49 protein-coding genes are annotated in these 54,719 nt (G+C 68.2%); 25 read left to right on the top strand and 24 right to left on the bottom strand.

Translation table 11 applies throughout. The features are described from left to right. Nucleotides 1-293 precede the first annotated feature (293 nt). Both ACJ8AT_RS07635 and ACJ8AT_RS07630 read left to right on the top strand, forming a co-directional pair. The gene (locus ACJ8AT_RS07635; RefSeq protein ID WP_407736964.1) at nt 294-962 is read left to right on the top strand and encodes a hypothetical protein; all 669 of its coding nucleotides are present in this window, start codon (nt 294-296) and stop codon (nt 960-962) included. Nucleotides 963-1,070: 108 nt separating this feature from the next. Then, nucleotides 1,071-5,138, top strand: coding sequence for a response regulator (locus tag ACJ8AT_RS07630; RefSeq protein ID WP_407736963.1), 4,068 nt, complete (start codon nt 1,071-1,073; stop codon nt 5,136-5,138). A gap of 79 nt (nt 5,139-5,217) precedes the next feature. Here ACJ8AT_RS07630 and ACJ8AT_RS07625 read toward each other — a convergent pair whose 3' ends face one another. Then, nucleotides 5,218-5,439 carry a hypothetical protein gene (locus ACJ8AT_RS07625; RefSeq protein WP_407736962.1) on the bottom strand — a complete coding sequence of 74 codons (222 nt, stop codon included), beginning with the start codon at nt 5,437-5,439 and terminating at the stop codon, nt 5,218-5,220. 191 nt (nt 5,440-5,630) lie between these two features. Between ACJ8AT_RS07625 and ACJ8AT_RS07620 the strand changes: the two genes are divergently transcribed. The 7 genes from ACJ8AT_RS07620 (at nt 5,631) to ACJ8AT_RS07590 (ending at nt 13,132) form a co-directional block, all read left to right on the top strand. Beyond that, nucleotides 5,631-6,572: an AAA family ATPase gene (locus ACJ8AT_RS07620; protein ID WP_407736961.1), complete on the top strand. Its 942-nt coding sequence runs from the start codon at nt 5,631-5,633 to the stop codon at nt 6,570-6,572. A gap of 128 nt (nt 6,573-6,700) precedes the next feature. Then, complete coding sequence (locus ACJ8AT_RS07615; protein WP_407736960.1) at nt 6,701-7,648, top strand: branched-chain amino acid transaminase; 948 nt, start codon at nt 6,701-6,703, stop codon at nt 7,646-7,648. 68 nt (nt 7,649-7,716) lie between these two features. Then, nucleotides 7,717-9,051 (top strand): ATP-binding protein, encoded by a 1,335-nt coding sequence (locus ACJ8AT_RS07610; protein ID WP_407736959.1) that lies wholly within the window; start codon nt 7,717-7,719, stop codon nt 9,049-9,051. 123 nt (nt 9,052-9,174) lie between these two features. Further along, a complete protein-coding gene (locus tag ACJ8AT_RS07605) occupies nt 9,175-10,008 on the top strand; it encodes a Fic family protein (RefSeq protein ID WP_407736958.1) in 834 nt (277 codons plus the stop codon). 7 nt (nt 10,009-10,015) lie between these two features. Further along, the gene (locus tag ACJ8AT_RS07600) at nt 10,016-10,849 is read left to right on the top strand and encodes a deoxyribonuclease IV (RefSeq protein ID WP_407736957.1); all 834 of its coding nucleotides are present in this window, start codon (nt 10,016-10,018) and stop codon (nt 10,847-10,849) included. 13 nt (nt 10,850-10,862) lie between these two features. Beyond that, the gene (locus ACJ8AT_RS07595; RefSeq protein WP_407736956.1) at nt 10,863-11,978 is read left to right on the top strand and encodes a DHH family phosphoesterase; all 1,116 of its coding nucleotides are present in this window, start codon (nt 10,863-10,865) and stop codon (nt 11,976-11,978) included. Further along, nucleotides 11,975-13,132, top strand: a complete 1,158-nt coding sequence (locus ACJ8AT_RS07590) for a cysteine desulfurase family protein (RefSeq protein WP_407736955.1) — start codon at nt 11,975-11,977, stop codon at nt 13,130-13,132. Before ACJ8AT_RS07595 ends, ACJ8AT_RS07590 begins: the two co-directional genes overlap by 4 nt. Nucleotides 13,133-13,155: 23 nt before the next feature. On the opposite strand, the gene ACJ8AT_RS07585 is transcribed toward ACJ8AT_RS07590, so the two are convergent. Continuing rightward, complete coding sequence (locus ACJ8AT_RS07585; protein WP_407736954.1) at nt 13,156-14,091, bottom strand: serine/threonine-protein kinase; 936 nt, start codon at nt 14,089-14,091, stop codon at nt 13,156-13,158. Continuing rightward, nucleotides 14,088-14,996 (bottom strand): tetratricopeptide repeat protein, encoded by a 909-nt coding sequence (locus ACJ8AT_RS07580; RefSeq protein ID WP_407736953.1) that lies wholly within the window; start codon nt 14,994-14,996, stop codon nt 14,088-14,090. Before ACJ8AT_RS07580 ends, ACJ8AT_RS07585 begins: the two co-directional genes overlap by 4 nt. Before the next feature lie 408 nt (nt 14,997-15,404). Between ACJ8AT_RS07580 and ACJ8AT_RS07575 the strand changes: the two genes are divergently transcribed. The 4 genes from ACJ8AT_RS07575 (at nt 15,405) to ACJ8AT_RS07560 (ending at nt 19,036) form a co-directional block, all read left to right on the top strand. Continuing rightward, nucleotides 15,405-16,028, top strand: a complete 624-nt coding sequence (locus ACJ8AT_RS07575; protein ID WP_407736952.1) for a 5-formyltetrahydrofolate cyclo-ligase — start codon at nt 15,405-15,407, stop codon at nt 16,026-16,028. Nucleotides 16,029-16,157: 129 nt separating this feature from the next. After that, entirely contained in the window at nt 16,158-17,420 is a 1,263-nt protein-coding gene (tyrS, locus tag ACJ8AT_RS07570; RefSeq protein ID WP_407736968.1) for a tyrosine--tRNA ligase, read from the top strand. A gap of 93 nt (nt 17,421-17,513) precedes the next feature. Then, nucleotides 17,514-18,551 carry a hypothetical protein gene (locus ACJ8AT_RS07565; RefSeq protein WP_407736951.1) on the top strand — a complete coding sequence of 346 codons (1,038 nt, stop codon included), beginning with the start codon at nt 17,514-17,516 and terminating at the stop codon, nt 18,549-18,551. Nucleotides 18,552-18,601: 50 nt separating this feature from the next. Continuing rightward, nucleotides 18,602-19,036 carry a hypothetical protein gene (locus ACJ8AT_RS07560; protein ID WP_407736950.1) on the top strand — a complete coding sequence of 145 codons (435 nt, stop codon included), beginning with the start codon at nt 18,602-18,604 and terminating at the stop codon, nt 19,034-19,036. Nucleotides 19,037-19,668: 632 nt separating this feature from the next. On the opposite strand, the gene ACJ8AT_RS07555 is transcribed toward ACJ8AT_RS07560, so the two are convergent. Next, nucleotides 19,669-25,725, bottom strand: coding sequence for an alpha-2-macroglobulin family protein (locus ACJ8AT_RS07555; RefSeq protein WP_407736949.1), 6,057 nt, complete (start codon nt 25,723-25,725; stop codon nt 19,669-19,671). Nucleotides 25,726-25,821: 96 nt separating this feature from the next. Next, the gene (locus tag ACJ8AT_RS07550) at nt 25,822-26,451 is read right to left on the bottom strand and encodes an SAM-dependent methyltransferase (protein WP_407736948.1); all 630 of its coding nucleotides are present in this window, start codon (nt 26,449-26,451) and stop codon (nt 25,822-25,824) included. Nucleotides 26,452-26,527: 76 nt separating this feature from the next. On the opposite strand from ACJ8AT_RS07550, the gene ACJ8AT_RS07545 reads away from it, so the two are divergent. Both ACJ8AT_RS07545 and ACJ8AT_RS07540 read left to right on the top strand, forming a co-directional pair. Next, nucleotides 26,528-26,950 carry a hypothetical protein gene (locus tag ACJ8AT_RS07545; RefSeq protein WP_407736947.1) on the top strand — a complete coding sequence of 141 codons (423 nt, stop codon included), beginning with the start codon at nt 26,528-26,530 and terminating at the stop codon, nt 26,948-26,950. A gap of 64 nt (nt 26,951-27,014) precedes the next feature. Further along, nucleotides 27,015-27,302: a hypothetical protein gene (locus ACJ8AT_RS07540; protein ID WP_407736946.1), complete on the top strand. Its 288-nt coding sequence runs from the start codon at nt 27,015-27,017 to the stop codon at nt 27,300-27,302. Nucleotides 27,303-27,440: 138 nt separating this feature from the next. Here the strand turns inward: ACJ8AT_RS07540 and ACJ8AT_RS07535 are convergent, their stop codons facing one another. After that, complete coding sequence (locus ACJ8AT_RS07535; RefSeq protein ID WP_407736945.1) at nt 27,441-28,862, bottom strand: CCXG family PEP-CTERM protein; 1,422 nt, start codon at nt 28,860-28,862, stop codon at nt 27,441-27,443. 230 nt (nt 28,863-29,092) lie between these two features. Further along, nucleotides 29,093-30,232, bottom strand: a complete 1,140-nt coding sequence (locus tag ACJ8AT_RS07530) for an acyl-CoA dehydrogenase family protein (RefSeq protein WP_407736944.1) — start codon at nt 30,230-30,232, stop codon at nt 29,093-29,095. 79 nt (nt 30,233-30,311) lie between these two features. Between ACJ8AT_RS07530 and ACJ8AT_RS07525 the strand changes: the two genes are divergently transcribed. Next, nucleotides 30,312-31,391 (top strand): hypothetical protein, encoded by a 1,080-nt coding sequence (locus ACJ8AT_RS07525; protein ID WP_407736943.1) that lies wholly within the window; start codon nt 30,312-30,314, stop codon nt 31,389-31,391. Between the two features lie 24 nt (nt 31,392-31,415). Here ACJ8AT_RS07525 and ACJ8AT_RS07520 read toward each other — a convergent pair whose 3' ends face one another. The 11 genes from ACJ8AT_RS07520 to ACJ8AT_RS07470 all read right to left on the bottom strand — a co-directional run bounded on the left by ACJ8AT_RS07520 (nt 31,416) and on the right by ACJ8AT_RS07470 (nt 39,895). Next, nucleotides 31,416-33,167 (bottom strand): AMP-binding protein, encoded by a 1,752-nt coding sequence (locus ACJ8AT_RS07520; RefSeq protein WP_407736942.1) that lies wholly within the window; start codon nt 33,165-33,167, stop codon nt 31,416-31,418. Then, entirely contained in the window at nt 33,164-34,120 is a 957-nt protein-coding gene (locus ACJ8AT_RS07515) for an alpha/beta fold hydrolase (RefSeq protein WP_407736941.1), read from the bottom strand. The genes ACJ8AT_RS07520 and ACJ8AT_RS07515 overlap by 4 nt, the downstream gene beginning before the upstream one ends. Nucleotides 34,121-34,134: 14 nt before the next feature. Beyond that, nucleotides 34,135-34,563, bottom strand: coding sequence for an acyl-CoA thioesterase (locus ACJ8AT_RS07510; protein WP_407736940.1), 429 nt, complete (start codon nt 34,561-34,563; stop codon nt 34,135-34,137). A gap of 27 nt (nt 34,564-34,590) precedes the next feature. Next, nucleotides 34,591-34,962, bottom strand: a complete 372-nt coding sequence (locus tag ACJ8AT_RS07505) for a holo-ACP synthase (RefSeq protein ID WP_407736939.1) — start codon at nt 34,960-34,962, stop codon at nt 34,591-34,593. After that, the gene (locus tag ACJ8AT_RS07500; RefSeq protein WP_407736938.1) at nt 34,956-35,951 is read right to left on the bottom strand and encodes a ferritin-like domain-containing protein; all 996 of its coding nucleotides are present in this window, start codon (nt 35,949-35,951) and stop codon (nt 34,956-34,958) included. Before ACJ8AT_RS07500 ends, ACJ8AT_RS07505 begins: the two co-directional genes overlap by 7 nt. Beyond that, on the bottom strand, nt 35,948-36,235 hold the full coding sequence (locus ACJ8AT_RS07495; protein ID WP_407736937.1) for a hypothetical protein: 288 nt from the start codon (nt 36,233-36,235) through the stop codon (nt 35,948-35,950). Before ACJ8AT_RS07495 ends, ACJ8AT_RS07500 begins: the two co-directional genes overlap by 4 nt. A 150-nt stretch (nt 36,236-36,385) precedes the next feature. Further along, nucleotides 36,386-37,390 carry a ferritin-like domain-containing protein gene (locus ACJ8AT_RS07490; protein ID WP_407736936.1) on the bottom strand — a complete coding sequence of 335 codons (1,005 nt, stop codon included), beginning with the start codon at nt 37,388-37,390 and terminating at the stop codon, nt 36,386-36,388. Then, entirely contained in the window at nt 37,387-37,677 is a 291-nt protein-coding gene (locus ACJ8AT_RS07485; RefSeq protein ID WP_407736935.1) for a hypothetical protein, read from the bottom strand. Before ACJ8AT_RS07485 ends, ACJ8AT_RS07490 begins: the two co-directional genes overlap by 4 nt. Nucleotides 37,678-37,823: 146 nt before the next feature. Next, nucleotides 37,824-38,996: a CaiB/BaiF CoA transferase family protein gene (locus ACJ8AT_RS07480; protein ID WP_407736934.1), complete on the bottom strand. Its 1,173-nt coding sequence runs from the start codon at nt 38,994-38,996 to the stop codon at nt 37,824-37,826. 98 nt (nt 38,997-39,094) lie between these two features. Next, nucleotides 39,095-39,421, bottom strand: coding sequence for an SCP2 sterol-binding domain-containing protein (locus ACJ8AT_RS07475; RefSeq protein WP_407736933.1), 327 nt, complete (start codon nt 39,419-39,421; stop codon nt 39,095-39,097). A 66-nt stretch (nt 39,422-39,487) separates the two neighbouring features. Beyond that, the gene (locus ACJ8AT_RS07470) at nt 39,488-39,895 is read right to left on the bottom strand and encodes a response regulator (protein WP_407736967.1); all 408 of its coding nucleotides are present in this window, start codon (nt 39,893-39,895) and stop codon (nt 39,488-39,490) included. 197 nt (nt 39,896-40,092) lie between these two features. On the opposite strand from ACJ8AT_RS07470, the gene ACJ8AT_RS07465 reads away from it, so the two are divergent. Both ACJ8AT_RS07465 and tatA read left to right on the top strand, forming a co-directional pair. Continuing rightward, entirely contained in the window at nt 40,093-41,106 is a 1,014-nt protein-coding gene (locus ACJ8AT_RS07465) for a sensor histidine kinase (RefSeq protein WP_407736932.1), read from the top strand. A gap of 72 nt (nt 41,107-41,178) precedes the next feature. Further along, nucleotides 41,179-41,418, top strand: coding sequence for a twin-arginine translocase TatA/TatE family subunit (tatA, locus tag ACJ8AT_RS07460; protein WP_407736931.1), 240 nt, complete (start codon nt 41,179-41,181; stop codon nt 41,416-41,418). 272 nt (nt 41,419-41,690) lie between these two features. Here the strand turns inward: tatA and ACJ8AT_RS07455 are convergent, their stop codons facing one another. From ACJ8AT_RS07455 to ACJ8AT_RS07430, 6 genes are all read right to left on the bottom strand, one after another. Continuing rightward, a complete protein-coding gene (locus tag ACJ8AT_RS07455; protein WP_407736930.1) occupies nt 41,691-43,559 on the bottom strand; it encodes an AMP-dependent synthetase/ligase in 1,869 nt (622 codons plus the stop codon). Then, complete coding sequence (locus tag ACJ8AT_RS07450; protein WP_407736929.1) at nt 43,556-44,296, bottom strand: tetratricopeptide repeat protein; 741 nt, start codon at nt 44,294-44,296, stop codon at nt 43,556-43,558. The genes ACJ8AT_RS07455 and ACJ8AT_RS07450 overlap by 4 nt, the downstream gene beginning before the upstream one ends. Before the next feature lie 180 nt (nt 44,297-44,476). Next, nucleotides 44,477-45,229, bottom strand: coding sequence for an RNA polymerase sigma factor RpoD/SigA (locus tag ACJ8AT_RS07445; RefSeq protein WP_407736928.1), 753 nt, complete (start codon nt 45,227-45,229; stop codon nt 44,477-44,479). A 223-nt stretch (nt 45,230-45,452) separates the two neighbouring features. Continuing rightward, nucleotides 45,453-46,883, bottom strand: a complete 1,431-nt coding sequence (locus ACJ8AT_RS07440) for an FAD-binding oxidoreductase (RefSeq protein WP_407736927.1) — start codon at nt 46,881-46,883, stop codon at nt 45,453-45,455. Beyond that, a complete protein-coding gene (gene folE / locus ACJ8AT_RS07435) occupies nt 46,880-47,437 on the bottom strand; it encodes a GTP cyclohydrolase I (RefSeq protein WP_407736966.1) in 558 nt (185 codons plus the stop codon). The genes ACJ8AT_RS07440 and folE overlap by 4 nt, the downstream gene beginning before the upstream one ends. A gap of 91 nt (nt 47,438-47,528) precedes the next feature. Next, a complete protein-coding gene (locus ACJ8AT_RS07430; RefSeq protein WP_407736926.1) occupies nt 47,529-47,873 on the bottom strand; it encodes a Rieske (2Fe-2S) protein in 345 nt (114 codons plus the stop codon). 103 nt (nt 47,874-47,976) lie between these two features. Here ACJ8AT_RS07430 and ACJ8AT_RS07425 point away from each other — a divergent pair, with 103 nt between their 5' ends. The 7 genes from ACJ8AT_RS07425 (at nt 47,977) to ACJ8AT_RS07395 (ending at nt 54,541) form a co-directional block, all read left to right on the top strand. Next, nucleotides 47,977-48,399, top strand: a complete 423-nt coding sequence (locus tag ACJ8AT_RS07425; protein ID WP_407736925.1) for a hypothetical protein — start codon at nt 47,977-47,979, stop codon at nt 48,397-48,399. A 67-nt stretch (nt 48,400-48,466) separates the two neighbouring features. Continuing rightward, nucleotides 48,467-49,837: a zinc-regulated TonB-dependent outer membrane receptor gene (locus ACJ8AT_RS07420; protein WP_407736924.1), complete on the top strand. Its 1,371-nt coding sequence runs from the start codon at nt 48,467-48,469 to the stop codon at nt 49,835-49,837. A 24-nt stretch (nt 49,838-49,861) separates the two neighbouring features. Next, a complete protein-coding gene (locus ACJ8AT_RS07415; RefSeq protein ID WP_407736923.1) occupies nt 49,862-50,785 on the top strand; it encodes a metal ABC transporter substrate-binding protein in 924 nt (307 codons plus the stop codon). Between the two features lie 2 nt (nt 50,786-50,787). Next, nucleotides 50,788-51,603 carry a metal ABC transporter ATP-binding protein gene (locus tag ACJ8AT_RS07410; RefSeq protein WP_407736922.1) on the top strand — a complete coding sequence of 272 codons (816 nt, stop codon included), beginning with the start codon at nt 50,788-50,790 and terminating at the stop codon, nt 51,601-51,603. Further along, nucleotides 51,584-52,456: a metal ABC transporter permease gene (locus ACJ8AT_RS07405; protein WP_407736921.1), complete on the top strand. Its 873-nt coding sequence runs from the start codon at nt 51,584-51,586 to the stop codon at nt 52,454-52,456. The genes ACJ8AT_RS07410 and ACJ8AT_RS07405 overlap by 20 nt, the downstream gene beginning before the upstream one ends. A 150-nt stretch (nt 52,457-52,606) precedes the next feature. Continuing rightward, nucleotides 52,607-53,956 carry an AHH domain-containing protein gene (locus ACJ8AT_RS07400; RefSeq protein WP_407736920.1) on the top strand — a complete coding sequence of 450 codons (1,350 nt, stop codon included), beginning with the start codon at nt 52,607-52,609 and terminating at the stop codon, nt 53,954-53,956. Between the two features lie 21 nt (nt 53,957-53,977). Then, entirely contained in the window at nt 53,978-54,541 is a 564-nt protein-coding gene (locus ACJ8AT_RS07395; protein ID WP_407736965.1) for an imm11 family protein, read from the top strand. Nucleotides 54,542-54,719 lie beyond the last annotated feature (178 nt).

Genomic DNA, 54,719 nt, shown 5'->3' with positions numbered 1-54,719 from the left:
TGGCGCCCACGCCCCCTCCGATCCTTCGCACGTCACCGCCGGCGGAGCCCTCGCTTCCTCCCATCGTTCGGACGTCACCGCCGGTGGCGCCCGCAGCGCCTTCGAGCCCTCGCTCGTCTCCGCCGGTGGAGCCCTCGCTTCCTCCCATCGTTCGGACGTCTCCGGTGGAGCCCGCGGCGCCTCCGATCCTTCGCGCGTCACCGCCGGTGGAGCCCACACCTCCGCCGCTCCCTCGCCCCACACCTCCGCCGCGGCCCTCTGGGGCGATACCGCCCGTGGCGAGCCCGCCTCCCGTGGCTGCCCGGGAAGAGGAGCCCGAGGAGCTCTCCGAAGAAGAGGCCCAGGAGATCTCGGACGAGGCGCCGCTGGATGCGGCTCCCACCCCTCCCCACCCTCAACCGCGGGTGGAAGAACCGCAGGAGCTCAACCACGACGAGCTCGAAGAGGCCGACGCCGCGGACGCCATCGAGGCCGCGGACGACGAGCTCGAAGAGGCAGACGCGGAGCCTGTCGAGGCCGCGGACGACGAGCTCGAGGAGGCCGACGCGGAGCCTGTCGAGGCCGCGGACGATGAGCTCCCCGAAGCGGATGATCAGGTCCAGGCCGCCGACGACGGGGTCGAAGAGGTCGACGCCGCCGAGGCCATCGAGGCCCCGGATGATCAAGTCCAGCAGGCCGACGCCGCGCTCAAGCCCAGCGGGGCTGCTCCCCAGAAGGCCAGCGCCCCGGTCGAACAGGCCGTGCCTGAGTCAGAAGCAGGCCTTCAACCCGCGCCCCTCGAGTCGGCGCTGGATCCCTGGTTCGCCCAGCTCGCCCACGGCTACTGCCCCCCAGAAGGAGCGCAGTTCGCCAGGCACACACCTCCCACCAACTTCCCAGGCCGGGACGAGGAGCCGACGGATCCCTCCCGGGTGCCGCCTTCGCCTGTGATCCAGGGGGCTTCGCGCGGTAAACGCTCGTAAACCAGCCAACCGAGCACGCCAGGGAAACTTCCCTGCCCCGCGAACGCTGGATAGGATGGCCCGGTTTTCACTGCACTTTTCGCGAGCCATCGCGAATCGAAGGACTTCATGGAGCGTCGGGTCCTCATCGTCGAAAGCCAGAACGAATTCGCCCTCAGCATGGCCACCGTGCTTCGCAGCGCGGGGTATCAGACGGCCATGGCCACCACTGCCAACGAGGCCCAGCGCGAGATGGAGAAGCGCCGGCCCGATCTGGTGGTGCTACGAGCCGAGCTGCCGGACCAGTCCGGCTTCACCCTCTGCGGCCAGATCAAGAAGGGGAAGTGGGGCCAGAACCTCAAGGTGCTGCTGCTCTCGTCGGACACCGGCGAAGAGGCGCTGAAGAAGCACCGCGAGACGCCCGCCGCGGCGGATGGCTACCTCGTCATCCCCTTCGCGCTGGAGGAGCTGGCCTCGCTCAGCTCCAACATCATCCCGCCCGGGAACCCGGAGGATGCCGAGGCCGAGGCCTCGCTGGACGCGTCGCTGTCCGGCAACGCCCCGCCGCGTGACGCGCCCCCGCCCATGCCGCCGCCCCTGCGCGCGCCCCCTCCCGGTGGCCCGCCCAAGCTGCCCAAGCGCGAGCGCCGCAGCGCCATCACCGACGAGGACCGTCAGTTCCTCGACCGCGCCTTCCAGTCCATCGCGGACCGCAAGGCGGAGCTGCTGGCCGAGTCCCGCCAGAGCAAGCGCACCCCGCCCAAGCGGGAGCTGATGGGCACGCCCGAGGGCAAGATCCAGGTCCTGCGCGACGAGCTGAAGGTGCGCGAGGCCCAGGTGGCCCGCATCTCGGAGATCTGGAGCGTGCGCGAGCGCGAGCTGGGCTCCGTCGAGGACCGCCTCCACGAGAAGGACGTGGAGCTACAGGGCCTGAAGATGCAGGTGGACGACCTGCTGCGCCGCTTCAACGACGCGCAGACGGCCATGCTCCAGAAGGAGCGTGAGCACGGCGCCACGGTGGACGATCTCCTCCTCCAGAAGTTCTCGGCCGAGAAGGACCTCATCGAGGTCGTCGCGGCCAAGGAGAAGGACATCAATGTCCTCAAGAAGGAGGTCAACAACCGCGACGACGAGCTGGCCCGCCGCGCCTCGGAGATCGAGCGCGCCCGCGACGAGTACGAGAAGCTCGAGAAGCAGTTCAACACCTCCACGCTCGAGTCCGAGGTCCGCGAGCAGAAGCTCAACGACACCCTCCGCGGCCACGAGCAGGAGATCCACCAGCTGCGCCGCCGCGGCGAGGAGCTGGACGCCACCCTCGCCCAGACGCTCAGCGAGCGCGACCTGCACTACGCGGCGCTGGAAGGTGACATCCAGGGGCTCCAGGAGCGGCTCAAGCAGACCGAGCAGGAGCGGGACGCCACCGTCCGTGCCCTCGAGCAGCGCGCCACCGCCGCCGAGGAGCACGGCGCCCAGTCCGACGCGGAGATCGAGCGGCTCAAGGCCCTGGGAGCGGCGCTCGAGTCCCGCCTCAACCAGCAGATCGCCGATCTGGAGGCGGACCTCGCTCGCACCATCGGCGAGCGCGACCAGCTCAAGCTGGACAAGGATGCGCAGGAGCAGGATCTCACCCAGCGCCTCGAAGAGCGCGACACGAAGATCTCCGCCCTCGATCGCGAGCTGGCCGACACCATCTCCCGCAACGAGCAGCACGAGGCGGAGCTCAACTCCACCATCCAGCAGCACCTGGAGCGCATCGGCGAGCTGGAGGGCGAAGTCGAGGCGGTCAAGACGCACCTGGCCGACCGCGAGGCCGAGCTCAGCGGCGAGCTGGAGGCGCTGACCCAGGCCAAGGACGCGCTGGAGCAGGAGCTCACCGGCAAGCTCGAGGCCCTGCAGGCCGCCAAGGACGCCCAGCAGGCCGAGCTCACCGGACAGCTCAAGGCGCTCACCACCGCCAAGAACACGCTGGAGACCAACCTCAACGGCCACATCCAGTCGCTCCAGGCCCACATCTCCTCGCTGGAGCAGACCATCGCCCAGCGCGATGACTCCATCGAGGGCCTGCGCACGGACGTGTCCGACCGGGACAGCCGGATCTCCAGCCTGACCGGAGAGCTGGAGGCCACCAGCCAGACGCTCACGCAGACCCAGGCCACCCTGGCGCGCACGGAAGAGACGCTCTCGAGCACCCGCGGCGAGCTGGAGGCCACCACCCAGACGCTCACGCAGACCCAGGGCACGCTGGAGAAGACCAAGTCCCAGCTGGCCACCACCGAGGCCATCCGCGACGAGCTGGACAGCGAGCTGACCGAGACCAAGGCCACGCTCGAGCAGACCCGCGCCACCCTCTCCCAGACGCAGGAGACGCTCTCCACGCGCACGGGCGAGCTGGAGGCCTCGCGCGAGGAGATTGATCGGCTCACCGGCGTCCTGCACGAGACCGAGCAGGCCAAGGCCGCCCAGGAGGCGGACCTCACCGGCCAGATCGGCCAGCTGCGCGCCGAGCTGTCCGAGTCCCAGGGCAACTACGAGGCCGAGCACGCCGCGCACCAGAAGCTCGCGGCGGAGACCACCGCGCAGATCAGCTCGCTCATCGAGGAGCGTGACGGGCTGCGCGGCGAGCTGGACGCCACCGTCCAGGAGCTGACCACCACCCAGGGCCAGCTCGCCCAGACGCGCGACACGCTCGCCAAGGAGCAGGCGGCGCACGCGGCCTCGCGCCAGCAAGCGGCGCAGACCCAGGCGGAGCTGGAGGCCCAGCTCACCGACGCCCGCGACCACGGCCAGGAGCTGGCCGACAACCTCGCCCACACCAAGAACGAGCTGGGCGAGCGCGTGGCCGAAGTCACCCAGCTCACCTCGCAGCTGGCGCACACCGAGGATGCCCGGCACCACCTCGAAGAGCGCCTCAACGTGCTCACCGAGGAGTCCCAGCGCCGCGAGGAGCTGCTCCAGAACGATCTGGCCGGCAAGAGCAAGGAGCTGTCCGACACGCTCCGCAAGCTCACCACCGTCACCCAGGAGAAGCAGCGCCAGACCGAGGCCCTCACCCGCGACGTCAACGCGAAGACCGAGCAGCTCAAGCAGCTCGATGCGAAGCTGACGCAGCAGACCGCCGACGCCCGCCGCCAGGCCGAGGCGCTGCAACAGCAGATCTCCAACCTCTCCGGAGAGCTGGACGGGGCCCGCAAGGACATCGCCGGCCGGGACGAGCAGCTGCGCCAGGCGGGCAACGCCCAGGCCAAGCTCACCGCCGAGCGCGACGGGCTGGCCGGTCAGCTCCAGCAGGCCGAGAACCGGCTGCAGCAGCAGACCCAGGCCGCCACCGCCGAGCGCAACGAGGCCAAGCGCACCGCGGACGATCTCACCAAGAGGCTCGCCGCCGCCGAGGCCCGCATCGCCCAGCTCACCCAGGAGGCCCAGCAGCGCACCGCCGACGCCGAGGCCAAGCTCAAGGAGACCCAGGGCCAGCTCACCACCCGCGCCCGGAAGATCCAGGAGCTGGAGCTGGCGCTGGAGAACGCCGTCAGCGCCAAGAACCGCGCGGAGAAGGATCTCAACGCCAAGGTGACCGCCGCCGAGGCCAAGGTCACCGAGGCCGCCACCAAGCTCGCCACCGCCCAGCGCGAGCGCAAGGAGCTGGAGGCCAAGCAGCTCAAGGAGATCGAGGATCTCAACGCCAAGCAGAAGGCGGAGCTGGAGCGCCGCGACAGCATCAAGGCCCAGGAAGTGGCTCGCCTCCAGCAGTCCGTCCAGGAGAAGAGCAAGGCGCTCAAGGTCGCCGAGCTGGAGCTGGCTCGTTACAAGAGCAAGGGCCCCGGTGCTGGGGCCTCGGCCGCCGCCAAGCCTTCGGCCGCCGCAAAACCGGCACCCGCCGCGGATGAAGACGAGCCCGCCGTGAAGACCCAGCTCAACACGGCGGCGGCGGCTCCGGCTCCGGCGGCTCCGGCGGCTCCGGCAGCGCGCCCGGCCGCGGCTCGGACCTCGACGACCACCAGCCGTCCGGCCATCGCAGCGGCCCAGCCCGCCGCGAAGAAGGCACCGGCTCCGGTCCAGCAGGCCGCCCCCGCTCCGGCGCCCGCGCTTCCTCAGGAGTTCGAGGATCCCGCGGACCGCACCGTGATGGTGCCGCTGTCCGCCGTGAAGAAGGAAGAGGACGACTGGACGTCCCTCGTGGACGAGTTGGACAAGTCCTGACCGTCGTCCCCGGGAGCGCGGTCCTTCACGGGGCCGCGCTCACCCCCGGCCCTGCCCGCTGAAGTCTGCTGCCTCGGAGTCAGAGGGCGGCAGCGGCGCGCGCCTCGCGCACCAGATCCCGGAAGTGCAACGTCGCGATCACGTCCCGGAAGAAGGACACCTCGCGGCCGTTGGCCTGCGCCTGCGCCACCCGCCACCGCACCAGGAGTGTCCGCGTGGTCACGAAGGCCAGCAACGCCGGGAAGCCCCCCGGCAGCAGCATGACCACCAGCGCCATCACCATCCTGAACCACACCCACATGACTGCGCACCTCTACGAGAACCGGAATGCCTGGTATGGATGCACGGGGTGTGCCCGGGTTGCACAACTTATTTCCATCTGTGTTTCCAGGGGGTTGGAAGTAAGGCTGGCGAGCACCCTGGCGCAGGAACGGGCAGGACCCTGGCATTTTTGCCACAGTGTGCGGGATCTGCTCGATTAAGTTTCAGGGTGTGAGCCCCCCTGCCCCGCCGCCCGAGTCCCGCCCCTTCACCAGCGTCGAGGACGCGGCCAGCCGCCTGGAGCAGGTCGGCTACCTGCCCTCCTCCGAGATCGCCACCGCCTGCTTCCTGGCGGACCGGATGGACAAACCCATCCTCGTGGAGGGCCCGGCGGGGGTGGGCAAGACGGAGCTGTCCAAGGCCCTGGCCCAGGCGCTCGGCCGCGAGTTCATCCGGCTCCAGTGCTACGAGGGGCTGGACGAGGCCAAGGCCCTCTACGAGTGGGAATACGCCAAGCAGCTGCTCTACACGCAGCTGCTGAAGGACAAGATCGGCGAGATGGTGACAGGCACGGGCACGCTGGCGGAGGCGGCGGACCGGCTGGCCTCGGGCGACGCGGTGTTCTTCTCCGAGCGCTTCCTGCTGCCCCGGCCCATCCTCAAGGCCCAGCTCTCCGAGCGGCCCGCGGTGCTCCTGGTGGACGAGATCGACAAGGCGGACCCGGAGTTCGAGGCCTTCCTGTTGGAGGTGCTCTCGGACAACGCGGTGACCATCCCCGAGCTGGGCACGTTCAAGGCGAAGCACATCCCGCGGGTGATCCTCACCTCGAACAATGCGCGCGAGCTGTCGGACGCGCTCAAGCGGCGCTGTCTGCACCTGCACATCGACTTCCCGGATCGCGAGCGCGAGCTGCGCATCGTCCGCTCGCGGCTGCCTCAGGTGGCCCAGACGCTCGCCGAGCAGGTGGTCGAGGCCGTCGCCGCCATCCGGAAGCTGGATCTCAAGAAGGCCCCGTCCATCAGCGAGACGCTCGATTGGGCCCAGAGCCTGGCGCTGCTCAACGCCGAGGCGTTGACGGCGGACCTGGTCGCCTCCACCTTGAATCTGGTCCTCAAGTACGAGGGAGATATCGACAAGGCGAAGGCCCACCTCCCGCAAATCGCCCAGGCCTGAACGAGAAAAAACCTCAGGTTGGGGCGCCCCGACACCCGCTCCCTGCCCGAGCAATCACGCTTTGACGGGGCGCACGGCATGTGAAAGAAGGCCGCCGAGCTTTCCCCCACTCGAGCAAGGAACGTCCCATGAGCTCCACCTCGTCCTCCGTGCTGCGCGCAGACCAGATCTGGATCGACGGCAAGTTCGTGAAATGGGACGAGGGCCAGCTGCACGTGATGACTCACGCGCTGCATTACGGCCTGGGGGCCTTCGAGGGCATCCGTGCCTACAAGACCCATGATGGCCGGCTGGCCGTGTTCCGCCTGCGCGAGCACATCCAGCGGCTCATGGACTCGGCCCACATCTGCATGATGAAGATGCCGTACACCGCCGAACAGCTCGAGGAGGCGTGCCTGGAGCTGCTGCGCCACCAGCGCCAGCTGTTCGCCAACGGCGCCTACCTGCGGCCCATCGCCTTCATGGGCGACGGCGCCATGGGCCTGGGCGCGGTGAACCCCACCCGCGTCGTCATCACCGCCTGGGACTGGGGCGCCTACCTGGGCGAGAAGGGCCTGAAGGAGGGCATCCGCGCGAAGATCAGCTCCTTCAACCGCCTGCACGTGAACGTGAACATGGTGCGCGGGAAGATCTCCGGCCAGTACGTCAACTCCATCCTCGCCAAGCGCGAGGCCGTCAGCGCCGGCTATGACGAGGCCATCCTCCTGGACGTCACCGGCTGCGTGGCCGAGGCCTCCGGCGAGAACATCTTCATGGTGAACAAGAAGGGCGTGGTGAAGACCCCGCCCCTGTCCTCGCCCATCCTCGACGGGATTACTCGCGACACGGCGCTCAAGCTGCTGCGCGACAGCGGGCGCACCGTGGAGGAAGTCACCTTCACCCGTGACGCGGTCTACATCGGCAACGAGGTCTTCTTCACCGGCACCGCCGCCGAGATCACCCCGGTGCGCGAGGTGGACAACCGCCAGATCGGCGAGGGCAAGCCCGGCCCGGTGACGAAGTTCGTCCAGGAGACCTACTTCCGCGTCGTCCGCGGGCTGGAGCCGCGCTACGCCGAGTGGCTCACCTACGTTTGATCGCTCGCCCGCCCTCTCCCTCCAGAGAGTGCCGCAGTGTGCTATCGGATTGAGGTAAAACCCCCGCGATGCCTCAGCCCGGCTACCAGGACGACAACCCGTTCAATCTCGAGAACCCGTCCATCCTCGACATCGCTCCGCCGGAGCCGAAGTCGCTGGAGGAGACGGGGCTCAAGATGGGCCTGCTCTCGGACATCGCCCTGAAGTTCCTCTACTACTCGGGCACCGGCACGGGCATGGAGATCGCCGACGAGCTGCGCCTGCCCTGGTCCGGCGTGATCGAGCGCGTGGTGGACTTCGTGGCCAACGAGAAGCTGGTGGATCTGCGCGGCGGCAAGGGCTTTGGCCGCGCCTCGGTGGAGTTCATCCTCACCGAGAAGGGCCGCGAGTACGCCCGCGACGCGCTCACCCGCACCACCTACGTGGGCCCGGCGCCCGTGCCCATCGAGCAGTACAACGCGCTCGTCACCCAGCAGATCGAGGAGAACCCCGTCGTCAGCCGGGATGATCTGCTGATGGGCCTGTCGCACCTCACCGTCACCGAGGATCTGCTCGACAAGCTGGGGCCGGCCGTCAACTCGGGCCGCTCGCTGTTCCTCTACGGGCCTCCGGGCAACGGCAAGACGAGCCTCGCCGAGGCCATCTCGCGCATGTTCGGCGGCGAGGCGTACATCCCCTACTGCATCGAGATCGACAACCAGATCATCAAGGTCTTCGACAACCTCAACCACACCCAGGTGCCTCTGGAGATCGGCCACGACGACTCGGGGCGCCGGCAGACCTTCGAGATGGACAACCGCTGGCTGCTCTGCCGCCGGCCCGCGGTGGTGGTGGGCGGCGAGCTCACGCTCGAGACGTTGGATCTCATCTACTCGGAGAGCGCCCGCTTCTACGAGGCCCCGTTCCAGGTGAAGGCCAACGGCGGCATGCTCCTCATCGACGACTTCGGCCGCCAGAAGGTCCACCCCACGGATCTGCTCAACCGGTGGATCGTCCCGCTTGAGAAGCGCATCGACTTCCTCACCCTCCACACCGGCAAGAAGTTCGAGATCCCCTTCGAACAGCTCCTGGTCTTCTCCACGAACCTGGACCCGAAGGAGCTGGTGGACGAGGCATTCCTGCGCCGGATCAAGTACAAGATTGAAGTGAAGAACCCAGACGAGGGCACCTTCCGGGAGATCTTCGAGCGTGTATGCGAGGCGGCAGGCATCCCCTACGTCGATCAGGCGGTCACCTATCTGTTCGAGGCCTACTACAAGCCGCGCAGCATGCAGCTGCGCGCCTGCCACCCGCGCGATCTCGTGGCCCTCATCAAGGATGCCGCGCGCTACCGGCAAATCCCGCCAGCCCTCTCCAAGGATCTGCTCGACCAGGCGTGCGAGGTCTTCCTCGTCGATCTGTAGAGCAGGGTTTTGTTTGTCCCAACCCCACGGAATTTCTAGAATCCGCGCCGAGTTTCAATCGCTGGCCGACTGCCTGATCCAGCCTGGAGTACCGGCAAGCAGGCATGAAGGAGCCGCAGGTCCGTGAAGGAACGCTACCAAGAGATTGACGAGAAGAACGAGGCGCTGCGCGACTACCTCGACATCTTCAAGGAGAAGGCGCGCGACTTCCTCGATCGGTTCGAGATGTCGTGGATCTACCACGACGCCGCGCTCGAGGGCGTCGTGTACACGCAGCAGGAGTTGACCGCGGCGCTCTACCCAGGCCGGGTGCCCGCCGAGGCCTCCATGATGCCGGTGGTGCTGGAGGTGCGTCAGCACAAGGCCGTCTGCGACTACATCCGCGAGGAGGCCAACGCCAGCAAGAAGAACGCGCAGATCACGCTGACGCAGATCAAGCGGATGCATGATCTGTTCATCGGCAACACGCCCGAGGCGATGGCGGCCCGCGCGGCCACCGAGCGGCGCGAGCGCACTGAGAAGGAGCTGGCCAAGGAGCGCGAGCGCGCGGGCTTCCGCAAGGACATGCCGCTGCACCGCACCTACTTCCACGACATCTCCCAGCCCGCGAAGATCCAGCCCGCGCTGGAGAAGCTGGTGGACTACACCGCGAGCGCCGAGTTCCGCGAGTTCCACCCGATCAAGCAGGCGGCCACCGTGCAGCACATGTTCCTGCAGATCTTCCCCTTCACCGAGCACAGCGGGAAGGTGGGGAGGATGTGCACGAACCTCATTCTCCTGCGCAACGGCTACATGCCGGCGGTCATCCACTCGATCGATCGACAGAAGTACTACGAGTCCTTCCGCGGCCCCGTGGCGGGCTTCCGCACGCTGCTGATGGACGCCATCGAGAACTCGCTCGACAACGGCGTGAAGTACTTCAAGGACCTGAACCGGCGCTACAAGGCCATCAACTAGCGCGGCCGTGCTCATCGGGGCTCACGAATCCATCGCGGGAGGGGTGAGCCAGGCGTTCGCTCGCGCCGAGGAGCACGGGGCCCGCAGCCTGCAGCTCTTCACCAAGAGCGCGCGCTGCTGGAAGGCGCCGGCTCTCGCGGATCCCGAGCGCCGCGCCTTCCGCAAAGAGGCCCGGCGCACGGGCCTGCCCTCCATCGCTCATGGCAGCTACCTGGTGAACCTCGGCTCGGAGGATGCGGCGCTGCGCGAGCGCTCGGTGGCGTGCGTGACGGAGGAGCTCACCCGGTGCGAGCGCCTGGGCGTGTCCTGCCTCGTCATCCACCCGGGCGCGCACCCGGACGAGCGGCGCGGGCTGAAGCTCGTGGCGCAGGCGCTGAACGAGGTGCACCGCCGCACGCCGCGCTTCCGCTCGCGCGTGTGCCTGGAGATCACCGCGGGCCAAGGCAATTGCCTGGGCTGGCGCTTCTGGCACCTGGCGGAGATCCTCTCCCAGGTGGAGCGCGAGGATCGGGTGGGCGTGTGCCTGGACACGTGCCACCTGTTCGCCGCGGGGTACGACTTGTCCACCGAGCACGGCTACGAGGCGGTGATGGCCGAATGCGACGCCACCGTGGGCCTGGAGCGGGTACGCTGCTTCCACCTCAACGACTGCAAGAAGCCGCTGGGCTGCCGGGTGGACCGGCATGAAGAGGTGGGCAAGGGGACAATCGGGCGAATGGCCTTCCGGTGCCTCGTGAATGATCCGCGGTTCGTCAACACCATTGGGGTACTGGAGACGCCGTTTCCCGAGCGTTATGGAGAAGCCATCCGGCTTCTCGAATCCCTACGCCAGAGACGGTAAAAGAAGAGAACCCATGCCAGGCACACCGTCCGCCAACACCCGCCGCTCCGCAACTGCCGGAGAGGGAGCGGAACCCCCGACACCGCGGATCGCCCAGCTCCCGGCCCGGGACAAGCTGGAGCGATTGCTGCGCGTGGCCCGGGGAAGGAAGCGGGCGCTCATCCTCACCCACGACAACCCGGATCCGGACTCCATCGCGGCCGGGGTCACGCTCGCTCACATCCTGGAGCGCCGGGCGGGCATGGAGGCCCGGGTGGGCTACGGTGGGATCATCGGGCGCGCGGAGAACATCGCCTTCGTGCGGGTGCTGCGGCTGCCGGTGTCGCACGTCTCGCAGATCGACTTCGACACGTACGATCTCTTCGGCCTGGTGGACACACAGCCGCCGGTGGGCAACCACTCGCTGCCGGCGCGGCTGCGGGCGGACATCGTGATTGATCACCACCCGGTCCGCGAGGAGAGCCTGCAGGCGCCGTTCGCGGACGTGGGCGGAGACTTTGGCGCCACCTCGACGATGGTGGTGGAGTACCTGCGCGCGGCGCGGCTGGAGCCCTCGGTGGAGGTGGCCACCGCGCTGTTCTACGGGATCAAGGCGGACACGCGGGATCTGGGCCGGGAGACGACCCAGACGGACGTGGACAGCTACCTGTGGCTCTTCCCGCGCTGTGACAAGCAGCTGCTGGGGCAGATCGAGCACCCGGAGCTGCCGGCGCGCTACTTCCAGCTCCACCACACGGCCATCGAGAAGGCGAAGGTGTACGGCACCGCCATCGTCACCGATCTGGAGGAGGTCTACTCCCCGGACATGGTGGCGGAGGTGGCCGAGCGGATGATGTTCCTCGAGGGGATGAAGTGGTCGCTGGCGTATGGGACGTACCGCAACCAGCTCTACGTGTCCCTGCGAGTGAAGGATCGGCGGATGAACGCGGGCCGGCTGATCCGGGAGATCTGCGCGGACTTTGGAGGCTCCTCGGGAGGCCACGGCAGCATGGCGGGCGCGCGGATGCCGCTGTCGGGCCGCGCCAATCAGCGCCGGACGCTCAAGCGCGAGCTGGTAGGCCGGTTCCTGGATGCGTTCGGCGTCGCGGACGAGAAGCCCGTGGCCCTGCTGGCCGCGCAGGACGCGTGATCTACTGGGACTACAACGCGGCCGCGCCGGTGCTGCCCGAGGTGGCGCAGGCGCTCGCGCGGGCCTTCACGGAGGGGGGCTTCGGCAATCCCTCCAGCGTGCACCAGGCGGGGCGTGAAGCACGGGGGCGGTTGGACTCGGCGCGGGCCCGGGTGGCGCGGGTGCTGGGCTGCGAGCCGAAGGAGGTCTGCTTCACCGGCTCTGGCTCCGAGGCGGACGCGCTGGCGCTCAAGGGGGCGTTTCTCGCGCGGCCAGATCCGAGCCGCCGCCGCATCGTCACCTCTACCCTCGAGCACCCCGCCGTGCTGGCCGCGCTGACGCAGCTAGAGAAGCAGGGCGCGGAGGTGCTCCGGCTGAAGCCTGATCCGGATGGCCGCGTTCGAGCCGAGGCAGTGCTGGCCGCGCTCACGCCGGCCACGGCGCTCTGCTCCTTGATGTGGGCCAACAACGAGACGGGCGTGGTGCAGCCGGCGGCGGAGGTGGCTCGTGCCTGTCGCCAGCGCGGCATCCTCTTCCACACGGATGCGGTGCAGGTGGCGGGGAAGCTGCCGCTGAGCCTGCGCGAGGTGGACGCGGATCTGCTGGCGCTCTCGGCGCACAAGTTCGGCGGCCCCGCGGGCGTGGGCGTGCTGGTGGTGCGCAAGGGCTTGGACGTGCAGGGGCTGACTCCCGGCCACCAGGAGGCAGGGCGCCGTGGTGGGACGCAGAACGTGCCCTATGCCGAGGCGCTCGCCCTGGCGCTGGAGAAGGCGCAGGCCACCCAGGAGGCCACCGCCGCTCGCGTGGGCGCGCTCCGGGACATGTTCGAGCGCGAGGTGCTCGCGAGCATCCCGGACGTCACCGTGAATGGCGGCGGCGCGCCTCGGGTGCCCAACACCAGCAACCTCCACTTCCATGGCGCGGACGGCGAGGCGCTGCTCATCGCCCTGGATCTGGAGGGCATCTGCGCCTCTTCGGGAGCCGCCTGCGCTTCGGGCACCCTCACGCCCTCGCACGTGCTCCTGGCCATGGGGCTCACGCCCGCACAGGCGCATGGCTCGCTGCGGTTCTCGCTTGGCCCCGACACCACCGAGGCCGAGGTGGAGCGCGTGGTGGCGGCGCTCCGGATCCATGTGCCTCGTGCGCGGGCCCTCGCGGCGCAGGATCTCGCGTAGCTGTCCGGCTCACCCAGCAGGACTCATTCGCTGGTGCCGAACAGCCCGCGCACCACGGCGGCGATGGCCAGCGGCGTGCCCACCAGCTCGTCATAGTGCGGCGTGAGCGCCTGCGCGTACGCCTCCGCCGTGGGGAATCGATCCTCGATCCGCGCCGCGAAGCCCCGGAAGATCACCTCCTCCAACAGCTCGGGGACCTCCGGGCGCAGCACGTGGATGGGCCGGTACCGCCGGTGCCGGATGTTGAAGAAGACCTCGTCCGGCGTGTTGCCCGTGAAGGGGCGCTCCAGCGTCAGCAGCTCGTAGAGCACCACCGTGGCGGCCCACAGATCCGCCTCCGGCGTGACACTGCCGAGCAGAGACTCGGGAGACAGGTAGTAGGGCTTTCCCAGCACCTCTCCCCCCTCGCGCGAGCCATCCACGAACACGCGCGCCACGCCGAAGTCGCCCAGCTTGATCTCCCCCAGCCGGGAGATGAACAGGTTGGACGGGGACACATCGCAGTGGACGATCCCCAGCGGCTCGCCGCGCGAGTCCACCGCCGTGTGCGCGTAGGCCAGCGCCTCCAGGAGCACCTTCCCCAGGTACACCGCGAAGTCCAGCGGCAGGGGAATCCCCCGCTGCTTGCAGCGGCGCAGGATCTGGGCCAGATCCTTCCCGTCCACCAGCTCCATGACGATGTAGTACGTCCCCTCGGCGATCCCCACGTCCAACACCTTCACGATGTTGGGGTGATCCAGCTGGGTGGACAGATCCGCCTCGCGGATGAAGCTCTCCACGGAGGACGGATCCCCCGTGAGCGAGGGCAGCAGCCGTTTGACGGCCACGTTCCAGCCCTCGTAGCGCCCGGCGAGCACGCGCGCCCGGAACACCTCGGCCATGCCTCCCTTGCCCAGCGGGGCCTGGAGCTCATAGTTGCCGAAGACCCGGGTCGGCCGCGGCGTCACAGGGGGGCTCACGGGCTCGAGGTTCCGCTGCCTGCCGTCCCGCGGGAGTTCTTCTCCCGGGAGCTCTTCACCAGATCCTTGAATTGCGGATCGTTCCCCAGCGCGTGCGTCAGATCCTGATCGTGCTCGGCGACGGCGTGCAGCTCGTAGCCCGCGCTCACCGCCCGCTTCAGGTAGTCCAGCGCCTTGGGCTTGTCGCGCTTCTGCGCGTAGGCGCACCCGAGCATGTAGAGGATGAAGCCATTCTGCGGGTTGGCGCTGTGCGCCTTCTCCAGATCCTTGATGGCCAGGTTCACCTGGCTCATCTTCAGCAGGCTGGAGCCCCGCCCCAGGTACGCCGGCCAGTTCGAGTCCCCCGAGTCATAGTCCAGGCTCTGCTTGAACTGGGCGGCCGCCTCGTCCCACTTGTGCGCCTTGTAGAACTGATCCCCGCGCTGGCTGGCCTGCTTGGCCGCCTCGACGTTGCGCGCCCCGCGCTTTCCAGGCGGGTCCTGCACCGCGCCGCTGCCTCCGGCCGGCGTCTCCGCGGGAGAGCCCGCCGCGTTGAGCGGCACCAGGATGAACCGCCCGGACTTCTGCAGGCCCAGGGACTGGCAGCCCTCGCGCAGGCGCACATGCGCCACCAGCGTGCTGTCCTCCTCGTTGTAGAAGCCCAGCACCGGGTAGGTCTGCTCCGCCGGGCACATGGAGCCCGTCTGGCACACCGTCAGCCGCGCCACCAACACCGAGCCCTCGAAGTCCCCCACCAGCACCTCGCGCTGGGCGTCGAAGTGGCAGGGGCCTCCCTCCACCACCCGGCCGGAGACGTGCTCTCCCTCGGTCTTCAGCGCCAGTGTGCCGTACGAGTCCGCCCGGTAACTCCCGGACAGGGGCAACCCCGCCGCGGCCAGACCAGGAACCAGGAAAAAAGCCAGCACGAGGCCGGTTGTAAAAGGCACGGGTGCCATCGGGAGATAGGGCCGGCGCATCATAGGGGGCAGGTGCCCACGTTGTAAACGCGTGAGGGACACCTTGACCTAGCCGGTGAGGCTCCTTATCATTTCATTCGGATATTCCGCAGTTTCTTCAACAACTTTGAGGACTTAGCGACTTTTATCAGTTGTTCAAGGGCTGTCCCCTGCGGGGCGCGTGATGCCCAGCAGAAATTCGAACCGATACGTCCATCACGGGGTCCGTTTCGGGCGCCATGCGCAAGCCCTCCCCCTCGCGGGGCAGAGGGAAGCCTACGGAGCCATGACTTTGGTCCCCACCTGGCTTTTATAGGGTTCAATGGACGCTAGGCACACGGCCATGCGGCGGGGGACTTTTTCTCTGGAGTGGCGGCGGTGAGCGAGACGGTGGCGGCAGACGAGGCAGCGCGGAAGCAGTCCTTGCGCGAGGAGCTGACGGCCAAGCGCAAGGCGATGACGCCTGACCTTATCGACGGGCGTGGGTTGAAGGTGCAGTCTCGATTCCTGGCTTCGGCCTACTACCAGAAGGCGAGGACGGTGGCGTTGTATGCGCCCATTCGAGGAGAGGTCCCCACGCGGGACATTCTCATCGCGGCGCTGCAGGACGAGAAGATCGTCTGCTATCCACTGTCCCATGTCCATGGTCGGATCCTCTCCTTCCGGGCCATCAAGTCCGAGGCGGAGCTGGAGCCGGGGCGGTTGGGGGTGCGCGAGCCCTCCAACTCCTCGGATCTGATCCCGGTGGACCAGATCGATCTCTTCGTGGTGCCGGGGTTGGGCTTCACGAGGGACGGCAAGCGGCTGGGACGCGGAGGCGGCTACTACGACGCCACCTTGCGCGCGGCCTCGGCGCGAAGCCGGCGGATCGGCCTGGCGTTCAGCGATCAGATCGTCGACGTGATGCCCACGAATGGGGACGACGTGGACATGGATCTGGTCGTCACGGAGCTCGAGTCGCTGCGCGGGCTCTACCGGGACTGGGACTTCCTGGACACGTGAGCATGCGCTTCGGGGATGGGGTGGAGCGGCCAGGCTCCTGGCCGTGCGCACCCTCCTCCCGAAGCGGATGTCACCTGACGAGCAAAGGGCCTCGCGGCGCGGGCGGATTCGGGTAACGTGCCGCGCGCGATGACCCAGGATCTGCTGCGCAAGGCGACGCCGGAAGAACAGTTCGAGGAAGTGACCCGAGGCACCATGGATCTCCAGGTGGCCGAGGAGCTGAAGAAGAAGCTCGAGCGCTCGTACAAGGAGGGCAAGCCCCTCATCATCAAGGCGGGGTTCGATCCGAACCGGCCGGACCTGCACCTGGGGCACTCGCTCCTGCTGACGCGCATGCGGCGCTTCCAGGAGTTCGGGCACACGGTGGTCTTCCTGATTGGAGACTTCACCGCGCTGATCGGCGACCCGACGGGCAAGAACGTGACGCGGCCTCCCCTCTCGCGCGAGGAGGTGAAGGCCAACGCGGAGACGTACAAGAAGCAGGTCTTCAAGGTGCTGGACGCGCAGCGGACGCAGGTGCGCTTCAACTCCGAGTGGCTCGACGCGCTGGGCACCGAGGGGATGATCCGGCTGGCGGCGCGCTACTCGGTGCAGCGCATGCTGGAGCGCGACGACTTCAAGAAGCGCTTCAAGGAGCAGCGCTCCATCGCGCTCCACGAGTTCCTGTACCCGCTGCTGCAGGGGTACGACTCGGTGGCGCTGAAGGCGGACGTGGAGCTGGGCGCCACGGATCAGCTCTTCAACCTGCTGGTGGGCCGGCAGTTGATGAAGGAACAGGGGATGGAGCCGCAGGTGATCATGACGGGCCCCATCCTGGAGGGCCTGGACGCCAAGGCGGTGGACGGGAAGATCGTCGGCGAGAAGATGTCCAAGAGCCTGGACAACTACGTGGGCATCGACGAGCCCGCGGATCAGATCTTCGGCAAGCTGATGAGCATCACGGACGATCTGATGTGGCGCTACTACGAGCTGCTCTCGTCCAAGCCGCTCAAGGAGCTCCAGGCGCTGAAGGCGGCGGTGGAGTCCGGGCAGACGCACCCGAAGGCGGCGAAGGTGGCGTTCGCGCAGGAGATCGCCTCGCGCTTCCAGGGCGAGGAGGCGGGGAAGAAGGCCGCGGCGGACTTCGAGGCGCGCTTCGCGAAGAAGGAGCTGGACGCGGAGAGCCTGCCGCTCGTGGAGATCTCGATGGCCGGGGCGCCCAAGCTGCCGGTGACGAAGGTGCTGCCGGAGACGAAGCTGGTCGCGTCCGCGACCGAGGGCCGCAAGCTGATGGCGCAGGGCGGCGTGCGCGTGGACGGGGAGAAGATCACCGACCCCAAGGCGGAGCTGGGCCCCGGCGAGTACCTGGTGCAGGTGGGCAAGCTGAAGGCCGCGAAGGTGAAGCTGTCGTAGGGCCGTGAATACGCGCGCCCGGAGGCTGTCCAAGCCTGCAAGCCCTCGCCACGGTGCAGGGCTTCAGAGCTCTCAAGGTATGCTCCGAGCGCCATGCCGCGTCTCCCTGCCCTCCTGTTGACCCTGTTCCTGCCCCTGGCCGCTCTGGCCGGCTCGGGGGCTTTCGTCTCCTCCACTCGCGTGGAGGCGGTGGATCAGCCGGGCTCGAAGAAGGTCGTCTTCACCGTCGAGCCGGACACCTCCTACCCGCTCCTCAAGAAGGGCGGCCCCGACCGCAAGTGGTGCAAGCTGCAAGGCAGCCAGGGCGAGGGGTGGGTGCTCTGCGAAGGCGCCGAGGAGACGGCGGTCCAGGCCGCTCCGAGCGCCGTGGAGCTGGTGAAGGCGGACAAGCCTCAGCAGATGGAGGTGGTGTCCGCCGTGGCGAAGCAGGCCTCGGGGTGCGCGACGACGTGCAACCAGCCGCCCCTCTTCTCCAAGGCCCCTACCCTGTCCGCGGTGGACCGGGAGATCCTCGCGCTCTGCCCCGCGCGGCCGGACGTGTCGGTGAGCGCGGGAGAGGTCCAGCGCTTCTTCTCCAGTCACTATGACGACCCGCGCATCCAGAAGGCGCTGACGATGGCCGGGCGTTCGCGCAGCGGCTCCAGCGCGAAGCAGGCCAACCTCGAGTGGCTCACGGGCCTCTGGGTGAGCACGGGACCGCGCAACGCCTTCACCCACGTCTTCTGCGGAGACGATTGGCTGAGGGGCCCCATCGGTGGCCTGCACTATCAGGCGCGCTATGTGCAGCTCGAGTCCGAGGGGAAGCTCTGTTACGACGGCCCGGCTCGGGGCGGCGACGCGATCAGCGGCGACCAGTACCTGATCTCGTTCCACGGCGTGGCCCCGTGGTCCTGTGGCGTGAAGAAGATTGGCGGGTTCTCGCGCACGCAGGACGCGGTGAGCATCGCGGCGCTCGGGACGCGGGCGTTCGTGCGCTGCTGCGCGCGTGACGGTGGCAAGAAGGAGGGCGGCGTGTACTCGGCGCCGGAGCTGGGTGGCACCTCGTGGCAGATCTTCTGCGGCACGCGCAACGGCACCTACGGCATCGCCACGTTCTACCCGACGACGGATCGCCCCACCTGCTCGGAGTAGCCCTTCCTTGAAAACCAGGGCTCGTGGCTTGCTCGCGCCACGAGCCCTGAGTGGACTTCAAGCCTTCACGGCGTTCGAGCTACTTCGTCCCAGTGTCAGTGCTCGACTTCGTGGAGCTGCTGGTCGAGCCGCCCTTGCTCTTCTTGCTCTTCTCGGTCTTCTTCGTGGTCGTGCTGCCCGTGCCGCTGGAGCCGGTGGTCCCAGTGCTACCAGACATGCCCGAGCCTCCCGTGGTGCCCGAGCCTCCCGTGGTGCCCGTGTCGCTCGAGCCCGTGCCGCCAGTCGAGCCCGTGGTCCCCGTGCCGCTCCCCATGGAGCCGGACGAGCCGCTGCTCCCCGACGTGCCCGACGTGCCCGACGTGCCCGACGTGCCCGACGTACCGGTGCCACCCGTGCCGCTCCCCATGGAGCCGGACGAGCCGCTGCCGACGCTGCTACCCGACGTGCCGGAGCCTCCAGCGCCACCCTGCATCGAGTCGCTCTGAGAGCTGCTTCCGGAGCTGCCGCCCGCTCCGACGTCCCCCGAGCTCGAGCCCGAGCCACCCGCGCCCGACTGATCCATCTGGCCAGACTGGGTTCCGGATCCGCCCTGGCCTGACTGCTTCCCGTTGCTACAGCCCGTGAAGGCCAGTGCTGATGCCACCGCACCTACAATCATCCATCGCTTGAACATGGTCGTACCTCCCCCCGGTTGATTCAGTCCAATTCAAATCTTGGGCGAGCCCGCCGTGCGGGCAAGGGTGTCCCTAGGTACATGAGCCCGCGAGCGGCGAAGGTTCATGGCCCCAGGCAGCGCCAAGGAGAGCGCGGGCCAGTGCTCGTCTGGCCGTGTGCCCTGATGCGCCCCACGAAGCGGCGCGATTGGACACCGGGGCCCCCACCACAAGCCCGGCGAGGGTGACGCCTCCGGTCCCGCCCGCTTCATCTTCGCCACCGAGAGCGGGACGCTCTCGGCCTGGGCACCGAACGTCGACCCGACCAACGACGGCCGCATCGACGCGGCGCCCTCGCGTCATTCGGCGCTAGCCCCTGAGCGCGAGGACGAGAACAACTGAGGGTGATGGGGCCAAGTGGCGCTGGCGCGGTGTCCCGTCTGGCCCTGGCCTCCTGACGGCCGCTACGGGGCGCTGCCCACGGTGAGCACCGCGCCCGTCGAGTAGGCGGTGAACTCAGGCGCGTACATGGACTGCACCGTGGCGGGCCCCACCCGGAACGTGCCCGCCATGTTCGCCCGCAGCCGGTACTTGAACGTGTACTCGCCGGCGGGCAGCCACTCGAAGAAGAAGTTCGTCCCCGAGTCCCGCGTCTCCTCGTACCAGACGATGCCCAGATCCCACTTGTGGCGGGACACCGCGTTCTCCGGCTCCAGCCCCGCGGCGCGGGGATCCCTCAGGTGGACGTACTCGGCCTCGTGCTGGGTGCGCAGGGAGAGCTGCACCTCCACCTCGTCTCCCGGCGAGAGCTTCGCCCCTTCCGCCAGCGGGCGCAGGGTGGACTCGCGGCCCTGGCTCTCACGCAGGAAGTAGCGGCGCGACACCTGGAAGAAGTCCCCGCGCTCCTCCGTGGGCAGCTTCTCCGTCGAGAACTGCCAGGTGGCCGAGGCGAACGCGAGCCCCTTGCTCGTCTTCTCCACCACCACCGTGCTGCTCTTCACCGGATCCACCTCCGGCCCGGAGAGCACCACCTGGTTCTTCTTCCCCGTGTACTGGTCCGGCTCGAAGACGAACTGCACGGTCTTGTCTCCCACCGTCACCTTCGCGTCCTCGCGGATCCCAAGCGCCCCCTCCTGCTCCAGGTACTTCACCAGCGCGTAGAGGGCCTCGGCCGTGGCCCGCGTGGACTTCCAGTGGTTGAGCTTCTTGTCCAAGAGCAGCCACTGCACCAGCCCGTCCCGGCGGGGATCCTTCGGCTGGAGCTCCGTGAGCGTGCGCAGCGCGAAGGCCTGGGTCTCGGTGGTGTCGTTGTACCAGAGCCAGCTCCGGTCCTCGGGCGCCCAGTACGTGCCCAGCTCGGGGCTCGTCTTCGCCGAGTCCATCACGCTCTCCCACACCAACTCCGCGTCCTTCGCCCGGCCCGCGCGCTTGAGCGTCAACGCCAGGTAGCCCTTCAGGTACGGCGAGTGCTCCTTCCAGTGCTTGAAGCTGAAGTCGAGGATGCGCTGGCGCTCGGCGGCGGTGAGCGCGTTGCCCATGTAGCTCGCGTCCGGGTAGCTGGAGGCCACGTAGTTGAGGAGGGTGAGGAACTCCCAGCCGCGATCTTCCTTCATCAGCTTGCTGGCGTACTCCTCGCGGAAGTGCTGCGTCAGGTAGCCCCACGCACGCTGGGTCATCTCCCGGGGGAACTCCACCTTGTACTCGGCGGCTCGGGCCAGCCCGTGGGTGATGTAGAGCGTCATGAACGGCGACGGAGGGCCGCCCGGCCACCAGGGGAAGCCGCCGCTGGAGGTCTGCGCCTTTTGCAGCTTCGCCAGGGAGGCCGCGCGGTCCGCCTTCGCCACCGCCGGATCGAGCACCTTCACCAGCCCGGCCCCCGGATCCGCTCCGCCCTTGGCCTCCTGCAGCCAGGGGGTCTCCTCCAGCGCCATCTTCCGGTTCGGGTCCACCGCGTCCCAGGTCTCCAGGCGCGTGGGGCGCTCGCTCAGCGCCTTCGCCATCTTCGCCACCGCCGGGTACTGCCCATAGAGGCTGGAGACGATGCCCGTGGAGACGAAACGGTTGAGCGTCTGCTCCGTGCACTCGTAGGGGTAGTCCACCAGGTATGGCAGCGCGGAGAGCACCGAGTAGAAGAGCTGCGCGTCCACCGTGACGACGAGCTGCTCGTTGATGCGGCTCGGATCATCACTGCGCCGCAGATCCTCGAAGGTCAGCTCCTTGCGGTCCTTGCCGTGCAGCGTGACGAAGCGCGACTGCGACAGGTGCATGCGGCCCGGAAGCACGGGCAGCGGACGCAGCTCTCCGTCTCCCAGGTTGCCGGCACGCGCGGTGACTCGGAAGGCCACGGTGCCCACCTTCGCCGGCGTCGAGAGCGCGAAGCGCAGCGAGGCCCCCTTCCCCGGCTCCACGGTGAACGGCTGGCTGGCGCTCGTGACCCCAAAGCGCGAGAGCACGCTCTTCTCCGTCTCGGTGTCCAGGATGTCGAGCGTCAATGTGCCCTGCTGTCTCTGCTCGCTGGCGTTGTTGACCACCACCTCCAGCACCGCCTTGTCGCCCTCGCGCAGGAAGCGTGGGACGTAGGGGCGCACCATCAGCTCCTTCACGCTGCGCGCCGTGCGCTGCACCGAGCCGCCCTTGAGATCCCGCGTCACCGCGTGCACCCAGGCGCTCCAGGCCGTCACCGAGTCCGGCACCGTGAACTCCAGCGTCGCCGAGCCGTCCGGCCCCGTCAGCAGCTGCGGAATCCAGAAGGCCGTCTCCGCGAAGTTCGAGCGCGGGGGCTCCTGGGGCGCGGCCTCGGGCCCTGCCGGTCCGCTTCCAGAAGGTTGCGCGCCACGGCCGGCGGCGTCCGCCTCCGCGAGGGACTGTTTCGTGGGCTCGGGCTTCGGCGTTGGAGCAGGAGGCGGCGGAGGAGGCGGGGCCTCGCTGGGAGGCCTCGCGGCCATCGCCATATTCGCGGACCCGGATTCCCTGCGGAGCGCCTTGAAATCGTCTCCCCGGCCTCCTGGCCCGCCCAGGCCGTAGTCCTCCAGGAAGAGGAGGCTGTCCTCCGTGGGTGGCGTCCACCCGAGCACCTGGCCCAGCTCGTTCCCGTAGATCCAACGGCTCGACGCCTCACTGAGAGAGGAGCGCAGATCCACGCTCGTCATGCGAACGGGATAGAGCCCGCTCACCGAAGGCGGCGTGTGCGGCGCGAAGAGATCCAGCGACTGGTCATACATATACGCGAGCAGCTCGGCAGCGCCCGCCTCCACCTTGGCGCCCTTGGGGCCTCGCACCGTCACGCGCCAGGTCTCCTTTCCTCCCGGCCGCATCCGATCCCGGAACGAGGTGAACTCGACGCTCAGCTCCTTGTCATCGAACGGGACGAACACCGGCTGCACGAAGCGCAGGAGCTGGTAGTCCCGCACGGCCACCAGCACCACGGTGAAGCCTCCGCGCAGCTCCTCCGTCACGGGCAGCTCGAGGACCGCGGGATCCTTGCCCCTCGCGAGCTGGCGATGCTGGAGCCGCTTCTCTCCCTGGAACACATCCAGGAAGAGCGGCTGCGACTCGAAGCCGGAGAACGCGAGCACTCGCGCCGTGTCCCCCACCTTCACCGTGGCCCGCTCGAGCTGCAGCGCCGCGGGCAACGAGACGGGCGTGCTCGCGCCAGCCACCAGGAAGTCACGCGCGGTGGTGAACTTCTGGCCGAACGCATCCACCGTCTCGTACTGAAGGCGATAGGCCCCCGGCTTCAGGGCCGGGAGCTTCACTCGTGCCACGCCCTCGGCGTCATGCTCCACCGAGCCCTTCGCCTGCTCGGCTCCGTCCGCCCAGCGGCGCAGCGTGCTCTCGGGCGAGTCCTGCTCGGCCCACCGAGGCCGGAGCCGATCGCCGGGCGTGACGATGCGCTCCTCCGCACCTGCTGGCTGCTCGCGCGGCGGCGTGAGCGCGGACTCCTCGGCGGGGAGCACCGGCTGCACCGGCTGCTGGAGCGTCACCAGCCGCCAACTTCCCTTCCCCGGCTGCGGCACGCCGTCCAGGTTGGAGCGAGTCACCCGAAGCTCGGCGGGCGTGCCCTCGACGAAGAAGCCCGTGTCCACCTCCACCCGAGCATCCACCGCGACGAAGCCCAGCCGGAACGTCCGGTTCGCCGAGCGTGTCTCCCCGCCCTCGTCCGTGACATCCGCCTCCACGCGGTAGCGCCAGGTGAGCGAGGGGGTCTTCGCCTCGCGCTCATCGGCCTCGGGGGTGAAGGTGAGCTGGAAGGAGCCATCCGCCGCCAACGGCGAGGTGCCAGTGGCCGAGATCTGGCGCCCTCCCGAGGGCCTGAAGCCACGGCCACCGAACCACTCGTCGATGAACACCGGCTCGCGGTACACGCGCCAGCGCACCGAGCCATTCACCACCGGCAGCCCGAAGTAGTAGCGCGCCTCGCCCCGGAAGGTGGCCGGACGGTTGAGCCGCAGCGAAGCATCGGGATCCTTCAGCGTGACCTCGAACGTGGGCCGCTTGTACTCCTCCACTCGCACCAGGGCCGCCCCGGAGGGCTGCGTGGCGACGCGCCACTGTCCGAGCACCCGGCCCACGGGGATGGTGAACTCGCCCGCGGCCGAGCCGAAGGCGTTGGTGCGCACCTCCCGCTTCTCGACCACCTGGTTGTTGGGATCGTAAAGCGAGACCGTCACCGGGAGGTTGGGCTGCGTCTTGTAACGCGCCTGCTCGGCGCTGCCCTGGAAGGCCACCACCTTCCAGAGGATCTTCTGGAGCGGCCGGTAGACGCTCCGGTCCGTGAAGACGAGCGTCTGCGAGGACTGTCTCTGCCGGGAGCGCTCATAGAAGGACAGCGGGCTCTGGAGCAGCAGCGAGTCCTTCCCCCGCCCGACGACGACGAGGAAGCTCTCATAACGCTGTCCCTGCTGGCGGTTGAACACCACCTCTCCCTGGGAGTCCGTCGGCGCGTGCTGCACCTCTCGGTGGCCGTGCTGGTAGTCCATGTGGAAGAGGCGGGCCTCGACACCCGGAACAGGGCGGCCGGTCTGGCCCTCCACCACGCGCAGCTCGATCCGGCGAGTGTCATCAGCGCGAGCGATCAAGGCATAGGGCGTCACCGTCAGGAACACGGCGTTCACCTGGTTGCTGGCCTCTCGGAAGTCCTCCTGCGCGGAGGAGACGATGACGTAGGTACCGGGCTGCGAGAGCGCCGGGGTGACAAAGGTATGGTGCTCCTGGAAGTCCGGCGTCGCCGGCAACGGCGTGCTCCAGGAAGCGGCCGGCTTCTGCCGGAGCAACCCGCGCAGCTCCTCGCCATCGGGCAGCAGGTCATAGTCGTTCGCCTTGCCGAGCTGCTTCTCGAGATCGAACGAGTACGCCCGGAAGTAGAGGGCTGGCAGGTTGCGGTGGGAGATCTGGATCGAGCGCCGCTGCGGGCCGTCCGAGCTCATGCTCTCCACCGAGTAGTACGGAGCCTCCAGCGCGCTCACCACCGAGGCGCAGCGCTGGCCTCCCAGGCTCTTGGGGTATGCCGCCGCTCCGGCCTTGGCCACCTCGTGGGCGCGCACCCGGTGGTCCGCCTCCCGCTCCTGCTCCGCCAACAAGCCCTGTCCCATGGCCCACCAGGGCACGTTCCGGAAGCCCTCCAGGAACGTAGCCAGGTGCTGGCGGATGCGCGTCCGATCCTCCTCCTGCGAGAAGGCGGTGTGGAGCTGCTCGTAGCGCACGAGCCGGGCCTCCAGCTCCGCCTCACGCCGACCGGCGCCCCGGTGCCAGCCCTCCAGGTCCCCGAGGATGGCCACCACCTTCATCAACGGGTGGACGCCCGGAGCCGTCAGGTCCACCGAGGGAGCCCCCGCGAGCAGCACGCCCAGATCGAGCTGGTAGAGCTCCTGCGACTGCTCCGGCCGCCACAGCGAGCTGTCCGCCAGCAAGCCCACCCAGAGGTACGTCACCGCATCGCGCAGCGTGCTCCGGATGCCAGCCGGGTACGCGTTCGGAGCGATGTACTCGGAGAGGGACTGAACGGGAGCGCTGCCCAGCCGCTCGCGCTCCTTCCACACCTCCGCGAAGGCGCGATGGGCCTCGGTGAGGATCTGCTCGTGCGTCCAGACCTTGAGATCGATCGGTCCCGTCGAGACCACGCGCTCGCGCTGGAGCACCTCCCACCGGTACGCCCGCGTGTACGAGACGAGGGCCTGGGCATAGAAGAGCTCCACCGCCGTGCGCGGCAGCAGCCCCTTGGGCCACGGCTGATCGCTCAGGAAGCGCACGGCCGTCTCGTATCCGTGGAGACCGATTCGCAGCTGCACCGTGCGGATGAGCGCCCGGGCCCACTCGTCCTCATCCCCCTTCGCCTTGGCCTGGGCGAGCCGCGACTCGGCGCCCTGCGCGGCGGCCTCCACCTTCTGTTCCTCGACGAGCTGATCGATCTCCTTCCACGAAGGAGGCGCCTTGCCCTGGGCGAGCGCAGGCCCGGAAGCCGTCAGCGCGGCGAGGAGGAGCAGCGGGACGCTGAGAGCCAGCAGCCGATGGAGCGTTGCCATGGGGGCACTCTACGCAAGGGCCTGTAGCTCACGAGACACTTTCAATGCACCCCTCCCCCGCGTCATGAACCGCCACCCAGCAGGGGTGACGGGCGCTCAGGGCGCGGCGGCCTTCAGGCGCAGCCCCACCAGGTACACCTCCATGCTCGCGCCCCGGGTGGCCTCGGGGCGCACCACCTTCACGTCCTCGTAGTGCGAGCGCAGCTGCGCGCGGAACTCCTCGAAGTCTCCGCCCATGAAGAGCTTGGCCACGAAGTTCGAGCCCGGCCGGCCTCGCGCCACCGCCACCTCCAGCGCCTTGCCCGCGAGCCGCAGGCTGCGCGCCTCGTCCGTGGCCTTGATGCCGCTCGTCTTCGGCGCCATGTCCGAGATCACCGCGTCGAACGGGCCCTCGTACAGCGCGAGCAGCTTCGCGTCGAAGTCCTCCGCCAGCACGTCCAGCACCGCCGTCGTCACGTGCTTCTGCGTGAACGGCCGGATGGCGACGATGTCCACCCCAATCACCCGCCCGCTCGGCCCCACGCTGTCCGCGAGGATCTGCAGAAAGCCCCCGGGCGCCGCGCCCAGATCCAGCACCGTCCCACCTTTCCTCACCACCGGGAAGCGCTTGAGGATCTCGTCCACCTTGAAGGCCGAGCGGGCCCGGAGCCCCTCTTGCTTGGCTTTCTGGAAGTAGTGGTCTTTCGGACGGTAGGGCTTGCCCATGGCAGGGGGCGTCCCTACCATTCCGGACTGTCCTCGGGGAAGTGTAGGGCGGCTGCGGGTGTAGCATAGCCCGCGCGTTGGGCGCATTGGAGGGTCCATGGGTTCCCGTAGCGTGGTGGCAGCCGTCTGCGTCTCCCTGCTGTGCATGGGCGGTGCCGGGTTCTGCTACACGCGCAAGGCGGCGTTGGACTCGGAGGCGCGCTGGCTGATGGAGCGCGGCAACGCCCAGGCCATCGAGTACGCCGAGCGCCTGGACAACTCCGTGGCGGACGCGCAGTTCAAGACCTTCGCCGAGCGTCGCGCGGTGCTGGAGCGGGCCAGCCTGTGGCAGCGCGGGCAGATGCTCGGGCTGATGGCGGGGGCGCTCGCCGCGCTGGTGGCGTACATGCTCTACCTGTTGAAGCGGCTGGACTCGCAGCTGGACGATGCGGCCACCGAGGCGCCGCCCGAGCTGCTCGCGGCCTCGGCGCCCGCCTCCTCGGAGTCCGCGTCGCCGCTCGTGGCCACGCCGCACCGCTGAGCGCTCGCCGCTCGCTCCTCACCGCCGGGCCCTGGCAAGATGGCGCCCTCACAGGGGAGGAGCCATGACCGGCTGCGCGCACTGCGGAAAGCGGCTCGAGATCGTCGGGAACCAGGTGGGACGGCGCGACACGTGTCCGCACTGCGGCGAGGAGCTGCGCTCGTGCCGCAACTGCCGGCACTTCGATCCCACCGTGGCCAAGGAGTGCAAGGAGCCCTTCGCCGAGGTGCCGAGTGACAAGGACTCGGCGAACTTCTGCGAGCTGTTCCAGATCGGCGAGGGCGGCCTGCACGCGAAGGAGAGCAAGGATCAGATGCTCTCCGCGGCGGAGGCCCTGTTCCGCAAGAAGTGAGCGCCAACCGAGGCCGGAAGCTGCTGGAAGCTCAACTGTTTCCAGCCCCAGTTTTCGGACTCAGGCGCTGTCCTCTGCCTCCGCGAGGGTGCCCAAAGAGTTCCCTCGCGAAGGCCTGGAGACAGAACGGCCCGACGCCTACCAGGGGCAGTTGACCACGTTCACGGTGCGCGTCACGGGCGGAGCGCTGTTCCCACCGCTATCCGTTACCTCGTAGAGCAACGAGTACGTGCCTGCAACCCACCCGTTCACGTAGCCCGTCACTCGCACTGTGGGCGATATGTCTCCGTAGCACGCGTCCACCGCCTCGACGCCCGGATCCACCCACTGGCTGCCGCACATGTGGGTCATCAGCACGGAGCCCTTGAGCTTAAGCGTCGGCGGGGTGGAATCATTGACCGTCACCGAGCGGATGGCGCTCACGGTCGTCCCCGTCGCGTTCCAAGCGATGTACTGCACCGAGTAAGTGCCCTCGGCGTTCGTAGCAGGGCCTGGCCCGTAGTCATCCGGATCCTGAGCGCCCGGCACTCCGTCCCCATCATCATCCCCGGAGTTGTACTTGTGCACTGTCACGGGGACGCATCCCACGTCCCACGCCTCGGCGCCGGGATCCGTCCAGGTGCTCAAGCCACATTCCAGCGTCATCTCGCTGTTGCCGTGGAGCACCAGCGTCAGCGACCCCGGATCAGTGCAGACGGCGTCACACGCATCGCCCCTTCCGTCTCCATCCTCATCCTCCTGGCCTGGGTTCGCCTGGGCGGGGCAGTTGTCCCCGTTGCCGCAGATCCCATCCGCGTCGGCGTCGTTGTTGGCATCGGCCGGGCAGGCATCACAAGCGTCACCCAGTGCATCGCCGTCGGCATTCGCCTGGTCCGGGTTGGCAACCGCGGGGCAATTGTCGTTGACATCCGGCACACCGTCACCGTCCGCGTCCGGCGGTGGCGTGAGGCTGTCGATGCTCACATCCATCCAGGGGCCATTGCCGACCCTGTACTGCAGCGTCATCGCCCCTGCGCAGCAGTTCTCGAACCCAGTCACCTCCACGCGATGGGCCCCCGTGGCCAGCGCCACGTTGTTGACGTACATGACGGCGCCCGAGTTCCAGTCGTAGGCCCACCAGACATCGTAGTTGGCACTTGCCAGCTTGACGCCGTCGACGAAGATGGCCCCTCCATTGCCGAAGTCGGGCCCGAGACGGAAGCTCCAGGCACCAGCCTTCGCCGCCGGCACCCGAAAGTGCACGTCGAGGTAGTAGCCGTGGTTGGAGTTACCAGCTGAACCACAAGGGGTCGCCGCGCCGCCAAAGAGCACCGCCGCGCTGAGCGCCTCCTTGCAGTAGATCGAGGAGTTGGTGATACGGGTTACAAGCGTATCCCGAGTCTCCGTGCCCTGATAGACGTACGAACTCGACGCGGTCGTGAAGTCAATCGTCGAGGCTTGCGCTAGCGCCGCGAGGCTGACGAGTACAGTGGTGACGCAGACAATTCGCGGGCTGAGCACACGCATGCGTGGGTGGGCGGTGCGAGTTGCTGGAACAGGTGTCCCCGTGACTCTCTTCATGGCTTCCCCTCTCCTGACTGCGGTGATGTGAGTCGTGACGAGGGGGAGGTTTGAACAGCCGGCCTTCGTGGCGAGCCGCGTCCAAGAGGAAAGTATTTGCGGAGCCATCGAACACTGCCTTCCCCCCTCAGAAGCAGCGCATGCGAATCTTTACTACAGGGCTGTTGCTCGTATCAACAACAAACAACAATAGACAAGGGGGAGAGCCCTTCTCCAAGCCGCGTGCGTGCTCAGAAGCCGTACAGCTTGGAGATGATCTCCTTCATGATCTCCGAGGTGCCGCCGCCGATGGTGATGAGGCGGATGTCGCGCCAGGCTCGCGCCACCGGCGTCTCCTCGATGTAGCCCATGCCGCCGAAGAATTGCTGGCAGTCGTAGGCCACCTTCTGCGCCAGATCTCCGGCGAACAGCTTCGCCATGGAGATCTCCTTCACCGGATCCTCCTTCTGATCGAACAGCGCCACCGCGTGGTACGTCAGCCGCTTGGCCGCCTCGATGGCGGTGAGGTGCTCGACGAACTTGTGGCGCCACACCTGGAACTTCATCAGCGGCTTGCCGAAGGCCTCGCGCTCGTTGCCGTAACGGATGGCGTCCTCGACCATGCGCTCCATGCCCGCCACCGCGGTGAGCGCTCCCACCAGGCGCTCGCCCTGGAAGTTGGTCATGATGCTGTAGAAGCCCTCGTTCTCCGCGCCCAGCACGTAGCGGCGCGGAATCCGGCAGTCCTCGAAGAAGAGGATGGCCGTGTCCGAGGCGAGGTTGCCCACCTTGTCGAGCTTCTTCGACACCGAGAAGCCCTTCACGTCCGTGGGGAACGTCACCAGGGAGATGCCGCCGTAGCCGGCCTCGCCCGTGCGCACCCCGAGCGTGATGAAGTCCGCGCGGGTGCCGTTGGTGATCCACATCTTCGAGCCGTTGATGACGTAGTCATCGCCGTCGATGCGCGCCGTGGTCTTCATGTTGGCCACGTCCGAGCCGGCGCCGGGCTCGCTCACGCCCAGGGCGGCGATCTTCTCGCCCTTGAGCGCGGGCTCGAGGAACTCGCGCTTCTGCTCATCCGTGCCGATCTCGTTGATGATCGGGGTGGCCATCTGGCTCTGGACGAGCAGGGCCATGTTCACGCCAGCATTCTGGCTGCGGGAGAGCTCCTCGCAGAACGCGGTGACGAACCAGTAGTCCAGGCCGCTGCCGCCGTACTTCGGATCGTGGTTGATGCCGAGGAAGCCGAGCTCGCCCGCCTTCTTGAAGACCTCGCGCGGGAAGATGCCCGCCCGGTCCCACTCCAGCGCGTGGGGCGTCAGCTCCTTCTCGACCCAGGCTCGCACGCTCTTGCGAAAGGCCTCATGCTCTTCGGTGAAGGGGTTGACCATGGTCGCTCCTCGAGAAGATTGATTCGCCAGTCAATAGCAGGCGACTCGCGCGTGAACAAGCACCCTGCCCTGCCCCACCATGCTCCTGCCAGCGTCCCTCCTGCTCCTCGGCCTTGTCACCGCCACACCGGCTGTTTCCTCCTCCACCGCCGAGCCGCTTCGAGCGCTGTGCCGCACGCAAGGTGCCAATCCTCACAACCCCTGGGCGCTGGCGCACGGCCTCACGCTGGAAGGGCGAGGCTTCCGCGCCCGTGACGGAAGGCTGGCCGCGGAGGTCATCGTCTCGGACTTCCTGCGCCGGGACGAGGCGGCCGGGGGACGGGGGCTGTACTTCGAGCCCTTCACTCCAGACGGCACGCCCGTGGAGCCGCACCCCGCGCTCCAGGTGAAGACGCTGGTGCTGGCGGGCTTTCCGCTGAGCCGGAAGTTCCAAGCTGCTTGGGGGCCGGTGACGCTGGGCGCGATGGTGGAGGATCTCCAGCGGGACTTCCGGCCGGAGCTGGCCCAATCGCCGGAGGGGGCCTGGGCGCTGGATGCGCTGGGCCATGTGCTCGCTCCCGGAGCGACCTTCCGGAACGGCGCGGGAGAGACGGTGCGCTTCGATGCGGTGATGGACGAGGCGCTCGCCACCCTGGAGAGCGCGAACACGAGCCTGGCCGCCGGCATGAAGGCCGGACTGCCGCAGGTGCCCAAGCAGAAGCAGGGCATCTACACGCATCCGTGCGGGGGCCTGCACTTCTTCCAGGCCGTGGCGAGCTGGGCCCGCCACCCGGCCGTACGCAAGGCCTGGGGCGAGCGCCTGGACACGCAGGTGGACGTGCTGATCTACCGGCTGGGCTCGGAGGCGCGCCAGTACGAGACCGCGCTCGCGGACGCGCCACAGTACCGGCTCGCGCTGCTCTCCCAGTCGCTCAAGTTCTACGGCCACTTCCTGGAGACGCTCGGGAGGTACCGGCAGGAGAACGGCTGGAGCCCCACGCCCCGGCAGCAACAGGCGGTGACTCGGGCGCACCAGCTCCTGGAGGCCACGGTGCGCCGGCTCGACGAGGCGGGAGCCTTCCGCGACATCGAGACGATCGCCCAGCAGCAGCCCCAGCTCTACCTGGACCTCGTGGGCGATGCGTGCCACGCGGCCCACGGGCTCGATGCGTGGAAGTAAACCCCAGCGGCCGCTGCGGAAGAGTCAGCCGCGCTTCGAGCCGCCGACCACCGACCGGAGCACCTCGCGCCCGGACTGGAGCCACTGGGCGCTGTGCTTCCGAGCCGCCATGATCGATCCATAGAAGAGCCGCTGGGCGCGCATCCGCAACAGGTCCGCGCGCAGCTCCATCGGCGTGGCGACGCGGATCCGCCCCTGCTGATACGCCTCGGTGAGCTCGCGGCGCCGGAGCTTGCCGCTGCTCGTCTTCAGGAGCTGGCCGTAGCGGATGAACAGCACGTCCTCCTGCATCACCGAGACGCCCATCGCCTCCAGGATCTTCTGGCTCACCTGACGCTGGCTCTGGGCGCGCCGCTCCAGCACCGACGGGTGGCTGACCTCGGCGAGCACCACCACGCGCCCATCCGCCTGGATGACCGCCGACCTGCCCGCGCGGATGAACGGGAGCCGCTCGATGGCCTGCTCGAAGTCGCTGGAGAAGTAGCTCTGCCCGTTGATCTTGATCCGATCGCTGATGCGGCCGGTGATGAACAGCTCCCCGTCCTGGAGGAAGCCCAGATCTCCGGTGGCGTAATAGCCGTCCTCGTTCCGCAGCGGGCGCTCGTCCACGTAGTACGAGGCCGCGAGGCTGCCACCCTTGAGCTCGATCTCGCCCAGCTCCCGGTCGCCGCAGACGCGGCCATCCTCGGTGCGCAGCCGCACCTCGAACTCGCTCAGCAGCCTCCCGACCGAGATCGCCGGCTGGCCGTTGGGCGCGGTGGCCACCCGCCAGCCCTCGTCACGGCCCACGCAGGCGACCATCAGCACCGCCTCGGCCATGCCATAGCAGGGCTTGATCGCCTCGCGCCTCAGCCCTCGCGGCTTGAGAAGGTCGGTGAACTGGTCCAGGTTCGGGATGTTGATGGGCTCGCTGCCCAGGTAGACATTGCGCAGCGCGGACAGATCCAGCCGCTCGAGATCCTTGGGCTCCAGCTCGCGCAACGTCTTCAGCGTGTAGTCGATCGCGAAGTTGGGGATGACAGCCAGGGTGGCGCGGCGCTCGGACATGCACTCCAGCCAGCCCAGCGGGTCCAGGAGAAAGCTGGCGGGCTGGGTGAGGTAGACATCGATGCCCGCGCACACGCAGGTCAGCAGGCCGATCAGCCCCATGTCGTGGTAGAGCGGCAGCCAACTCACCCCGCGATCCTCCTCCGTCCGCGCGTCGTTCTGGATGATCATCCGCACGTTGGCGAGCAGGTTCCGCTGGGTGATGGGCACTCCCTTGGGGAACGACGTCGATCCGGACGAGAACTGCACGAAGGCCAGCTCCTCCGGATCCACCTCTCGCAGCCGCGCGCCCGCCACCTTCGCCCCCGCGGGCGGCAGCGGCACGCGACGCAGCGGCAGCTCCAGGCCGCTCAGGCTCGGCGCGTCGAGGATCCGCTGCACCCCGTACCGCTCGGCGATCCGCCCCAGGAACTCGCGGTAGCCCTGCTTGGGCGTGCTGAGGATGTACGGCTTCACCGAGAGCGGGATCGCCCCCACCTCCATCAACCCGAAGAAGGAGAAGAACACCGCCTCGGAGGTCTCAAACGGCAACAGGAAGTGCTCGCCCCGCTGGATGCCCTGGGCCCGGAAGTGCTCCGCGCACGCGGTCACCCGGGCTGGAAACTCCGCATAGGGCACGAGCGTGGGCGGGCTGATGAAGTCCTCGCACAAGTGCAGGCCCCGCCGAGCTTCCATCTCTCCCAGCTTCTGGATGATGTCGAGCATCGTCGCCGCTCCTCTCTGGCTCACGCCTCCACCGCGTGGGCGCGCATCCACTCATGGACTCGCGGGAGGACCTCTTTCTGGGCGCGGCTCCCGCGAAGGATGTCGAAGTGGCCGAAGTCGCTCGCGAAGCCATGCGAGCGCCCGCAGATGATGAAGGTCTTGTCCGCGCTGCCTAGCTTCCCCATGAGCTTCTCGGCGCGGCGCGGAGAGGCATGGAACACGTCCGCCTCCCCCACCCCGGAGAACACGGGAATCTTCACCTGATCCAAAACCTGCCAGTAGTCCGTGGCGCCATCGACGCTGCGAAACGCTCCCGAGGCGGCCCACTCGGCGAACTGGCGCATGAGCGCGGCGGGCTCGTCCGCCGGGCCCTGCTTGAGCGCCTTGGCGGGGAAGCGCCCGAGCAGCCCCGCCACCAGGCTGGAGAAGCGGACCATCACCGCCTTCTTCAGCCCGCCATCGCTGTAGTCATTCACGGCCGAGGACAGCATGCACACCCCGCTCAGCATCCGCTGGGCGTCGGAGTGGATCCCCAGCCCGGCGAGCGCCGCGTAGCCCGCCATGCTGTGCGCCAGGAGGAACAGTGGCCCGGTGTGCCGGGCCCGCACGCCGCGCACCAGATCCGGGATGTCGTGCTGGGCGTACGTGTCGAAGCTCCAGTCCCACGCCCGCTGCTCGGGCCACCGGCTGGCCCCATGGCCGCGCAGCTCCGCCAGGTACACCGTGCAGCCCTGATCGATGAAGTAGCGCGCCGGCCCCTCGCCATTCGAGCCCAGGAAGAAGCGCCCATCGGAGAACAGCCCGTGCAGGCACAGGATCCCCGGCCCGTTCGCGCTGGCGGCCTGGGAGCGGACCTGCGTCACGTGGAGCTGGTGCCCTCCGCTGGTAGGGACCCACCACTCCTCGCGGACCAGGAGCGGGGAGGGCTCGGCGCTGGAGGAGGAAGATGCGGGGCTGACAGGCATGGACTGGGACATGGCGAAAGCTCTCCTCAGGAAGCGGACCGGCGAGCACTGGCGAGGAAGTCCTGGACCGTGCGCAGGGAGCGATCCTTCGCGTGGATGAAGGCCGCCTGCACCTTGGCGTCCACCGCGACGGTCTGCCCCGAGTCCACGAGCACCTGCTGGTGGAAGCGCACCCGGTAGTGCATCGCCTCCTCTTCCTCCAGCTCCTCCGCCAGCGGCTCCTCCAGGCGCGTGCGGACCACCACCTCTTGAAAGGCGATCTCCTTGCGGTAGTCCACCTCGACGCGCAGGGTGACGGCGATGACGTCCGCCGACTTGCGCAGCGAGTTCTGCTCCATCCACGCCCAGCGGCCCGCCTCCAGGTACTCCAGGGCCGTGGCGTTGTTCACATGGCCCAGGCTGTCCAGATCATTGGGCCGTACCCGAAGCGTGAGATTCGATTCTTCGAAGGGCAAGGCAGGACACTCCCACAAGAGAGACGTTCAAGGGCGCGGCGCGGCCGTGACGATGACGACGGTCGAGACGAAGCCGCCGCTGTGCGAGATGGAGAGCAGCGCCTCCCAACCGTGACGCTCCATATGCTCCCGGAGCGTCCCGTGGAAGCGGAAGCGCGGCGCGTGGCGCTCGTCATGGTGGAGCTCGGCGTCGGTCCAGAACCACCCATCCACCGGGGGCAAGGCCTTGAAGAGCGCCTCCTTGCACGAGAACCCCGCCGCCAGGCTCTCCACCGGCGAGGGGCTGCCACGAAAGCGGAGCGTCTCCTGCTCGGTGAAGAAGACGCCGGGCTCCCACAGCCCCTCCAGCTCCTTCAACTCGTGGAGCGCCTGGAGATCGTGGCCGAGCCCGATCAGCACCCCACCAGCTCCATCCACTTGTCCTCGACCTCCTGGGCCGAGGAGACGGTGATGCCGGTGATGCGCTTGAGCGCGTTGAAGATCAGCGTCTCCTTCTTGTCGAGCGCGTCCGGCGAGTACATGCCCTCGCGGTACTCGAGCTGATCCCACCAGTTGACGTGCGTCTCGCGCTGCTCCACCCGCCCGCGCTTGCTGCCGTGCACCTCTCCGCCCTCGCGCAGGAAGAGGTGGGCCACCGCGAAGGACTCCTTGGGGGCGTACTCCCCGCTGTCCACCAGCGCCTTGGCGAACGCGACGAAGTAGTTCATGTGCTGGATCTCGTCCGCGCCCACCTGCTTGAAGAGCTCCTTGAGGCCCGGCTCGGGGATGACGCGCGCACAGTGGGCGTAGTTCACCGCGGCGATGATCTCGGAGATGGCCAGCAGCGTGAGCGTGCGCAGCATGTCGTCATCCGGGAAGATCTTCCGGAACTCGATGAACGTCTCATCGGTGACGCGCTCCTGGCCGAAGAGCGTGGCCAGCCGGTTGAAGCTGGTCTCGTGGTGCGCCTCCTCCTCGTTCCAGTAGCGGCTCCAGGTGCCGCACGCCTGCATGATGGAGGCGACGACCGGGTTCTTCCCCTGCCACTTGCGGCACTCGGTGTCCGACAGCCGCGCGAGCCGGTCCGCGCCGGGCTTGGTGGTCAGCTCCGCCCGCCCCGCGTTCCACACCAGCAGCCGATCCGCCGGGCTCACGGCCTCCACGTTGATCCCGGCCAGCATCTCCATGACGCTCCAGCGCCGGGACTCGTGCAGCCGCTGCTGCTCCCAGGAGATGTCGATCAGCGTGCGCCCCTCCTGCGTGAAGGCCCGGTAGAGGTCCGCGACGATGACCGGCTTGCCGGCCTCTCGCACCTCGGGCTCCTCCACCAGCGCTGGCCGCTCCACCCGCGGGCCTGGGACGGCCAGCGGGGGGACGGCGCCCTGGAGGATCTTGTTCGGGGTGCTCATGCCGCCCTCCCCTGGCGCTCCACCTCCTGGAGGAACACCTCGAGGACCTTGGAGATCGGCGTGTCCAGCGCGAGCGCTGGCAGGCGGATGCGGATGCCATGGTCCCTGCGCAGGGCATTGGCGATGCGCGCGAAGGCCTCCATCAGGTCCACGCTGTTGGTCATCTTCTCGGAGCGAGCGATGATCGCCGCCAGGGTCAGGTCTGGAACGAAGACCTCCTCCTCGGGCAACCCTACGTTCTCGCAGAACTTCCTCTGGATATACGCACTCAGCTCATTGGACATTGGCCCCTCGGGTCCTTCGCGCCCCCTGGCGCAGAAATCGGGCGTGCGCCACGCGGCCCTCATCCCTCACTGACAACAGCAGATCCTCTTTGTGACGGATGAGCGGCTTGCTCCCTTGGCCCCCGAACAGGCGTGGCCTGCTTCGATCCTTCACTCCCCCACCAGATCCATCCACGTGTCCTCCACCTGCTCTGGAGAGACGCAGGAGATGCCAGTAATGCGCTTGAGCGCGTGGAGGATGAGCGCCCGCTTGCGCTCGAGCGCCTCGGGCGCCGCCGCGGCCAGGCCGGCCCCGTCCTCCAGGTGATCCCACCAGTTGGTGTGCGTGGGCCGGTACTCCACGTGGCCTCGCGCGCTGCCGTAGAGCTCGCCCCCCTCGCGCAGGAAGAAGTGCGCCACGGCGAAGGACTCCTTGGCCAGGTAGGCCCCGCTGTCCACCAGCGCCTTGGCGAAGGCGATGAAGTACTGCATGTGCTGCACCTCGTCCGCCCCCACGTGCTTGAGCAGCGCCTTGAGGCCGGGATCCGCGACGCGCCGCGCATACTGTCCATAGTTGACCGCGGCGATGCCCTCGGAGAACGACAGCATCGTCACCGTCCGCAGCAGATCATCATCCGGGAAGATCTTCCGGTAGTCGATGACGGCCGCATCACTGAGCGGCGCGAAGCCCAGCATCCGCGACAGCCAGGTGAAGCCCATCTCGTGGTGGGACTCCTCCTCGTTCCAGTAGCGGCTCCAGGTGCCGAGCGACTGGATGACGGAGGCCAGCGCCGGATCCTTGTCCAGGAAGCGCCGGCACTCCACGTCGGCCAGGCGGGACATGCGGTCCGCGCTCGGCTTGGCGGTCATCTCCGCCCGCCCCGCGCTCCACACCACGGAGCGATCCAGGGGGCTGAGCTGCTCCAGGTGCACGGACTCCAGCAGCTGCGCGGCGCTCCAGCGCCGGAACTCGTGGAAGCGGTGCTGCTCCCAGGTGATGTCCACCAGCGTGCGGCCCTCCTCCTTGAAGGCCCGGTAGAGATCCCTCACCACCGTGGGCCGGTGCCGCGGCGCCGGGCCGGTGTCGCTCTCCGCGAGCCCAGCGGCCTCGAAGAGCGAGCCTTCGGCGAAGGAGGCGGACGAGGGCACGCCCTCACGCAACGCGGGCTCGATCATGCCGCCCTCCCTTGCTGGCACTCCTGGACGAACAGCTCGACGACGCGGGAGATGGACGTGTCCAGCGAGAGCGCCGGCAGCCGCACCCGGACGCCGTACTGCTTGCGAAGCGCGTTGGAGGACTTGGCGAAGGCCTCCATCAGATCCACGCTGTTGTGGATCCGCTCGGAGCGGGCGATCACCTCCGCCAGGGACAAGTCCTGCCCAAACAGATCTTCAGGCCGCAAACCCACGTTCTCGGAGAATTTCCGGCAAACGAAGTCTTTCAGATCCTCGATCTCGGCCATGGAACTCCTCCGGCTGCGCCCACTACATCACTGTAGTTTCCGCTACTTTTCAGGGAAATCCAAGAAGAGTCCCACCTCTTGGGTCAATACCGACAAGTCCTCCCCTTGGAGTTATGGAGGAAATGACCCCCCCATCCCCAGGGGCACTAGAACCCCAGGCGCTCCATGTCCTCTGTTGAGAAGCCCGCCTCGGATAGGATCTCCCGGGAGTGCTGCCCGAGCGCCGGAGGGGGCCGCAGCGGCGTCGGGCCCATGCGCAGCGGGGTGAGCAGGTGTGTCACCTTGCGTCCTCGCTGCCCATCCTCCGCCTCCACGAAGAGGCCTCGGGCGCGGTGCTGTGGATCGGCGAGCACCTCGTCTCCCTCCAGGACGGGCTCGATGCACAGATCCGATCCCGCCAGCACCTGCTGCCAATGGGACAGGGGTTGCTCGGCGAACAGGCGGGCCAGCTCGGCCTTCACCCGCTCCGCCCCGCCGCTCAAGTCGTACCCCGCCTCGAGCAAGTCCATGCGGCCCAGGCGCTCGCACAGGCCGGAGAAGAACTTGGGCTCCAGCGAGCCCACGGACAGCCACCGGTCGTCCTTCGTCCGGTAGAGGCCGTAGCAGGCGTAGCCGCCGTTGAGCGCCTCGCGTCCGCGCTGGAGCGGCTGCCCGTGTTCGCCCATGGCCAGCCGCGCGGCCAGGTGCATGTGGAGGAAGGCCATGGAGCCCTCCGTCATGGACACGTCCACGAAGCGGCCCTGGCCGGTGCGCTCGCGCTCGTGCAGCGCCGCGAGGAGGCCCACCAGCGCGAAGAGGCTGCCGCCGCCAATGTCGCCGATCTGCACGCCCGGAAAGGCCGGGGCCCCGCCCGCGGCCCCGCCGTACCCGAGCACCCCGGCGCGCGCCACGTAGTTGATGTCATGGCCGGCCTTGAGCCGGTCCGGCCCTGTCTGCCCGTAGCCGGAGATGGCGCAGTAGATGAGGCGCGGGTTCTCCGCGCGCAGGGCCGCCTCGCCCAGCCCCAGCTTGTCCATGACGCCGGGCCGGAAGCTCTCCAGCAGCACGTCGTAGCCGCGCACCAGGCGCTTGAGGGCATCACGGCCCTCGGGCGTCTTGAGGTTGAGCGTGAGCGAGCGCTTGTTGCGGTTGAGCCCGAGGAAGAGCGCGCTCTCGTCCTGGCGCAAGGGCGGCATCTGGCGGATGTAGTCGCCGCCGTCGGGCTCCTCCACCTTGTCCACGGTGGCGCCCAGGTCCGCGAGGACGAGCGTGGCGTACGGGCCGGGCAACAGGCGGGAGAGATCCAGCACCTTGAGCCCGGCAAGCGGCAGCGTGTTCATGGGGGCAGAGGCTCCAGACGACAGCGGCGCGGCCCCCGGTGGGAGGTCGCGCCGCGGTGGGAGGCGCCCGCCGGGGGCGCCACGAGCAGCACAGACGGCTAGCTGAGCAGCTTGGCCAGCTTCATCGCCAGGCCCATGTCCATGGGCTTGAACTTGAGCTTGCCCTGCATGGCGGCCATCTGCGCGTTGAGCTTCTTCTCACGGATCTTCACGAAGTCGTCGTTGCTCACCGTGATGGTCATCTTCGGCGTGCCGGTGGCGCCCGAGGTGACCCACTCCGAGCCCTTGGTCAGATCCAGCGTCCACTTGCCCCCGTTGTCGCCGGTGATGTCGAAGTGGATGATCGCGTTGATCTCCTTGGCCAGCTCCGGCTTCTGCTTGAGCACGCCGGGAATCTCCGTCTCCAGGATGTCCTTCGCCGTCATGATCCCTCCAGGTTTGATTTATGAATCAACGACGGGGGCGGACCGTAGTGGCCGCCCCCAGGCAGGTCAAGCCCGCGAAGGCTCCTTGGTGGCCTGGGCCGTCGCAGGAGAACCCGAGCCCGGACCCTTGAGCGCGCGGCGCACCAGCTCGAGCAGATCATTGAGCTCGAAGGGCTTGGCCAGGTGCCCCACCGCGCCGATGTCCAGCGCCTTGCTGCCCACGTTGCGATCGGCGCTCAGGACGATGACGGGGATGCTGGAGATGGCCGGTGGCTTCTGCCGCATGCGCTGAGCGAACTCCCAGCCGTCCATCACCGGCATCATCAGATCCAGCAGGATCAGCCGCGGCGGATCCGGCTCCAGCCGCTCCAGCGCCTCCTTGCCGTTGCGAGCGCGACGGATCTCGAAGCCTTCAGCCTCGAGGATCTCCGAGAGGGCCTCCAAGATGTCCGGGTCATCGTCGACGACCAGGATGACGGTCGAACCAGTCTGCTGTGTGTTGGGCGGAGCCAGAGAGTCTTCTCCCGAGAATGCAGTGGGGATTCTCCATCAATTTCGGCCACCTGGGGCGCAAGAAAGTGGGGAGGCCTCGGCGCGGACAGGTGCCCGTTGCAAAACCGACAGTCACTCCCCACCCTTTCCCCTGATCTGTCGTGTCAGAGGGAGGCGAGATGGGCCAGGGGGAGCAAGAAGCAGGCGATACCACGAAAGCCCCTGGGCTCGCCCTCCTACCACGGCAGGGGCCTCCTCGGCTGCTCGGCTCGCGGCTGCTCGAGCACCTGGGCCTGGAGGCGCTCCCCCCCTTCGTCGAGTCCGTGAGCGATCTGCTCGAAGCGGCCGGCTTCCACCCCCGGCCCGGCACGGACGAACTCTGGGAGCGCCACGGCACGGCGGTGCGCGCCCGGGAGACGCTGCTGGAGGACGGCGCGCGGCTGCTCTGGACCTGGGCGCTGGGGGAGGAGGCCGAGGAGGCCACCCGGCACCGCGTGCGCTACCTGGGGCTGGCCTCGCATGACTTGAGGGGGGCGCTGGCCAACATCCGCTCCTATGCGGCCATGCTGCTCAGCGGCCGGATTCCCCTGGAGCCCAAGGCCCAGCGCGGCCTGGAGACCATCCTGCGCAACGCGGACCGGGCGCTCTCCTTCTCGCAGGACTTCTTCGACTCCAGCCGCGCGGAGCTGGGCTCGCTCGCCTTCGAGCGCGAGCGGCAACCGCTCGAGCCCCTGCTCGCCGCCGCCGTGGAGCGCTTCCAGGTGGCGGCGAAGGCGGCGAGCGTGGGGCTGCTGCTGGATGGGCACGCGCCGCTGCCGCTGGTGGACATGGACGCGGGCCGCATCCAGCACGCGGTGGAGGCCTTCGTGCAGCACCACCTGCTCCGGGCGCAGCCGGGCGAGTACATCCACGTGCGCGGCGTGCCGGAGGCCTCGGGGGTCCGCATCGAGGTGCGGCGCGAGGGCCAGCCCCTGTCCGAGGAGGACACCGCGCTGGTGTTCCGGCACCAGGAGCGCGCCTTCCGGGAGAAGAAGTTGGAGGACCCGCTGCGCCTCCACCTCGCCCGCCAGGAGGTGGAGGTGCACGGGGGAAGTGTCGGCGTGGAGACGGATACCGGGGGAACCACCCTCTTCCTGACGCTGCCGATGAGAGCTTCCCAAGAACTCGCTCCTCCAGCAGCCGCTCAACCCTGAGAGGCCTCTAACTCACTGGCGAGCCACGGCTGGGGCCGGTATGCTGCCCGCGCTTACTTCCAGGAGTGGTCCATGGGCGGTCTAAGGATGCCGGAGTTGTTGCTGATCTTCGCGGTGCTGCTGCTGCTGTTTGGCGGCTCGAAGCTGCCGCAGCTGGGGGCGTCGCTCGGAAGCGCCATCCGCAACTTCAAGCGCGGCTTCAACGAGGCCGATCCGGCGCCCGAGGAGAAGAAGCACTCGAACGGGACGCTCGCCAGCTCCACCACGGTGGACTCGAACGCCTCGGCCAAGTCGGCCAGCCACCAGGGCTGAGCCTTCTTCTCCCCTGAAGCTTGAACGCCCGACCCACCTCGCTGCCCCGAGGTGAGGCCGGGCGTTGTCGTTCCCATGCGGAATGTCATAAGTGCGGCGGATGACCTGGCGCACCTTCATCAGTGCCTGCGCGGGCCTGCTCCTTCCATTACCGCTCCTGCTAGTGCTGGGCACTCTCCTGCCGTCACGGCTGATCGGAATAGCGCGGTTCGCGCGGGTTGAGCCCGTCTCTCCCAGCGTCCGGAGCGGCTCAACCCGAGCGGTTACCTCTATCAGTCGGCGCTCTTGCCCTCGTACAGCTTCTCGATCGTCGCCGCGTACTTCTGGCTGCAGAGCTTGCGCTTCACCTTGAGCGTCGGCGTCAGCTCGCCGCTCTCCTGGGTGAAGTCGTGCTCCATGATCTCGAACTTCTTGAGGGTGCTGTAGGGCGGCATCTCCTCGTTCACCTTGCCGATGATCTCCTGCACGGCGGCGCGAATCTCGGGCCGCTTGCCCAGATCGGCGTAGGCGATGCCCTCGACGCCCTTCTCCTTCAGCAGCTTGCGAGCGGAGTCCTCGGCCACGGTGATGAGCACCACCAGGAACGGCCGCTTGTCGCCGTAGATCATGGCCTGGCTGACCAGCGGGAACGTCTTCAGCGTGTTCTCGATGTTCTGCGGCGCCACGTTCTTGCCGCCCGCGGTGACGATGATGTCCTTCTTGCGGTCGGTGATGCGCAGGCTGCCATCCGCGTCCAGCTCGCCGATGTCGCCGGTGTGGAACCAGCCATCCGGCTCAATGACCTCGGCGGTGGCGGTGGGGTTCTTGTAGTAGCCCTTCATCACGCACGGGCCGCGCACGAGGATCTCACCGTCCTGGGCGATCTTGATCTCGGTGCCAGGCAGCGGCGGGCCCACCGTGCCGATCTTGATCTTGTCCGGCCGGTTGCAGTTGCAGGGCGCGGAGGTCTCCGTGAGGCCGTAGCCCTCGAGCACCTTGTAGCCGAGCAGATCGAAGAAGTAGGCGATCTTGCGCGACAGCGGCGCGCCGCCCGAGACGAACAGGCGCATGTTGCCGCCCAGCTTCTCGTCCAGCGTCTTGCGCACCTTGCTGAACACCAGCTTCTGGGCCAGCGCGAACCCCAGCGAGCTGTACTCGCGGCCCTGCATCTTCGCCTCGGTGTACTCGTCGAAGAGCCTGAAGGCCCAGCGGAACAGCTTGCCCTTGATGCCCGGGGCCGCCGAGCCGTTGGACACCACGTTGTTGTAGACCTTCTCGAAGACGCGCGGCACCGCCGGCAGCACCGAGGGGCGGGTCTCCACCAGGTTGGGCATCAGCTTGTCCACCGACTCGGCGATGATCAGCCGGTAGCTCATGCCCAGCCACGCCGCCTTCACCACCTGCGCGAACACGTGCGCCAGCGGCAGGAACAACATCACCGCGTCGCCCGGCTCCATCAGGCCGATCTGCCGCGCCGCCTCGGCGTGGTAGGCCCAGTTGCCGTGGGTGAGGATCACTCCCTTGGGATCGCCCGTGGTGCCCGAGGTGTAGACAAAGCCCCAGACGTCATCGGCCTTCACCTGGCTGGCCCGCTGCTCGAAGGTGCTCGCCTGAGCCTGCTCCGCGGCCTGGCCCTTGGCCAACAGGTCCGCCAGCGTCATCTCCCGGTCCCCGGAGGCCTCGCCCGAGAAGATGACCACCTTCTGGACCGAGGGACACTCGGACAGCCGCTGGCGCACGCGCGAGAGCCGGCCGGCCTGCTTGGCGTCCTTCTCGTCGCTGTCCACGAAGAGCAGCGTCGTCTCCGAGTGGTTGAGGATGTAGCGGACCTCGTCCGGGGTGTTGGACGAGTAGATGGGCACGGTGCTGGCCTGCGCGGCGGAGATGGCCAGATCGCACACCAGCCACTGCAGCGAGGTGCCCGCGAAGATGGCCACGCGATCTCCGGGCTTCACGCCCTGCGCCAGCAGCGCCGCGGACAGCGTCTTCACCTGCTGGAGCACCTCACTCCAGGACACCTCCTGCCACTTGCCGTCCTTCTTGTGGGTGACGGCGACCTTCGAGGACTCCTGGGCCCGGTGGATCAGCAGCTCGACCAGGTTCTTCGTCGCCGCCCCGGCGGCGGCAGGGGCCGGCGCCGTCATCGAACTCTCCGCTCTCATTCCAGCTCCTTCGCAATCTTGGCTTCCACTGCCTTGGCCCGCTCCTGGACGCGCCGGCCCTCCGGCGGATCGTACGCCACGCTGCCCTGCTTCACCTTCTGGATCGCCTCCTTGGCCTTCTGCGCCTTGTCGTCCGCCAGCAACGTCTCGGCCAGATAAAGGTAAGCGCGCAGGTTGCCGGGGAACTTCTCGATCGCCTTCTCATACAACTTCACGGACTCGGCCAGATCGCGCTTCGGCCAGGGAAGCTCGTAGTGGTAGCGGCCCTTGGCCAGCCAGGGCGCGCCGTTGTCGAAGGTGGGATCGATCTTGATGGCCGCGTCGAGCCGCTCGTTGAACTTGCCCTCCAGGCCCTCCTTGAGCGCCTTGAGGATGCCCACCGCCTGCGAGTACGTGCCGATGCCCGCGGCCGCGAGGTACTGGCACTCGACGCGCTGCGGGGCCACCTTCACGCCCTTCTCACAGGTGTCCCACGCCTGCCTGCCGAGCACCTTCTTCAGCCGGTCATCGCCGGCGCCATCCGCCTGCCACACCAGCAGCCGCGCCGAGCGCCACAGCAGCTCGTAATCCTCCGGAGCCGCCTGCAGCTCCTTCTTGAGCGTGTCCTCCAGCTCCTTGCTGGCGGCGGCATCCTCTCGTTTGGCGAACAGCGCATCCAGGGACGCCAGCAGCTCGGGAGTCGCCGCTTGGGCAGGGAGTGCCAGCAGCAGGGAAAGGGCAAGGAAAATCAGGCGCATGGGCGGCGGTGTTAACACGCGCGCTCGCTGGCCAGCAACCCGACCTGACATGTCGGGTGGGGTCCTCCCGGCCCGCTCCATGGGGCAACCCCCGGAAAACAAGAAGGGCGGCCCCCGGAACCTGCTCCGGGGAACCGCCCTGTCGAGGGTGGAAGGAGTTCGGAAGGATCAGGCCGGCAGTCAAGCCGCGTCGGCGGCCAAGCCGTCGGCGTTCTCCTGCTCCTCGTCCTGGTTGAAGGCGGAGAGGTACCGCTCGAGGAAGCTCTTCGTCTTCAGCTCCACCTGGCGCACGCGCTCACGCGACACGCCCCAGCGCTGGCCCAGCTCCTCCAGCGTCAGCGGCTTGTCCTGGGTGAGCCGCTCCTGGAGGATGTCCCACCCCAGATCCCCAATGCGCTTGCGCACCTTGGCCAGCGCCTCCTGCACCTCTTCGTCCTGCTCGCGCGACAGGAAGGTCTCCTGCGGCGACGGGCCGCCATCCTCCAGCCGATCCAGGAACGTCGTCTCTCCCTCCTCGTCGATGGAGGCGTCCAGGGAGAAGTCCACCATGCTGCCACGCTCGGACTCACCTCCGCGTACCTGGCTGCGGTTGTCCTTCAAGTAGCGGGTGATGTAGGCCCGAATCCACCAGACGGCGTAGGTGGCGAAGCGGACATTCTTCTTGGGATCGAAGTGCTCGATCGCCTTCATCAGACCGACATTGCCCTCCTGGATGAGATCGTCCAGGCGAGCGCCCCGGCTGGCGAACTTCTTGGCGACCGCGACGACGAACGCCAGGTTGGAAGTTGCCAGGGTCTGCCGAGCGGCCTCTTCACCTTTGCGGGCCCGCCTCGCCAGATCGTATTCCTGCTCACGCGTCAGTTGCTGGTGCCCGCCCAGATGACGCAGGTAGTGCGACAGGCCTTCCGCCGCATACTTCGTCGTGTTGGCCATGATTCCCGACCTCCGTTCCGAGATGCCTCTCCGACGCGCTGTCACTCCCACCCGCGCCGCATGTCTCTAAGACGCGCAACGAGCGAAAGGGTTTCTCATTCCAGTGCAGGGAATTTTTCGCCTGCTAAGGGGGTGACAGGTCCGTGACGTCTTCGCGTGTCTCTCACCGGTTGAGAAACCGTGGGACGTTGTGACCGGCGCGTTTCCTCGTGCTGCCGTGTCTTTAGAAACGCTCGGGATCGGGAAACATTTTCGCGGGATTGAGCAGCCCTGATGGATCAAAGAAGGACTTGAGGCTTCGCTGGAGTGCGAGCACCGCGGGGGGCTGCTCCAGGGCCAGGTAGTCCCGCTTGGCGTGTCCCACTCCATGCTCGCCGGTGATCGTTCCCCCCATCTCCACCGTCATTTCGAGCATGCGTCGGATAGCCGTCTCCACGAGTGGGCGCTGGTGAGGCCCCTCGTAGAGGATGTTGGCGTGGAGGTTGCCGTCGCCGGCGTGGCCGTAGGTGGCCACCATGAGCCCCAGCTCGGCGCCCATGGCCTTGAGCTTCTCGATGATCTCGGGAATACGCGAGCGGGGGACGGCGATGTCCTCGGAGATCTTGTGAGGCTTGAGCGCGCGTAAGGCCGGGGACACGCCGCGCCGGGCGGCCCAGAGCTTCTCGCGCTGCTCCTCGTTCTGGGCGACGAGCGTCTGGGTGGCTCCCTGGCGCTCGCAGATCTCTCCGGCCTGAGCCAGCTCGGTCAGCAGGCCGTCCTCCACGTTGCCGTCCACCTCGATGATGACGGCGGAGCCCGAGCCCGGTGGGAAGTGGAAGCCCCGGCCGTCCACGGCGCGCAGGGCCACATCGTCGATGAGCTCCAGGGTCCGCGGCAGGATGCCCGAGGCGAGCACGGCGGTGACCGCACGCGCCGCGGTGAACACCGAGTCGAAGATGACGAGCGCCGTCATCACGTGCTTGGGCTTGGGGATGAGCTGGACGGTGATCTCCGTGGCCACGCCGAGCGTGCCCTCGGAGCCCACGAAGAGGCCCACGAGATCGTAGCCCGCCACGCCCTTGATGGTGCGCCGGCCGACCCGGAGGACCTCGCCGCTGGGCAGCACCCACTCCAGGCCGATGACGTAGTCGCGGGTGACGCCGTACTTGAGCGCTCGGGGGCCGCCCGCGTTCTCGGCGATGTTGCCGCCCATGGTGCAGAACTCCCACGAGTTGGGATCCGGTGGGTAGAACAGGCCCACGGCCTCCACTGCCTTCATGAGCTCGCCGGTGATGACCCCGGGCTCCACCACGGCGGTGAGATCCTCCACGGAGACGGAGCGAATGCGGTTCATGCGCTCCAGGCTCACCGCCACGCCCCCTCGCAGGGGCAGCGAACCACCGCTCTTGCCGCTGCGCGCTCCGCATGGAGTGAACGGCACTCCGAGCGCCTGGCACGTCTTGAAGACCGCCGAGACCTGCGCCGTGTTCTCCGGGAAGACGATGATGTCCGGCGGGTAGATGCCGCTGTCGGACTCGTCGCGGGAATATTGGGCGCGGGTGTCCTCGTCGCGGCGCACCTGCGCGGGGGAGAGCACTTCCATCAGCGCGGTCCAGGCGCGCTCGAGGCGCTCGGGCTCCACGCGCGGGAAGGTCTTCTCCGACGGCATGCTCATCGCTGCATCCCCAGCCGCGTCCACAGCTCGCGGCGCAAGGCTCCATCCTTCCGGAGCCGCCCCTCGTAGGCCTCCACGTGTGTGACGGCGTCGCGCTGCTTGTCTCCCCGGAGGCGCAGGCACGCCTGCCTCGCCTCGATGATGCACGCCGTGGCGGGGCTGTTCAGCACCCGAGCGAGCGAGCCCGCCACCTGCCGAGCCAGCTCCTCCTGGAGGATGAGCCGGTGGGCGAAGCAGTCCACCAGCGCCGAGAGCCTCCCGAAGCCCACCACCTGCTTGCCGGGCACGTAGGCCACGTGCGCGCGGCCCTCGTAGGGCAGCAGGTGATGCGGGCACATCGAGTGGAAGCGCAGATCCGTCACCACCACCAGCTCGCCCGAGGAGTTCGGCGGCGCCGGGAAGCTCTCCCCGAGCGCCTCCTCGGGGGTGCGCGCGTAGCCGTCGAGGAACTCGCTCACCCAGGCCTCGGCGACGCGCTCGGGCGTGTCCACGAGGTTCGCATCCGAGAGCGGCAGGCCCGCGGCGCGCAGGAAGTCCCTCACCGCGGAGGCCATGGCGGCGGTGTCCGGAGCGGTGAGCGTGGCGCCTGGAGGCGGGCGAGGGGCTCGGCGATTTGCCACGGGCGGTGCTCCTTGATGGGTTGGGTCAGGGGGCCGACACCCTACCCGAGAAAGGGGCCACCTGAATCTCCTCACCCACCACGCGCAGGGGATAGACGCGGATGCGAGCCCCTCGGATGACGGGGCAGAGGCCCGAGCGCACATCGAAGGGCCAGGCATGCAGGGGGCAGTGCATCACATACCCCTCCAGATCGCCCTCCGAGAGCGAGCCTTCCCGGTGGGGACAGGTGTCCTGGAAGGCGAACAGCTCGCCCTCCACCCGGACGATGGCCACCCGGGCCCCGTCCACCTGCACCACGGTCCGGCCCCGAGCGTCGAGATCCGACAGCCGAGCGACCGGAATGTATTCTTGGGAAGGTTGTCTCTCCACGCGATGGATCTCCAACACCGCAGGTCCGCGGGCCTCCGAGACGTCGGGTTGCCTTGACACCTCGGGAGTCCGCCAGTAGAGCAGTCAGGTTACCTCATCCTCGATGATCGACCGCGCCTCCACCCTCCGAAGGTTCACCGCGACGCTGCTCGTGGCGCTGTGGGCCGTGCAGCCGCTGGTGGCGGTCGTTCACTCCCGGGAGCATGCGCACCGCTTCTGCCCGGAGCACCAGACCTTCGAGGAGACGGCGCGCGGTACGGGCCAGGTCCAGTCCCGAGGCTCCAGCAGCGCCCCAGTGCTGTTGGCCGTCCGCCCGCAGAGCGGCGTGGACGCGCTGCGCTCCACCCATGAGGCCTGCCCGGTGCAGTCCGCAGGCACGCGGGGCTACGCGCAGGCCTCGGCGACGGTGACGTCGGTCACGGAGTATCTGGCCACGAGCCTGGTGGCCACCGCGCCGCCGAGAGCCCTCTCCTCCATCCCCATCCTCGCCACCGCTCCCAAGCTGTCGCCCCCGGCGCGCGCCTAAGCGTCCCGAAGCGACAGTCGTGGGTTGACGTCCGTGTCTCGGGCGTCCGGTTCCGAGGAGTTCCCAGGTGTCTTCCCCTTCCCGCCGGCCTGCCGGCATTGTCTCCATCGTTCCCTGCATTCTCTGGCTGCTTGCCCTCCCTGCCGCGGCGCAGGAGTCCTCTCCCACCCCAAGTGCTCCGCCGGCCAATGCGGGCACTCCCCCGGCGAACACGGGCACGCCGCCCGCCGAGGGCACCTCCCCCGCCCCAGCGGACTCGTCCGATATGTCGGAGATCGAGGCCGCCCTGGGCAAGGACAAGGCCGCGGCGGGCTCCACTCCAGCGGAGGCCCCCGGGGCTCCGGCGGCCTCTGGCTCGAGCGCGTCCTCGGGTGTGTCCCAGGTGCTGTCCAACCAGTGGCTCGATCTGAGCTTCATCCTGGATATGGCGCTCGCGGGCTTCTCTTCCAAGGAGCCGCTCCAGCAGGGAGACCATGACCCGACCCACAACGGGTTCAACTTCCAGCAACTGGAGATGAGCGTCCGCAGCGTGGTGGATCCCTACCTCCGCTTCGACAGCAACATCGTCTTCAGACCGGATGGCGTGGAGATCGAGGAGGCCTACGTCACCACCCTGGATCTGCCCGCCAACCTCCAGGTGCGCGCGGGCCAGTTCCTCACGCGCTTCGGCCGCCTCAACAATACGCACCCGCACGCCTGGGACTTCGTGGATCAGCCCTTCGCCTACAGCCGCGTCTTCGGCGGCGAGGGCAACCGGGGGCTCGGCGTGGAGGCGTCCTGGCTCACCCCGCTGCCCTGGTATGTGGAGCTGATCGGCTCGGTCACGGATGCCCACGGCGAGGGCACCGCGCGCAGCTTCCTCGGTGAGCAGGAGGCCCCCGTCGGCTCCCCGCTCGACTTCCAGTTCACCGGAGCGGTGAAGCAGTTCTTCCCCCTCTCCGATGATCTGTCGCTCTTGTGGGGGCTGTCCTCGGCGACGGGCCCCAACTCGACGGATGCGCACACGTACACCAACGTCTTCGGCACGGACGTGTATCTGAAGTACCGCCCCACCACCGTGGCGAGCGACACCATCATCGCGCTGCAGGCGGAGCTGCTCTACCGCTACCGCCACCTGCCCGACGCCACGCTCACCGATTACAACGGCTACGCGCAGCTCCTCTGGCGCTTCGCCAAGCGGTGGGCCACCGCCGCCCGCTACGAGTTCGGCACGCCCGCCCATGGCAAGGACGGCGAGCTCGCCGCGGATCCGCTCGATCCCGAGTGGACGGCCACGCGCCAGCGCGTCTCCGCCAACGTCACCTTCTGGCCCACCGAGTTCTCCCGCCTGCGGCTGCAGGCCGCCACCGACCATGCGGGCTGGCGCAACGAGCCGGACTACTCGGTCTTCCTCACCCTCGAAGCCGTGATGGGCGCGCATGGCGCCCACGCGTTCTGATCCCTCTCTTCCGGAGACCTTCCGATGAACTCACTTCGTCTCGCAGCCCTGAGCGCCGCCCTCTGTTGCCTCTTCGCCCTCCCCGCTCGCGCGGACCTGAACGTCGTCACCACCCTGCCGGACCTCGCCGCCCTCACCAAGTCCGTGGGCGGTGATCACACCACGGTCACCACGCTGGCGCTGCCCACGCAGGATCCCCACTTCGTGGACGCCAAGCCCAACCTCGCCCTCGCGCTCAACAAGGCGGATCTGCTCGTCGTTGATGGGCTGGATCTGGAGATCGGCTGGCTGCCCACGCTCCAGATCGGCGCTCGCAACTCGAAGATCCAGACCGGCAACCCGGGCTACCTGGACGCCTCGCGGTTCGTGAAGGTGCTCGAGGTCCCCACCGCCAAGGTGGACCGCAGCCAGGGCGATGTGCACCCCGGCGGCAACCCGCACTACCTGCATGATCCTCGCGCCGCCCTCTCCGTGGCCCGCGGCATCGAGGCGCGCCTGGCGCAGCTCGATCCGAAGAACGCCTCCGCCTACCAGGCCAACCTGGACAAGTTCAGCGCCGAGCTGGAGAAGGCCCGCGCCGACTGGGAGAAGCGGCTGGCCGCGCTGCGCGGCGTGCCCGTCATCTCGTACCACAAGACCACGGCGTACCTCGGTGACTGGCTGGGCTTCGATACCATCGCCTACCTCGAGCCGAAGCCCGGCATCCCGCCCACGCCCTCGCACGTGGCCGAGGTGCTCACGCTGGGGAAGCAGAAGAAGGCCCGGCTCGTCGTTCAGGAGGAGTACTACCCGGACTCCACCTCGAAGCTCGTCGCCTCGAGGATCCCCGCCGGCCTCGTCATCCTCCCGAGCGGCGCGGACTTCCGCGGCGGTGAGACGTACATCCAGCGCGAGGAGCGGCTGGTGAAGAAGCTCGAGCAGGGCCTCGCGGCCCCCCAGGGAGGGTGAGCATGAAGACCGATGAGCCCATCTCCCCTCCCGCGGCCTCGGCCGCCTCGCAGGCCCAGTCCACCGAGCCGCTGCTGACCTGCGAGAACCTGGCCGTGGGCTTCGGGGACAAGCCCCTGCTGCCGGCCTTCAGCCTGCAGATCCGCCGCGGCAGCTTCACCTCCGTGGTGGGCCGCAACGGCTCCGGCAAGAGCACCTGGTTCAAGACGCTGCTGGGGATGCAGCCCCCGGTGTCTGGCCGGGTGGTGAAGAACAAGCCGGAGCTCAGGTGCTCCTACGTGCCGCAGACGGTGGGCATCGACTCGGTGCTGCCCATGCGCCCCAAGGAGATGGTCCTCTGGGGGCGCCTGGCGGGCTGGAACTTCCTCAACCCCTTCGCCTCACGGCACGATCGCAAGATCGCGGACGCGGCGCTCGACACGGCGGGGGCCCGCGAGTTCGCCCTGCGCCCCTACCGCGAGCTGTCCGAGGGCCAGAAGCAGCGCTCGCTCCTGGCCCGCGTGCTCGCCAGCGAGGCGGATCTCGTCCTGCTGGATGAGCCCACCGCCGCCATGGACGCCGTAGCCGAGCGAGAGACGATGCGGCGCCTGGTCATGCTGGCGCGCGAGAAGAACATGGCCGTGGTGGTGGTGAGCCATGATCTCGGGCTGGCCGCCCAGCACGCCGACACCCTGGTCTTCCTCGACCGCGAGACTCCGGCCGTCGTCATCGGAGACTCGCAGACCGTCTTCTGCCACCCGGCCTTCCGCCATCAGTACGGCGACGAGTACTGCGCTCGCGCCAAGACAGGATCCCACGTTGGACACGTCCACGGTTGACCCCTCGAAATGGGAGCAGTTCCGGGCCAGCTTCGAGCTGTTCCAGGATCCCATCCTCTGCGCCCTCATCGCCGGAGGTGTGCTCGGCTTCCTGAGCGTCTACGTGGTGCTGCGGCGCATGGTGTTCGTCAGCGCCGCCACCACCCAGGCGGCGGGCCTGGGCGTGGCGCTGGCCTTCTTCGCGGAGATCCACCTGGGGTTCCAGGTGAACCCCACGGTGGGAGCCATCGCGCTGTCCCTGCTGGCCACGCTGCTGCTGATGGCGGATCCCTCCTGGCTGAAGCTCACGCGCGAGAGCGTGCTGGGCCTGGCTTGGGCGTTCGCCGGCGGCGCGGCCGTGCTCGTGGGAGATCGCATCGCGCAGGAGGCCCATGACATCCAGGGCATCCTCTTCGGCACCGCGGTGCTGGTGACTCCGGAGCAGCTGGCGCATGTGGCCATCGTGGGCGCGCTGATCCTCGTCATCCACCTGTGGTGGTTCCGAGGCCTCACCTTCGCCAGCTTCGACCGGATTGGCGCCAGCGTGCAGGGGCTGCCGGTGAAGCTGCTGGACGCGGTGTTGATGCTCTCGATTGGCGTCATGGTGGGCGTGTCGGCGCGGGCGCTCGGCGCGCTGCCTGTGTTTGCCTTCTCCACCCTGTCGGCCATCGCCGCGCTGGTGCTGGACCTGCGCCTGGGGTGGACGTTCCTGCTGGCCACGGTTTTCGGATGCGTCGCGGGCGGCGGGGGCTACCTCTTCGCCTTCTTGTATGACTTCCCCGTCGGTGGCTCGCAGACGGTGCTCTCCAGCGCGCTCGTCCTGGTGGCCCTTGTCTTTCGGAGCCTGCGCAGGCTGCTGCTCCGCTCCCGCTGAGCCAGGAGGTGGTTGAGCCTCCCGTGTTGTAGGCATTAGCGTGACATAGCCCCCACGTTCCATACTTCATGGGTCGGGCTCCCGGGTGGAAAACGGGTCAGAAGAGGGAGCCCTCTACACTTCGTTCCTTCCTCGCACGGGGGAGGGCGCATGCTGCCGTGGCGAATGCTGTGGAAGGCCGAAGCACTGTTCCTGGCGTTGCTCGTGGGGTGCGCCAGCGTCCCCAAGGCCCCTCTCGTGGAGCACACCAGCCAGGGCCGGGCCCTCGTCCACGTTCCCCGGAGCGCGGACGTGCAGCCGGTGGAGCTGGGGGCGCAGGAGTTCCAGCAGGCCGTGAGGCGCCTTGCGCGGCAGGTGCACCTGACAGGCACTCCGCGCCAGACGGCGGAGCGAGCGTTTCAGCTGGACCCGCAGAGCGGCAACTACCTCTACCTGCCACAGGACAGGAAGTTGGTGCCCACCGGGCCGGGGGACTGGGACGGCACGTTGACGAAGGACGAGCTGGCGCTGGCCGAGCGCTACCGGCTCTGGTGCCAGAGCGCCCACCACGTCTACGGAGACTGTCTCGGGGGCGCGTTGGTGGCAGGGCGCTACCTGGACATGCAAGGCCGCTACATCTGGGCGCTGGCCCTGAGCAAGAGCCCCGTGCTGGACGAGCTGAAGAAGGCGCTGGGAGAGATGGTGGAATTCCGCGCGCTCCTCAGCGCGGCCCTCTGGACCTTGGGTTCCATGCTGCTGATCCTTGTGCTCAATCCCGTGGCTCCGGCGCTGGTGGCGGCCCTGGGCGTGGGGATGATCCTCTATGTGGGCTACGCCACCCTCCGCGACCTGGTGACGGGCTGGATGGAGTTGAAGGAGGGGGCCAATGCAGCCACCACCTTCGAGCAGCTCCGCGATGCGGGCGAGCGCTTCGGGAAGCTCCTCGGGCGAGAGTCCGCGCGCGCTCTCGCCATGTTGCTGGTGGCAGCCATTGGGGCGACGGCTCAGCAGTTCGCGGCGACGGTGCCGACGCTGCCCGGCTCGGCACAGGTGGCCATGCAGGCCGAGGGGCAGGTGGGCTTCTCGCTGCCCGCGCTGGGGGCGGTGGAGGAGCTTGAGGTCAGCGCCGACGGTGCCACCATCACCCTGTCGGCCACGGCGGTGGCCATGGCGGGGCGGCCCGGCGGCGGCAACGGCCCCTGCGTCGATACGCACCACATCGCCACCGTCTGCAACGACAAGGACACGCGACGTGGAGGCCCGTGGACGCCGAGGTTCCGGGAGATCTTCGCCAAGGCGGGAATGTCGCTGGAGGACCCGGCGAACAAGATGCCTCTGCCGGGGCATTACGGACCGCACCCCGAGCGGTATCACCAAATCATCCTCAAGGAACTGACCGAGGCCACGGAAACCTGTCGCACCGTCGTCGAGTGCCGTCAGGCGTTGACTGGAGCACTCCGAGCGTTGGCCAAGGAGATTGCCACCCCTGGAGCAGAACTGAACCAACTCGTCACCCGGTAGCCCCCGCGCTAGATGGAGTCCATGCCCAAGCGTTATTTCGAGCTATCCGACGAGATGAGCTTCCCGCACCGCTGGCACCTGGACACGCCGACAGACAGTCACGGACAGAAGGTAGATGACAGGATGTTCAGGCGCGGGGAACCCGTTCATCTCCAGGAACGCTTGAAAATCCCCGTTGAGATCGCGGGCAAGCCACTGGACTACACCGAAGCGAACGTCAGCGTCCCGGTGGTCCATGTCCGGGTCGCGTCCCTGTTCGCGGAGCTGGCCCCGGACGACGTGCAACTGATCCCCGTGGATGTGGCGAGCCACCCGGATCAGTACCTCATCCTCGTTGCCACACGCCTGATTCGCTGTATCGACGAAAAGGCGTCCCGCATTCGGCTCTGGACACACGAGGACGGGGTATCTCATAAGGTCGGCCAGTATGCCTCCGTGCGAGATCTGCGCATCGACAAGAGCAAGGTGGGAGCCGCTCGGGTGTTCCGTCTGGAGGGGTGGCGGAGTTCGCTGATCGTCTCGGGGGAGCTCAAGGACTCCCTGGAGCGCATGGGCGCCACCGGCACGCGGTTCGAGGAGGTCTGATGACACGGGCGACCGGAATTCGTCCACGATCAACGGCTCGAGCCGCCCCTCCCAACCCGATATGTCTCGGTGCGAGGGAGCGTTCCTGCGTCAACCGTCCGCCCTGGAGCGACTGTGTCCCAGCGAATCCTGCTGTGCTGCCTCATGGCTCTGATGGCCGGCTGTGCCCGGAACGCCC

The sequence above is a fragment of the Hyalangium sp. genome (genome assembly GCF_045802625.1).
Classification (GTDB): Bacteria; Myxococcota; Myxococcia; order Myxococcales; family Myxococcaceae; genus Hyalangium.
This window is presented reverse-complemented; position numbering and strand designations above follow the sequence as displayed.

Excerpts from the sequence above, each read along its gene's own strand:
- ACJ8AT_RS07630 (WP_407736963.1), top strand. The coding sequence starts at position 1,071 with ATGGAGCGTCGGGTCCTCATCGTCGAAAGCCAGAACGAATTCGCCCTC.
- ACJ8AT_RS07625 (WP_407736962.1), bottom strand. The coding sequence starts at position 5,439 with ATGTGGGTGTGGTTCAGGATGGTGATGGCGCTGGTGGTCATGCTGCTG.
- ACJ8AT_RS07615 (WP_407736960.1), top strand. The coding sequence starts at position 6,701 with ATGAGCTCCACCTCGTCCTCCGTGCTGCGCGCAGACCAGATCTGGATC.
- ACJ8AT_RS07610 (WP_407736959.1), top strand. The coding sequence starts at position 7,717 with ATGCCTCAGCCCGGCTACCAGGACGACAACCCGTTCAATCTCGAGAAC.
- ACJ8AT_RS07595 (WP_407736956.1), top strand. The coding sequence starts at position 10,863 with ATGCCAGGCACACCGTCCGCCAACACCCGCCGCTCCGCAACTGCCGGA.
- tyrS (WP_407736968.1), top strand. The coding sequence starts at position 16,158 with ATGACCCAGGATCTGCTGCGCAAGGCGACGCCGGAAGAACAGTTCGAG.
- ACJ8AT_RS07565 (WP_407736951.1), top strand. The coding sequence starts at position 17,514 with ATGCCGCGTCTCCCTGCCCTCCTGTTGACCCTGTTCCTGCCCCTGGCC.
- ACJ8AT_RS07555 (WP_407736949.1), bottom strand. The coding sequence starts at position 25,725 with ATGGCAACGCTCCATCGGCTGCTGGCTCTCAGCGTCCCGCTGCTCCTC.
- ACJ8AT_RS07550 (WP_407736948.1), bottom strand. The coding sequence starts at position 26,451 with ATGGTAGGGACGCCCCCTGCCATGGGCAAGCCCTACCGTCCGAAAGAC.
- ACJ8AT_RS07545 (WP_407736947.1), top strand. The coding sequence starts at position 26,528 with ATGGGTTCCCGTAGCGTGGTGGCAGCCGTCTGCGTCTCCCTGCTGTGC.
- ACJ8AT_RS07540 (WP_407736946.1), top strand. The coding sequence starts at position 27,015 with ATGACCGGCTGCGCGCACTGCGGAAAGCGGCTCGAGATCGTCGGGAAC.
- ACJ8AT_RS07535 (WP_407736945.1), bottom strand. The coding sequence starts at position 28,862 with ATGAAGAGAGTCACGGGGACACCTGTTCCAGCAACTCGCACCGCCCAC.
- ACJ8AT_RS07530 (WP_407736944.1), bottom strand. The coding sequence starts at position 30,232 with ATGGTCAACCCCTTCACCGAAGAGCATGAGGCCTTTCGCAAGAGCGTG.
- ACJ8AT_RS07525 (WP_407736943.1), top strand. The coding sequence starts at position 30,312 with ATGCTCCTGCCAGCGTCCCTCCTGCTCCTCGGCCTTGTCACCGCCACA.
- ACJ8AT_RS07515 (WP_407736941.1), bottom strand. The coding sequence starts at position 34,120 with ATGTCCCAGTCCATGCCTGTCAGCCCCGCATCTTCCTCCTCCAGCGCC.
- ACJ8AT_RS07500 (WP_407736938.1), bottom strand. The coding sequence starts at position 35,951 with ATGAGCACCCCGAACAAGATCCTCCAGGGCGCCGTCCCCCCGCTGGCC.
- ACJ8AT_RS07495 (WP_407736937.1), bottom strand. The coding sequence starts at position 36,235 with ATGTCCAATGAGCTGAGTGCGTATATCCAGAGGAAGTTCTGCGAGAAC.
- ACJ8AT_RS07490 (WP_407736936.1), bottom strand. The coding sequence starts at position 37,390 with ATGATCGAGCCCGCGTTGCGTGAGGGCGTGCCCTCGTCCGCCTCCTTC.
- ACJ8AT_RS07485 (WP_407736935.1), bottom strand. The coding sequence starts at position 37,677 with ATGGCCGAGATCGAGGATCTGAAAGACTTCGTTTGCCGGAAATTCTCC.
- ACJ8AT_RS07480 (WP_407736934.1), bottom strand. The coding sequence starts at position 38,996 with ATGAACACGCTGCCGCTTGCCGGGCTCAAGGTGCTGGATCTCTCCCGC.
- ACJ8AT_RS07475 (WP_407736933.1), bottom strand. The coding sequence starts at position 39,421 with ATGACGGCGAAGGACATCCTGGAGACGGAGATTCCCGGCGTGCTCAAG.
- ACJ8AT_RS07465 (WP_407736932.1), top strand. The coding sequence starts at position 40,093 with ATGGGCCAGGGGGAGCAAGAAGCAGGCGATACCACGAAAGCCCCTGGG.
- tatA (WP_407736931.1), top strand. The coding sequence starts at position 41,179 with ATGGGCGGTCTAAGGATGCCGGAGTTGTTGCTGATCTTCGCGGTGCTG.
- ACJ8AT_RS07455 (WP_407736930.1), bottom strand. The coding sequence starts at position 43,559 with ATGAGAGCGGAGAGTTCGATGACGGCGCCGGCCCCTGCCGCCGCCGGG.
- ACJ8AT_RS07450 (WP_407736929.1), bottom strand. The coding sequence starts at position 44,296 with ATGCGCCTGATTTTCCTTGCCCTTTCCCTGCTGCTGGCACTCCCTGCC.
- ACJ8AT_RS07445 (WP_407736928.1), bottom strand. The coding sequence starts at position 45,229 with ATGGCCAACACGACGAAGTATGCGGCGGAAGGCCTGTCGCACTACCTG.
- ACJ8AT_RS07440 (WP_407736927.1), bottom strand. The coding sequence starts at position 46,883 with ATGAGCATGCCGTCGGAGAAGACCTTCCCGCGCGTGGAGCCCGAGCGC.
- folE (WP_407736966.1), bottom strand. The coding sequence starts at position 47,437 with ATGGCCTCCGCGGTGAGGGACTTCCTGCGCGCCGCGGGCCTGCCGCTC.
- ACJ8AT_RS07425 (WP_407736925.1), top strand. The coding sequence starts at position 47,977 with ATGATCGACCGCGCCTCCACCCTCCGAAGGTTCACCGCGACGCTGCTC.
- ACJ8AT_RS07415 (WP_407736923.1), top strand. The coding sequence starts at position 49,862 with ATGAACTCACTTCGTCTCGCAGCCCTGAGCGCCGCCCTCTGTTGCCTC.
- ACJ8AT_RS07410 (WP_407736922.1), top strand. The coding sequence starts at position 50,788 with ATGAAGACCGATGAGCCCATCTCCCCTCCCGCGGCCTCGGCCGCCTCG.
- ACJ8AT_RS07400 (WP_407736920.1), top strand. The coding sequence starts at position 52,607 with ATGCTGCCGTGGCGAATGCTGTGGAAGGCCGAAGCACTGTTCCTGGCG.
- ACJ8AT_RS07395 (WP_407736965.1), top strand. The coding sequence starts at position 53,978 with ATGCCCAAGCGTTATTTCGAGCTATCCGACGAGATGAGCTTCCCGCAC.